At 47.4% G+C, this 55,510-nt stretch carries 50 protein-coding genes and 3 pseudogenes; 29 read left to right on the top strand and 24 right to left on the bottom strand.

Annotated features, from left to right (window positions below; translation table 11 throughout):
- The 10 genes and pseudogenes from QUA13_RS09285 to QUA13_RS09330 all read left to right on the top strand — a co-directional run.
- Positions 1-980, top strand: a pseudogene (locus tag QUA13_RS09285) (ATP-binding cassette domain-containing protein); the annotation flags it as partial.
- A gap of 49 nt (positions 981-1,029) precedes the next feature.
- Positions 1,030-1,821 (top strand): ABC transporter permease, encoded by a 792-nt coding sequence (locus QUA13_RS09290; RefSeq protein ID WP_333198076.1) that lies wholly within the window; start codon positions 1,030-1,032, stop codon positions 1,819-1,821.
- A gap of 165 nt (positions 1,822-1,986) precedes the next feature.
- Positions 1,987-2,889 carry an Rpn family recombination-promoting nuclease/putative transposase gene (locus QUA13_RS09295; RefSeq protein ID WP_333198077.1) on the top strand — a complete coding sequence of 301 codons (903 nt, stop codon included), beginning with the start codon at positions 1,987-1,989 and terminating at the stop codon, positions 2,887-2,889.
- Positions 2,890-2,933: 44 nt separating this feature from the next.
- The gene (locus QUA13_RS09300; RefSeq protein ID WP_333198078.1) at positions 2,934-5,030 is read left to right on the top strand and encodes a Gldg family protein; all 2,097 of its coding nucleotides are present in this window, start codon (positions 2,934-2,936) and stop codon (positions 5,028-5,030) included.
- A 119-nt stretch (positions 5,031-5,149) separates the two neighbouring features.
- A complete protein-coding gene (locus QUA13_RS09305; RefSeq protein WP_333188968.1) occupies positions 5,150-5,788 on the top strand; it encodes a DUF4340 domain-containing protein in 639 nt (212 codons plus the stop codon).
- A gap of 255 nt (positions 5,789-6,043) precedes the next feature.
- Positions 6,044-7,174 carry an ABC transporter ATP-binding protein gene (locus QUA13_RS09310; RefSeq protein ID WP_333198079.1) on the top strand — a complete coding sequence of 377 codons (1,131 nt, stop codon included), beginning with the start codon at positions 6,044-6,046 and terminating at the stop codon, positions 7,172-7,174.
- A complete protein-coding gene (locus QUA13_RS09315) occupies positions 7,147-7,326 on the top strand; it encodes a hypothetical protein (protein WP_333198080.1) in 180 nt (59 codons plus the stop codon). The genes QUA13_RS09310 and QUA13_RS09315 overlap by 28 nt, the downstream gene beginning before the upstream one ends.
- 127 nt (positions 7,327-7,453) lie before the next feature.
- Positions 7,454-8,584 carry a spermidine/putrescine ABC transporter substrate-binding protein gene (locus QUA13_RS09320; protein ID WP_333198081.1) on the top strand — a complete coding sequence of 377 codons (1,131 nt, stop codon included), beginning with the start codon at positions 7,454-7,456 and terminating at the stop codon, positions 8,582-8,584.
- Positions 8,585-8,728: 144 nt separating this feature from the next.
- A complete protein-coding gene (locus QUA13_RS09325; protein ID WP_333188961.1) occupies positions 8,729-9,640 on the top strand; it encodes an ABC transporter permease in 912 nt (303 codons plus the stop codon).
- 97 nt (positions 9,641-9,737) lie between these two features.
- Positions 9,738-10,583, top strand: a complete 846-nt coding sequence (locus tag QUA13_RS09330) for an ABC transporter permease (RefSeq protein WP_333198082.1) — start codon at positions 9,738-9,740, stop codon at positions 10,581-10,583.
- A 121-nt stretch (positions 10,584-10,704) separates the two neighbouring features.
- On the opposite strand, the gene QUA13_RS09335 is transcribed toward QUA13_RS09330, so the two are convergent.
- Both QUA13_RS09335 and QUA13_RS09340 read right to left on the bottom strand, forming a co-directional pair.
- Complete coding sequence (locus QUA13_RS09335; protein ID WP_172187906.1) at positions 10,705-11,520, bottom strand: acyl-CoA desaturase; 816 nt, start codon at positions 11,518-11,520, stop codon at positions 10,705-10,707.
- A gap of 359 nt (positions 11,521-11,879) precedes the next feature.
- Complete coding sequence (locus tag QUA13_RS09340; RefSeq protein ID WP_190745228.1) at positions 11,880-12,692, bottom strand: acyl-CoA desaturase; 813 nt, start codon at positions 12,690-12,692, stop codon at positions 11,880-11,882.
- An 80-nt stretch (positions 12,693-12,772) separates the two neighbouring features.
- Between QUA13_RS09340 and QUA13_RS09345 the strand changes: the two genes are divergently transcribed.
- The gene (locus tag QUA13_RS09345) at positions 12,773-14,005 is read left to right on the top strand and encodes an aminotransferase class I/II-fold pyridoxal phosphate-dependent enzyme (RefSeq protein WP_333198083.1); all 1,233 of its coding nucleotides are present in this window, start codon (positions 12,773-12,775) and stop codon (positions 14,003-14,005) included.
- A 61-nt stretch (positions 14,006-14,066) separates the two neighbouring features.
- Here QUA13_RS09345 and QUA13_RS09350 read toward each other — a convergent pair whose 3' ends face one another.
- Positions 14,067-14,228, bottom strand: a complete 162-nt coding sequence (locus QUA13_RS09350) for a hypothetical protein (RefSeq protein ID WP_333198084.1) — start codon at positions 14,226-14,228, stop codon at positions 14,067-14,069.
- Positions 14,225-14,857: a Vat family streptogramin A O-acetyltransferase gene (locus QUA13_RS09355; protein WP_333198085.1), complete on the bottom strand. Its 633-nt coding sequence runs from the start codon at positions 14,855-14,857 to the stop codon at positions 14,225-14,227. Before QUA13_RS09355 ends, QUA13_RS09350 begins: the two co-directional genes overlap by 4 nt.
- Positions 14,858-15,091: 234 nt before the next feature.
- Between QUA13_RS09355 and QUA13_RS09360 the strand changes: the two genes are divergently transcribed.
- The gene (locus QUA13_RS09360; protein WP_333188951.1) at positions 15,092-15,253 is read left to right on the top strand and encodes a hypothetical protein; all 162 of its coding nucleotides are present in this window, start codon (positions 15,092-15,094) and stop codon (positions 15,251-15,253) included.
- A 98-nt stretch (positions 15,254-15,351) separates the two neighbouring features.
- Here QUA13_RS09360 and QUA13_RS09365 read toward each other — a convergent pair whose 3' ends face one another.
- On the bottom strand, positions 15,352-15,846 hold the full coding sequence (locus tag QUA13_RS09365; RefSeq protein WP_333198086.1) for a hypothetical protein: 495 nt from the start codon (positions 15,844-15,846) through the stop codon (positions 15,352-15,354).
- Positions 15,847-15,889: 43 nt separating this feature from the next.
- Here QUA13_RS09365 and QUA13_RS09370 point away from each other — a divergent pair, with 43 nt between their 5' ends.
- From QUA13_RS09370 to QUA13_RS09380, 3 genes are read left to right on the top strand one after another with little or no spacing between them, the layout of a single operon-like run.
- A complete protein-coding gene (locus tag QUA13_RS09370) occupies positions 15,890-16,060 on the top strand; it encodes a hypothetical protein (protein ID WP_333188947.1) in 171 nt (56 codons plus the stop codon).
- Positions 16,057-16,518, top strand: a complete 462-nt coding sequence (locus tag QUA13_RS09375; protein ID WP_333198087.1) for a GNAT family N-acetyltransferase — start codon at positions 16,057-16,059, stop codon at positions 16,516-16,518. Before QUA13_RS09370 ends, QUA13_RS09375 begins: the two co-directional genes overlap by 4 nt.
- 49 nt (positions 16,519-16,567) lie before the next feature.
- A complete protein-coding gene (locus QUA13_RS09380; RefSeq protein ID WP_333198088.1) occupies positions 16,568-16,939 on the top strand; it encodes a DUF2237 domain-containing protein in 372 nt (123 codons plus the stop codon).
- A 119-nt stretch (positions 16,940-17,058) separates the two neighbouring features.
- On the opposite strand, the gene QUA13_RS09385 is transcribed toward QUA13_RS09380, so the two are convergent.
- The 4 genes and pseudogenes from QUA13_RS09385 to QUA13_RS09400 all read right to left on the bottom strand — a co-directional run bounded on the left by QUA13_RS09385 (position 17,059) and on the right by QUA13_RS09400 (position 20,975).
- Positions 17,059-18,273 (bottom strand): leucine-rich repeat domain-containing protein, encoded by a 1,215-nt coding sequence (locus tag QUA13_RS09385; protein WP_333198089.1) that lies wholly within the window; start codon positions 18,271-18,273, stop codon positions 17,059-17,061.
- Between the two features lie 187 nt (positions 18,274-18,460).
- Positions 18,461-18,850, bottom strand: a pseudogene (locus QUA13_RS09390) (M28 family peptidase); the annotation flags it as partial.
- Between the two features lie 140 nt (positions 18,851-18,990).
- Positions 18,991-19,674: a M28 family peptidase gene (locus QUA13_RS09395; protein WP_445242692.1), complete on the bottom strand. Its 684-nt coding sequence runs from the start codon at positions 19,672-19,674 to the stop codon at positions 18,991-18,993.
- A gap of 98 nt (positions 19,675-19,772) precedes the next feature.
- Positions 19,773-20,975, bottom strand: coding sequence for a Coenzyme F420 hydrogenase/dehydrogenase, beta subunit C-terminal domain (locus tag QUA13_RS09400; RefSeq protein WP_172192663.1), 1,203 nt, complete (start codon positions 20,973-20,975; stop codon positions 19,773-19,775).
- Between the two features lie 320 nt (positions 20,976-21,295).
- On the opposite strand from QUA13_RS09400, the gene QUA13_RS09405 reads away from it, so the two are divergent.
- On the top strand, positions 21,296-21,856 hold the full coding sequence (locus QUA13_RS09405; RefSeq protein WP_333198091.1) for a hypothetical protein: 561 nt from the start codon (positions 21,296-21,298) through the stop codon (positions 21,854-21,856).
- Positions 21,857-21,991: 135 nt separating this feature from the next.
- Here the strand turns inward: QUA13_RS09405 and QUA13_RS09410 are convergent, their stop codons facing one another.
- The 5 genes from QUA13_RS09410 to psbZ form a co-directional block, all read right to left on the bottom strand.
- Positions 21,992-22,252, bottom strand: a complete 261-nt coding sequence (locus QUA13_RS09410) for a hypothetical protein (RefSeq protein WP_333198092.1) — start codon at positions 22,250-22,252, stop codon at positions 21,992-21,994.
- A 168-nt stretch (positions 22,253-22,420) separates the two neighbouring features.
- A complete protein-coding gene (locus QUA13_RS09415) occupies positions 22,421-23,905 on the bottom strand; it encodes a DEAD/DEAH box helicase (RefSeq protein ID WP_172192669.1) in 1,485 nt (494 codons plus the stop codon).
- 773 nt (positions 23,906-24,678) lie between these two features.
- A complete protein-coding gene (rimO, locus tag QUA13_RS09420) occupies positions 24,679-25,989 on the bottom strand; it encodes a 30S ribosomal protein S12 methylthiotransferase RimO (RefSeq protein WP_333198093.1) in 1,311 nt (436 codons plus the stop codon).
- A gap of 214 nt (positions 25,990-26,203) precedes the next feature.
- Complete coding sequence (ribH, locus tag QUA13_RS09425; protein WP_333193026.1) at positions 26,204-26,794, bottom strand: 6,7-dimethyl-8-ribityllumazine synthase; 591 nt, start codon at positions 26,792-26,794, stop codon at positions 26,204-26,206.
- A gap of 220 nt (positions 26,795-27,014) precedes the next feature.
- Complete coding sequence (psbZ, locus tag QUA13_RS09430) at positions 27,015-27,206, bottom strand: photosystem II reaction center protein PsbZ (protein ID WP_015177377.1); 192 nt, start codon at positions 27,204-27,206, stop codon at positions 27,015-27,017.
- Positions 27,207-27,521: 315 nt separating this feature from the next.
- Here psbZ and QUA13_RS09435 point away from each other — a divergent pair, with 315 nt between their 5' ends.
- The 8 genes from QUA13_RS09435 to QUA13_RS09470 all read left to right on the top strand — a co-directional run bounded on the left by QUA13_RS09435 (position 27,522) and on the right by QUA13_RS09470 (position 38,858).
- Entirely contained in the window at positions 27,522-30,449 is a 2,928-nt protein-coding gene (locus QUA13_RS09435) for a CBS domain-containing protein (protein ID WP_333198094.1), read from the top strand.
- Positions 30,450-30,583: 134 nt separating this feature from the next.
- Positions 30,584-31,039: a DUF2127 domain-containing protein gene (locus tag QUA13_RS09440; protein WP_333198095.1), complete on the top strand. Its 456-nt coding sequence runs from the start codon at positions 30,584-30,586 to the stop codon at positions 31,037-31,039.
- Positions 31,040-31,619: 580 nt separating this feature from the next.
- Positions 31,620-33,191, top strand: coding sequence for a protein kinase domain-containing protein (locus QUA13_RS09445; RefSeq protein WP_333198096.1), 1,572 nt, complete (start codon positions 31,620-31,622; stop codon positions 33,189-33,191).
- 521 nt (positions 33,192-33,712) lie between these two features.
- Positions 33,713-34,042, top strand: a complete 330-nt coding sequence (locus QUA13_RS09450; protein WP_172190920.1) for a DUF6825 family protein — start codon at positions 33,713-33,715, stop codon at positions 34,040-34,042.
- A 114-nt stretch (positions 34,043-34,156) separates the two neighbouring features.
- Positions 34,157-35,923: an AarF/ABC1/UbiB kinase family protein gene (locus tag QUA13_RS09455; protein WP_333193014.1), complete on the top strand. Its 1,767-nt coding sequence runs from the start codon at positions 34,157-34,159 to the stop codon at positions 35,921-35,923.
- 417 nt (positions 35,924-36,340) lie between these two features.
- Positions 36,341-37,072, top strand: coding sequence for a PP2C family serine/threonine-protein phosphatase (locus tag QUA13_RS09460; protein WP_333198097.1), 732 nt, complete (start codon positions 36,341-36,343; stop codon positions 37,070-37,072).
- Positions 37,073-37,125: 53 nt separating this feature from the next.
- Entirely contained in the window at positions 37,126-38,328 is a 1,203-nt protein-coding gene (locus QUA13_RS09465; protein WP_333198098.1) for an anhydro-N-acetylmuramic acid kinase, read from the top strand.
- A gap of 80 nt (positions 38,329-38,408) precedes the next feature.
- Positions 38,409-38,858 carry a hypothetical protein gene (locus QUA13_RS09470; RefSeq protein ID WP_172190924.1) on the top strand — a complete coding sequence of 150 codons (450 nt, stop codon included), beginning with the start codon at positions 38,409-38,411 and terminating at the stop codon, positions 38,856-38,858.
- A gap of 527 nt (positions 38,859-39,385) precedes the next feature.
- Here the strand turns inward: QUA13_RS09470 and QUA13_RS09475 are convergent.
- The 9 genes from QUA13_RS09475 to QUA13_RS09515 form a co-directional block, all read right to left on the bottom strand.
- Positions 39,386-39,583, bottom strand: coding sequence for an NblA/ycf18 family protein (locus tag QUA13_RS09475; RefSeq protein ID WP_006635253.1), 198 nt, complete (start codon positions 39,581-39,583; stop codon positions 39,386-39,388).
- Positions 39,584-40,078: 495 nt separating this feature from the next.
- Entirely contained in the window at positions 40,079-40,807 is a 729-nt protein-coding gene (locus QUA13_RS09480) for a biopolymer transporter ExbD (protein ID WP_333198099.1), read from the bottom strand.
- Positions 40,808-40,822: 15 nt separating this feature from the next.
- Positions 40,823-41,608, bottom strand: coding sequence for a MotA/TolQ/ExbB proton channel family protein (locus tag QUA13_RS09485; protein WP_333198100.1), 786 nt, complete (start codon positions 41,606-41,608; stop codon positions 40,823-40,825).
- Positions 41,609-41,743: 135 nt separating this feature from the next.
- Complete coding sequence (gene rsgA / locus QUA13_RS09490) at positions 41,744-42,994, bottom strand: ribosome small subunit-dependent GTPase A (protein WP_333198101.1); 1,251 nt, start codon at positions 42,992-42,994, stop codon at positions 41,744-41,746.
- Positions 42,991-43,281, bottom strand: coding sequence for a sulfurtransferase TusA family protein (locus QUA13_RS09495; protein WP_333193001.1), 291 nt, complete (start codon positions 43,279-43,281; stop codon positions 42,991-42,993). The genes rsgA and QUA13_RS09495 overlap by 4 nt, the downstream gene beginning before the upstream one ends.
- Positions 43,282-43,468: 187 nt before the next feature.
- Positions 43,469-44,599 (bottom strand): molecular chaperone DnaJ, encoded by a 1,131-nt coding sequence (gene dnaJ / locus QUA13_RS09500; RefSeq protein WP_333193000.1) that lies wholly within the window; start codon positions 44,597-44,599, stop codon positions 43,469-43,471.
- A gap of 132 nt (positions 44,600-44,731) precedes the next feature.
- Positions 44,732-46,870 carry a molecular chaperone DnaK gene (dnaK, locus tag QUA13_RS09505; RefSeq protein WP_333198102.1) on the bottom strand — a complete coding sequence of 713 codons (2,139 nt, stop codon included), beginning with the start codon at positions 46,868-46,870 and terminating at the stop codon, positions 44,732-44,734.
- Between the two features lie 290 nt (positions 46,871-47,160).
- Positions 47,161-47,952: a nucleotide exchange factor GrpE gene (gene grpE / locus QUA13_RS09510; RefSeq protein WP_333198103.1), complete on the bottom strand. Its 792-nt coding sequence runs from the start codon at positions 47,950-47,952 to the stop codon at positions 47,161-47,163.
- 907 nt (positions 47,953-48,859) lie between these two features.
- Complete coding sequence (locus QUA13_RS09515; RefSeq protein ID WP_333198104.1) at positions 48,860-48,985, bottom strand: hypothetical protein; 126 nt, start codon at positions 48,983-48,985, stop codon at positions 48,860-48,862.
- Positions 48,986-49,414: 429 nt separating this feature from the next.
- Between QUA13_RS09515 and QUA13_RS09520 the strand changes: the two genes are divergently transcribed.
- The 5 genes from QUA13_RS09520 (at position 49,415) to QUA13_RS09540 (ending at position 54,703) form a co-directional block, all read left to right on the top strand.
- Positions 49,415-51,424, top strand: a complete 2,010-nt coding sequence (locus QUA13_RS09520) for a GspE/PulE family protein (RefSeq protein ID WP_333198105.1) — start codon at positions 49,415-49,417, stop codon at positions 51,422-51,424.
- A gap of 103 nt (positions 51,425-51,527) precedes the next feature.
- Positions 51,528-52,625, top strand: a complete 1,098-nt coding sequence (locus QUA13_RS09525; protein WP_333076451.1) for a type IV pilus twitching motility protein PilT — start codon at positions 51,528-51,530, stop codon at positions 52,623-52,625.
- 94 nt (positions 52,626-52,719) lie between these two features.
- A complete protein-coding gene (locus QUA13_RS09530) occupies positions 52,720-53,847 on the top strand; it encodes a type II secretion system F family protein (protein WP_333198106.1) in 1,128 nt (375 codons plus the stop codon).
- 53 nt (positions 53,848-53,900) lie between these two features.
- Entirely contained in the window at positions 53,901-54,053 is a 153-nt protein-coding gene (locus tag QUA13_RS09535; RefSeq protein ID WP_333198107.1) for a hypothetical protein, read from the top strand.
- A 35-nt stretch (positions 54,054-54,088) separates the two neighbouring features.
- Complete coding sequence (locus tag QUA13_RS09540) at positions 54,089-54,703, top strand: hypothetical protein (RefSeq protein WP_333198108.1); 615 nt, start codon at positions 54,089-54,091, stop codon at positions 54,701-54,703.
- Positions 54,704-55,046: 343 nt separating this feature from the next.
- Here the strand turns inward: QUA13_RS09540 and QUA13_RS09545 are convergent.
- Positions 55,047-55,352: pseudogene (locus tag QUA13_RS09545) on the bottom strand (saccharopine dehydrogenase-like oxidoreductase); the annotation flags it as partial.
- Positions 55,353-55,510: the final 158 nt, after the last annotated feature.

Genomic DNA, 55,510 nt, shown 5'->3' on the forward strand with positions numbered 1-55,510 from the left:
CTTCTCAACCAGAACCGGTTGTCGAAAATCTGCTCATTGTTGAAACGGTAGAGTGGAGCCAACCTTCTCAACCAGAACCGGTTGTCGAAAATCTGCTCATTGTTGAAACGGTAGAGTGGAGCCAACCTTCTCAACCAGAATTCCAACCAGTTGTCGAAACACAAGAGTCGAGCCAACCTTCTCAACCAGAAGCCGTTGTCGAAAATCTACTCATTGTTGAAATACCAGAGTCGAGCCAACCTTCTCAACCAGAACCGGTTGTCGAAAATCTGCTGATTGTCGAAACACCAGAGTCGAGCCAACCTTTTCAACCAGAACCGGTTGTCGAAAATCTGCTCATTGTTGAAATACCAGAGTCGAGCCAACCTTCTCAACCAGAACCGTTTGTCGAAAATCTACTCATTGTTGAAACGGTAGAGTCGAGCCAACCTTCTCAACCAGAACCGGTTGTCGAAAATCTACTCATTGTCGAAACACCAGAGTCGAGCCAACCTTTTCAACCAGAAGCCGTTGTCGAAAATCTACTCATTGTCGAAACACCAGAGTCGAGCCAACCTTCTCAACCAGAACCGGTTGTCGAAAATCTACTCATTGTCGAAACACCAGAGTCTATCGAGCATTCTCAACCAGAACCGGTTGTCGAAAATCTGCTGATTGTCGAAACACCAGAGTCGAGCCAACCTTTTCAACCAGAAGCCGTTGTCGAAAATCTGCTGATTGTTGAAACGGTAGAGTTGAGCCAACCTTCTCAACCAGAACCGGTTGTCGAAAATCTGCTGATTGTCGAAACACCAGAGTCGAGCCAACCTTCTCAACCAGAATCCCAACCAGTTGTAAAAAATAGGCAACTTAAAAAAAAGCCACAACCGAGTAGCAATTCTCAACCAGAACAGCCACCTGTTACCAAAAAGCGACAAATAGAAAGAAAGCAACAGAATAGCGACGACAGCGAAACACCACCCGCCGAGGACTCAAAATGAACCAATCACCAAGAGCCAATTACCCATTCCCAATTCCTAAAGGTTAGTAATGATTAGTAATATTATCGCCATTTACCGCAAAGAACTACAAAGCTATTTTGCCTCGCCATTAGCCTATGCCATCGCAGCAGTCTTTTGGCTAATTACCGGCTACTTTTTAATAGCCATCCTCCTCGCCCCCGACGGGTTAATCCCCCAAATCGGCCAGCGAGACCAAATGGGAATTACCGAACCCCCCATCGACGTAGCCTACGAATTCCTGCAACTATTTCTGCGAATAATGGGTTCCCTTTCACTGTTCGTACTACCTGCACTCTCAATGGGACTTTACGCAGAAGAACGCAAACGTGGAACCTTAGAACTATTAGCCACATCGCCCTTAACAAACTGGGCAGTTGCTACTGGCAAACTCCTCGGAGTTTTAACATTTTATACCACCATGTTGGTGCCCCTACTGTTCTGCGAGGCGATCGCCCTCAGTTCCTCAACCCCACCCGTACCCCCCGGAGTTCTCCTGCTAGGACACGGCGGCTTAATATTACTAGCAGCAGGAGTATTGTCCCTCGGAATGTTTATTTCCTCCCTCACAGACAGCACAATTTTATCAGCCATCCTCACCTTCGCTCTAGTATTATTTCTGTGGGTGATCGATGCAGCCGCCGTCGCTATCGGTGGCCCCTTCGGAACAGCATTAGGACATTTGTCGCTCTTAACACATTATACCAATCTTGTCAAGGGAGTTTTTGATACCAGCAGTTTAATTATGTTTGCCAGTTACATCATTTTAGGAGTATTTCTGACCGCCCAATCCATCGATGCTTTGCGATATCAGCGTTCTTAAAAACATCAGGGAAGAGTTCGGGTAATCAAGAGGGGAGAGTGGGAAAGTCGGAGAGTCGGAGAGTCGGAGATTAAAGGAGAGGCCAACAATTCCCAATTCCCAATTCCCAATTTCCCATTCCCCATTCCCAATTAATGTTAATTATTCCACTAATTTGTTGAAATAATGAGATTTATCAATCCAAAAATCGACTTTGCGTTCAAAAAAATATTCGGTTCCAGCGACAGCAAAGACATTCTGATTAATTTTTTAAACGCCATTCTTTATGAAGCACAACCAGTCATCGAAGACCTAGAAATAATCAACTCCCAACCAGAACCTCAAACTCTCGCAACCCAAGACACACACCTAGATGTCAAAGCCACAATTAACGGCGGCAGAATCGCCCTAGTTGAAATTCAACTGATCAACGTGCCTTTCTTCGGGAACAGAGTGTTGTACAACGCGGCCAAAAGCTACAGCCAGCAATTAACAGGAAAAGAACGCTACGAAAGACTAAAAACTGTAATTTCATTAAAAATTTCCGACTTTGAAATGTTTGAAAATCAACCCGAATTTATGTCACGGTTTGTTTTTCAAGAAAAAGAGCAACAGTTTGATTGTCCAGATACTGAAATAGAATTAGTATTTATCGAACTGCCAAAATTTAGAAAGGAATTAGCAGAATTAGAAACAACCGCCGACAAATGGATTTACTTTCTCAATAACACCAGCAATCTGGAGACTGTACCAGAAACACTGAGTGCAGTTCCCGAACTTCAGAAAGCTTTGATAATTGCCAACGAGGACAACTTCACTCAGCAAGAATTAAATGAATTGCAGAAGCAAGAAGTGTGGATTCAAGACCAGCAGATTGCCATAGATTTAGCAAGAGAACAGGAGACAAAAAGCGCTCAACTCTCGTTAATATTGCGTCAGCTAGTGCGGCGCTTAGGCACAATACAACCGGAAACAGAAAATTGCATCCGTCAATTAGGCATAGAGGAATTAGAAGCACTAGGAGATGCCGCAATCGATTTCAACCATCCGTCAGATTTAACAGCATGGTTGCAGGCTAATGCGATCTAGAATAACATCCTCGAACCGGAATTTTCTCACTCAATATTTAGATTATGAAAATTAGCAAAACAAATTGGAAATACGTTTTTTTGCTGGGCCCCCTCCTCATCGCAGCGGGGGTAACAGCAGCACTTGTATCTGGAGTATGGGAACCCCTGACAGTCGGTTTAGTTATTGCCGGAGCAGTGACGATCGCACTTTGGCTGCTATATTTGAGTTACGAACAAAGCTTTTGGGGGCAGCGTTCCACGCAAGCCAGCACCAACGCCCTAGTTGCTACCCTCGCCGTATTTGTGATTCTCGGAGTAATTAACTTTATAGCCGTTCGCTATCCCGTCCGCATCGACTTAACCGAAAGCCAACAATTTACTCTCGCCCCGCAGACTCAACAAATACTGCGAAACCTGCAACAAACAGTCAAAGTTTGGGTATTTGACCCCACCCAAAATCCCCAAATTAAAGAACTGCTGCAAAGCTACAAACGCGAGGGTGGCGAAAAGTTCCAATTTGAGTTTGTTGACCCGCTAGCCCAACCGGGAAAAGCGCGAGAATTTAGCATTACCAGCATCGGAGAAGTTTACCTGCAATCAGGGGACAAAAAACAAGTTCTGCAAAAAGGTGGCACTGCTTTTGGTAGCGACCCCAATCAAGGTCTTTCAGAAATCAAACTGACCAATGGCTTAGAAGAAATCCTGAGCACTCGCGTTGCGACAGTTTACTTTTTGCAAGGCAAAGGAGCCCGCCCGCTAAAGGAAGGTCAAGGCGGAATTCAGCAAGCTGAAAAAGCTTTGAAAGATAAATACTACAACGCCCAAACGCTGAATTTGACCGAACGCAAAGAAGTGCCACAAGATGCAGATGCTTTAATCGTTCCGGGGCAGGACAAACCGTTTTCCGATACAGAAATTAAAGCACTAAAAGCTTATCTCGATCGCGGCGGCAGTTTATTGTTAATGGTAGACCCGGCAACTGATACGGGATTGGACAAATTGCTGCAAGAATGGGGCGTAAAACTAGACACCCGTTTGGCCATCGATGCTTCGGGTAGTGGTCAAAGATTTGGCCTCGGCCCTACGGTTCCCACAGTCAGGCGCTACGGCGAACACCCGATTACTCAAAGTTTTGGCACCGGCATTTCATTTTATCCGTTTGCGCGTGCTTTGGAAACCTCGCCCGTAGCAGGGATAGAGGAAAAACCTCTGATTTGGACGAGTCAAGAAAGTTGGGCGGAAAGCGATTTGACGACGAGGAAATTGGAGTTCGATCAAAAGACCGATCGACAAGGCCCGCTATTATTAGGGGTAGCTTTAGTTCGATCGTCCACTGACAGCACTCAGTTAAAGCCCTCACCTTCACCAACACCGGTAACGCCTTCACCCCAAGCATCACCGACAACATCGCCATCACCGACAACATCACCATCACCGACAACATCGCCATCACCGACAACATCACCATCACCGACAACATCGCCATCGCCGACAACTTCACCGACAACATCGCCATCACCGACAACTTCGCCATCACCGACAACATCGCCATCGCCGACAACTTCACCGACAACTTCACCGACAACATCGCCATCACCGACAACTTCACCATCACCGACAACTTCGCCATCACCGACAACTTCGCCAACAGCTTCCCCAATCAGCTATTCGGTGATTGTCTCGCAAGAAGCTACGCCTCCAGCATTACCGACGACTTCGCCAACACCGGCAGCATCTCCCACAGCATCTCCCACAGAATATCCGGAAAGTTCGCCAACACCCACAGCATCTCCCACAGCATCTCCCACACCGACACCAGAAACATCTCCCACAGCATCTCCCGCAGCATCTCCCAGTCCAACAGCTACTCCTTCTACGCCTTCAGCTTCTGGAAAAACATCGCGAATGGTAGTAATTGGCACATCTCAATTTGTGACTAACGGTTGGTTTGACCAACAACTCAATAGCGACGTGTTTCTCAATTCAGTCAGTTGGTTGAGTAAACCAGACCAGCAAAGCTTTTCTATCAGTCCGAAAAAAGCTACCAACCGCCGCATTAACATGACGGCTATTCAAGTAGGATTGCTGGTTTTAGCTTGGCTAGTTTGGCCTTTACTCGGACTGGGAATTGGGGGCGCTATCTGGTGGAAGAGAAGATAAGTTAGTTGACTGTTGACTGTTGACTGTTGACTGTTGTCAGTTGACAGTTGACGGTTGTCAGTTCTTATTAATAACAGACTCCCCAATGCCCAATGCCCCATGCCTAATTCTCAGTTATTATGAAATTGCAGAAAAATACATTAGTATTGATAGCCGTCGCGTTGAGCATGACAGGGTTGGTTGCTTTGTTCGAGATGCAAGTGTCTCCGAAACAGGAAGCCGCGAAGGAAGAAAAACAGAAAATTTTTGCTTTCAAGTCCGATCGCGTACAATTCTTTACAGTCAAAACTCCGGAAAATATATTGACTTTTGAGCGAGTTTATGCAACAAAAGGAGGCAAGTCTAGCTGGGAAATGAAATTGCCAGTGCAAGCACACGCAAGTCAAGCATCGGTGGATTTTTTGCTAGACAGGCTCGCAACAGGAAAGAGCGATCGCACGATTAATATTAGTGCTGCTCAACTGCCAGAATTCGGTCTCGACCAACCCCAAGCTACAGTCACAGTAAAACTGGACAACCAGGAAACTCACCGCCTAGTTTTAGGCAAAACAGACTTTAGCGGCCGCTTCTTGTACGCTCAAGCCAATCCGCCGGAAGCGCCCCCTCAAAATTCCGCCCAAAATTTACCCGTGCTGCTAGTGCCTTTTGACTTTAAAAATGCCGTCCAGCGACCTTTGTCAGAGTGGAAAAAAGCAGAAGTACCCAAAACAGACAAACCGCAAAAACCATCTCCCACCCCAAGTCCTGAGAATAAATAGATGGCCAGTCTATCTGAGAAGTTGCACAATTCTCAATAAGCCTTTTATGAACAGGCAAGATGCCTGTGAAGCGAAGACTGAATTTTCTTGTCGAACAGGCATCTTGCCTGTTGCTGACAATGGTGCGCTCTGGGATAGAATTTAAAGAACAAATCCCAAAACCTGTTACATCCAACATTCCTCACCTAAAATACAGAAAAGTCTTAACTTAAACTGTATTTAAGTAGCGTGCATTACCCCCAGGAAAGGGCGAATATGTTTCAGACAGCACTCAACAAAGGTACGACAGCAACGGATACAGCGCTTGACGTTGAACTCCGCAAGGTCTTTAAGGTATTTAACGGCGAAACCGCAGTCCGCGGAGTAGACTTCAACATCCGCCAAGGAGAATTTTTTAGCATTCTCGGGCCTAGCGGCTGCGGCAAGACTACGACGCTGCGGTTAATCGCTGGGTTCGAGACTCCCTCGGCGGGCGAATTAATGATTCGCGGCCAGTCGATGACCAACACTCCAGCTTACCGCCGTCCGGTAAATACTGTGTTTCAAAGCTACGCTTTGTTCGGACACATGAATGTCTGGGACAATATCGCTTTTGGATTGCGGATAAAAAAGCTGGGGAAAGCGGAAATTGAAGAACGGGTACGGGAAGTTTTGGCATTGGTGAAAATGGAATCTTTCGCCAACAGGTTTCCCGGTCAAATGTCCGGCGGCCAGCAGCAGCGGGTGGCTTTGGCGAGAGCTCTGGTAAATCGACCGGCGGTTCTGCTGCTGGACGAACCTCTCGGTGCTCTGGATTTGAAGTTGCGCAAGCAGATGCAGTTGGAACTGTCGAATTTGCATCAAGAACTCGGTTTGACTTTTGTGATGGTGACTCACGACCAAGAAGAGGCGATGAGTCTGTCTGACCGGATTGCGGTGATGCACGAGGGGAGGATCGAGCAAATTGGCTCTCCTGAAGAAATTTATGAGTGCCCGCAGACGGCTTTTGTGGCGGATTTTATTGGCGATACGAATTTGTTTGCGGGTACGGTAGAATCGATCGACCGATCGACTCTCACAGTTCGCACATCAGCCAATCTCAAAATAATCGTTCAACAGTCGGATATGTGGAGTGGTGTCACAGGCGACTCTGTTGTGGTCAGCGTTCGGCCGGAAAAAGTATATTTGAATCTCTACCAGCCGGAAGTGTCGGTCAACTGTTTTGAAGGGCGGCTCAAAAATACTATGTACATGGGCACGCACGTTCATTACGTGGTTGAGTTGGCGTCGGGCGATAAAATTACTGTGCGCCAGCCAAATACCGGCGGCTCTTTCCCAGATCCCCACACGCCGATTTATGCTTACTGGGGAACTACTGATTGTCTCGCTTTGACCGATCGAGCATAATTACGAAAGAAGTTCGGCAACGAACCCGCGATCGAGATTTAACCGATGTCACGGAGGTCGGGAAGTTCGGCAACGAACAGTGTACGGGATTTAACCGATTTAACGGATGGATGTTGCAGGGAAGTTCGGCAACGAACAGTGTAGGGATTTAACGGATTTAATCGAATTTCCCAATCCCCAATTCCCAATCTAAAATCTAAAATCTAAAATCTAAAATCGAATTTCCCAATCCCCAATTCCCCAATCTAAAATCTAAAATCTAAAATCTAAAATCGAACTGTGCCTCCGACTAACTTACCAATTTCCAGGATTTTTCCGGCTAATTCTACACGCCGTCAGTTCCTAAAAAATTCGGCGGCGACAATTTCCGGGTTAGCTGTTTCTAGTTGCGGCTGGCGGCTTGCAGACGTACAATCTGCTCCTCCCGTCAAAGGTTCTGCCGACCAACTTTTCATCTATACTTGGGCAGGCTATACCGATAACGCTTTGCTCGATCGCTTTGCCCAAAAAACCGGCATTCGCGTAGTGGCCGACGTATTTAGTTCCAACGAAGAGATGCTGGCGAGAGTTCAAGCCGGTGGCGCCCGCGCCTACAGCATCATTTACCCGTCTGACTACATGGTGGTTCAAATGACGGAACTCGGGCTGTTGAGCCCATTAGACCACTCGATTTTGGGCGGGCTCGATCGGCTCAAAAAACAGTTCCAAAACCCTGTCTATGACCCAGGAAACCGCTACAGCGTGCCTTTGAGTTGGGGAACCACAGGCTTGATTTACAACACCGAACAACTTAAAGAAGCTCCTGAAGATTGGAACTATTTGTGGGAACACAAAAAGGAGTTAGCAAAGCGAATGACGCTGGCCAGTGATGTCCGAGAAGTCATGGGCGCTGCGTTGCGGATGCTGGGTTATTCTCTGAATTCTACGAACCAAGAGCAAGTGAAAAAAGCTTACGAAAAGTTGGTGGAACTCAAACCGGCGATCGCATCTTTTACTACTGATGCTTGGCGGCCTCAAATGCTGACGGGGGATTTGAAAGTAGCTATGTGTTATTCTTCTGATGCTAATGAAGTAATTTCAGATAACGATAAATTGAAGTATGTCGTTCCCAAAAGCGGTTCTTCTCTGTGGACTGACACTTTAGTAATTCCTAAAGGTTCTCCCAATCCCGAAGCAGCTTATAAATGGATTAACTTTCTGCTGCAAGGCGATGTCGCTGCTTCTTTAGTAGAGCGGCTCAGTTTTTCAACTCCTTCGGAAGATGCTTTTAGTTTGTTGACGCCGGAAGTCCGTGAAAACGAGATTCTTTTCCCTTCGGAAGATATTTTGAAAAAGTGCGAAGGTGTGGCTCCGGTAGGGAAATTTATGGAAGTGTACGATCGCTATTGGACTCAATTAACCAGCGGCTAATCATCAAACATAGGGCGGGTTTTACACACAATCTCTGATTCTTACCCAATATTTACATAAACCCGCCCCCGTACAGCCGATCGCCTACTATATCCGTATTATATCCGCGTTAATCCGCGGTTAAAAACTCAAAAAAATTGATTTATGGCTGTTTCAACTAGAACTCCCCCTCCTATTCCTCCCAATTCTCCCTTGAAGGCTGAAACTGTTTCCCCGTGGTCGGCGTGGACAGGCCCGCTGGCATTGCTCGGCCCTTCTGGCTTGTTGCTGCTTTTATTATTAGTCATACCAACTCTGGTGATTTTTCAGCTTAGTTTGGTGCCGAATATTAAGCCTGGAGATTTAGTGAATCCTTCGGGAATCGCCAACTACCTGCGAGTGTTTGAGCCGCTGAATTTGCAGGTGATGGGGCGATCGCTCTTTTTCGCAACGGGGACTACTATTCTGTGTTTGCTGCTGGGATTTCCCGTCGCTTACTGGATCGCCCTCAATGTCTCGAAAAAGTGGCGGAATTTAACTTTGTTAGGCTTTGTATTGCCGCTGTGGACTTCTTCGCTGTTGCGATCGTATGCTTGGATTACAATTCTGCGTCCTACGGGGGTTCTCAACTCGCTGCTGGCACTTGTAGGCATTCCTCCTCTAGAATTGCTCAATCAAAGTTCCGCAGTTTTAATCGGCATGGCTTACAGTTATTTGCCTTATATCGTGACAATTCTCTACGCTTCTTTGGAAAAGTTAGACCGCAGGTTGCTAGAAGCATCTCAGGATTTGGGCGCCAATCCAGTGGAAACTTTCTGGAAAGTGACAGTACCTCAGACGATGCCGGGAATTGCTGCGGGTTCTTTGCTAGTATTTATTAGCTGTTTGGGCGATTTTGTCGATCCGGAGTTGCTCGGTGGAGCTTCGAGCATGACGGCGGCTCGTTTAATTTACAATCAGTTTTTGGGGGCAACTCAAAATTGGGGGCTGGGTTCGGCTCTGAGTATGGTACTAATCTTTGCAGTGAGTATCGGAATTGCCCTTTTGCTCAAATATGGCGATCGTAATGCAATTTAGGAGGAAGAAGGAAGAAGGAAGAAGGAAGAAGGAAGAAGGAAGAAAACAATCCTAACCTATTACCAATTACCAATTACCCATTACCGATTACCGAGACATGGAAAATACCACCGAAAATCCACAGGAGGAAATACAAGCCGATATGTACTTAAAACCTAAATTTAAGATTTCTTGGCAGGTGATATTTGCCGTTTTGATGTTTTTTTATATGTACCTGCCCATCCTCGTACTCACCTTTTACAGCTTTAACAAATCGCGTTTTAGCGCCGGCTGGGAAGGATTTACTTTAGATTGGTACGTTAAATTATTTAGCGATACGCGGATCTTAATTGCCCTGAGAAACAGCTTAACAGTGGCTGTTTGTGCAGTTGCAATCTCGGCTGTACTCGGCACTTTAATGGCCGTTGGTTTAGCCCGCTACCGCTTTCCTGGCAAGAATTTATATCAGGGAGTTTCCTACTTGCCGATTATTATTCCAGATATTGCGACCGCGGTTGCTACTCTGGTATTTTTAGCGGCGCTGGCTATTCCTCTGAGTTTGTGGACAATTGTCGCCGCTCACGTTGTGTTTTGTCTGGCTTACATCGCTCTAGCTGTTTCTACTAGATTGGCTGATTTAAACCCGTATTTAGAAGAGGCTGCCTTGGATTTGGGTGCCACGCCTGTTGAAGCCTTTATTCAGGTTTTGCTCCCTCAATTAATACCCGGAATTGTTTCGGGTTGTCTGCTGTCTTTTGTCCTCAGCATGGACGATTTTTTGATTGCGAGTTTTACTGCAGGTAGCGGGACTACAACTCTGCCGATGGAAATTTTTAGCCGGATTCGGACTGGGGTGAAACCGGATATTAATGCTCTCAGCGTGCTGTTGATAGTAGGTTCGGGAGGATTGGCATTTTTAGCGGAATATTTGCGCGGCCGGGGCGAGCAAAAACGGGCTCATTAGTCATTAGTCATTGGTGATTAGTCACCAAAAAACCCGGTTTCGTTAAGAAACCGGGTTTATGAAGCGGTGTGGTGCCAAGTACGAACCCTACAAAAGTTCTGCGTGTAGGACCCAATTGCTGCTACTTGGCTGGTAATTTCACTTTAGTAGCCAAACCTAGTGCTTCCAAAACTTGAATTGTCATCCAAGTGAAGTCAATTTCCCACTTTTCCATCCCGTGACGCGCCGAGTATTGATAAGCATGGTGGTTGTTGTGCCAGCCTTCACCGTAAGTCAGGACAGCCACCCACCAACAGTTAGTAGAACTATCGTTTGTTTCGTAGGTGCGGTAGCCAAATTTGTGAGTGGCGCTGTTAACAAACCAGGTGCAGTGATACACCAAAACTAAGCGTACAAAAATTACCCAGACTACAAACGGCCAGCCTGCGGCTAAGTAAAGCAAAACGCCAAAGACGATTTGCATCGGGAGAAAGTAGTTTTGCAAAAACTGGTAAAACGGGTCGCTCGAAATGTCTTTTGTGCAGCGGGCAATTTCAGCGTGAGCTGGACCTTTATATAGCATCCAGCCGATGTGACTCCACCAAAAACCCTTTTGGGCATTGTGAGGGTCGAGCGCATTTTGGTCAGAGTTGGTGTGGTGCAATCGGTGCAGCCCAACCCAATCAATTATTCCTCCTTGACAGGCAAGGGCTCCGCAAAATGCTAGAAAGTATTCTACGAATTTTGGTGTCTGAAAACTGCGGTGGGTGAGCATACGATGCCATCCCAGAGTTATTCCCAAACCGCCGGTTATCCAGTGCATGAATACTGTTAAACCAACTGCTGTCCAATTGAAGTTACTGGGTAGCAGTGCGAACAAAGCGCCGATATGAAGTCCTGCTAAACTAATAACGTGCTTCCAATTGTATTGGAGTTTTTCTTGCGTTGCAATTGTCATTCTCTTTTTGATTTCTGATGAGATGCCGAGCTAGATTCACGCATAATAGTTGGGGATTGAGCAGTGAACTTTTTTGCTGCACTCTTGCCCAAACTAATAAAGAATCAATGATAGATTTGGGATTAGGATTGAAAAAGATTTACGGTTGTATTTTGAAAATAAAAAATTTGGCTGCCAAACAAATTTTTTTCTTCCCAATTATATTATAACTGATTCTGGTTTTGGTTGGGTCGATCGCACCAGAGGATTCGAGCTTACTTCAACCCAACCTATACCGATCGCAAAAACAGGATTAGTCATTGGTCACGAGCCATTAGTCAAGAACAGATGACCGATCACCAATAACTAATTGCCGATCGCTATTTTTCTGCTAATTTCACTTTGGTTGCCAAACCCAGCGATTGCAGCAGTTGAATTGTCATCCAGGTGAAGTCGATTTCCCACCATTGCAGGCCGTGGCGAGCCGAGTATTGAAAGGCGTGGTGGTTGTTGTGCCAGCCTTCGCCGTAGGTGAGCAGGGCAACCCACCAGCAGTTCGTCGAGCGATCGCCCGACTCGTAGGTGCGGTAGCCGAATTTGTGGGTAGCGCTGTTAACCAGCCAAGTGCAGTGGAACACCACCACGATCCGCATAAACACGCCCCAAACCACGAAAGACCAGCCGCCTAATAAATAAAGCAACACACCGAACACAACTTGGATGGGGATAAAATATGCTTGGAGAAACTTGTATACTGGGTCGTCGCCAATGTCTTTAGTAAAGCGGGGGATTTCAACTCTGATCGGGAGATCCGAGAGCATCCAGCCCATGTGGCTCCACCAGAAGCCTTGATTGGAATCGTGGGGATCTGTTCCGGTGTCGGAATGTATGTGGTGTAACCGATGCATTCCTACCCAGTCGATCGGGCCGCCTTCACACGAAAGAGTACCGCAAATAACTAGAAAATACTCTAGCCATTTCGGTGTTTGAAAACTGCGGTGGGTGACGAGGCGGTGAAATCCGAGAGTAATTCCTAAACCACCTGTTACCCAATGCAGGAATACTGCTAGCCCGACCGCAGACCAGCTAAAATTACCCGGCAGCAAAGCAAATAAAGCACCGATGTGCAGAAAGGCCATAAAGCCTACGACAGGCCAATCAGGAGAAGTTTTTTTGGAAGTTGCAATCGTCATGAATATATTATGTTTACAAACTAGGGGCCGCATCTACGCCATAATGAACAGCGCGCACGCAAAGGGTGAGCGAGGTATAGATGAATAGCGTTTCACGGCTACAGGAAGCAGAACAGGCACTCTTTCAGATTTTTTCTGGTATTGACACTACAGTCAAGCAAAATCTTCAACGAGTCTTAAAAGCTTTTCGCAGCCACCGGGTTGGAGTCCACCATTTTGCAGGGGTTACGGGTTACGGCCACGACGATTTGGGTCGGGAGACTTTGGACGGGGTGTTTGCCGAAGTGGTAGGGGCAGAGGCCGCGGCTGTCCGGGTACAGTTTGTTTCGGGTACTCACGCGATCGCGTGTGCTCTTTTTGGCATCCTGCGTCCTGGTGACGAAATGTTGGCAGTGGCTGGTTCTCCCTACGATACTTTAGAAGAAGTGATCGGCTTGCGGGGGCAAGGTCAAGGTTCACTGCTTGAGTTTGGCATTAGTTACCGTGAGTTGCCTCTAACTCGCGAAGGAAGTTTGGATTGGCAGGCACTGAGCTCTACTATTTCAGCAAAGACTCGCCTGGTTTTTATCCAGCGCTCTTGCGGCTATTCTTGGCGGTCGAGTTTGTCTATTTCTGAGATTGAAAAAATCGTCGCCATAGTCAAACATCAGAATCCTAGCACAATTTGCTTTGTTGATAATTGTTACGGGGAGTTTGTTGATGATTGCGAACCTACTGCTGTGGGTGCGGATCTGATGGCTGGTTCTTTAATCAAAAATCCGGGGGGTACGATCGTCCCTGCTGGAGGCTACGTCGCCGGCAGGGCGGATTTGGTGGAGGCCGCAACTTGTCGCTTGACGGCGCCGGGAATCGGCAGCAGCGGCGGCGCAACTTTTGATTTGAATCGACTGCTGTTTCAGGGTTTATTTATGGCTCCCGGTTTTGTGGGGGAGGCGATGAAGGGAAATCATTTAACGGCTTATATTTTTTATAAGTTGGGTTATCGAGTGAATCCTATGCCTTTGGCTAGAAGACGAGATGTGATTCAGGCGATCGAATTCGGTTCTGCTGATAAATTAGTGGCTTTTTGTAAGGCCGTTCAGCAAAATTCTCCCGTGGGTTCTTATTTAGACCCGATCCCAGCTCCGATGCACGGATATGAAAGTCAGTTGGTGATGGCTGGGGGTACTTTTATTGATGGGAGTACGTCGGAGTTTTCGGCTGACGGGCCTCTGCGGGAGCCTTACGTGGCTTTTTGTCAGGGGGGGACTCATTGGACTCATGTATCGATCGCCCTTGAGGCTGCGATCGAGGGTGTGGGCCCAGCTAAGTAAGTTTGTAGTGAGGACTTCTGTCTTCTCTGTGGCTGATAGTCAATAAGGACTAAAGTCTTTACTACAAAAAATTTTTGTAAAGAATAATCAGACCGACAATAAATCCGATGATTGTTCCGAAGCCGATAATAAAGCCGATCGGCGTGGCATTTCCCTCATCAGCTTTTTCAATTTCTGCCAATTCTGCTAAAGTTAAAACTTTGACATCATCGGGCAAATTCATTCAGCATTGCTGAGTGCTTGAATATCGCTGTTCATAATCACATTTACATGGCGCGTAATTTTGTCAATTTCCCAATCCCACCACCGAATTTCTAATAGTTTGGCAACTTCATCATCGCTAAAACGCTGTTTAATTGGATGTGCGGGGTTTCCACCTACAACGGTGTAAGCGGGAATGTCTTTTACTACAACGGATTTTGCGGCAATAACGGCACCGTCGCCAACTTTTACTCCTGGCATAATCAAGGATTCATAGCCGAGCCACACATCATTGCCAATTACGGTATCGCCTTTACTTGGCAGTTCCATTAATAAATTCATGGCTGTTTCCCAACCTTTTCCAAAGATGGGAAAAGGATAAGTTGAAATGCCGTCTAGTTTATGATTTGCACCGTTCATAATGAATTTGACATTGGTAGCGATCGCGCAAAATTTGCCAATAATTAATCGGTCGTTTCCGTAGTTATAAAGTACATTTTTTTCAAAATTTTCTGGCTCTATTGGATCGTCGTAATATGAGTAATCGCCGACGAGAATGTTGGGGGATTTAATAAAGTTTTTGATGAAGCATACCCGCCGCTGATCGACCATCGGATAAGGTCGGTTTGGATCGGGCCCTATTTCTGTCATAGTTTCAAGCCTTATTCGTTAAGCTGCTGGATTGATGTACTGTTAATTAGAGTTAGATTTGCTTCTGCTTCAATAACATAGAGTAATAAGGTTTGTCAAGGGGTGGGCGAGAAATTTTGGTCGATCGCCCTGCAAGAAATGAGACAAAATGGTAAAAACCAACATCCATCCGTGTTGCGAAACGGTTAAAAATCCCAAATTAATATTAAAGAAGCGATCGCAGTGAGATAATTTATGAGAGTACGAACCTACTTCATCGGTGATACCCAACAAATTGTAAAACTGTTTTACGACACCGTACCATTGCAAGATGCGATAGCCAAATACACAGCCGTGGAACCCCATTCTACTCTGGTGAAAATTGCCCGCGGCTTGGGAATTTGCCTGGGAGATTAACACAGAAGTTACCCAAATTGTACCTTAAAAAAGGTTCGTAGTTGCGCTTGGGCGCTCCGGAGTACCCAAGCGCAACTACAAACCTACTTCTCTAGCAATTACCGCAGCAGCAATGAGGCGATCGCATTCAATAATTCCTGGCATTCGTCCGCAGCTAACAAGTCATCAGAATTACGAACCAGACAGTTATAAATATAATGCGCTGCTTGAATTTGCTCCGGCACTTTGTAGCCTTCCCAAACTTCCTTATTGGGAATAATAAACAGCAAACTTGCTAGCATCTTTTTTTGAAGGATTAGAGAATTAGGGTGAGATTCAAACAGCACCTCGGTTGAACCCGATAAAAATCGGCGGATCTCAAACCCCGTAGAATTTATTTGCTCCTTTAAAGCTTGTAAAAAAATATATTGATAAACTGTAATTAAGCTATAATTTCCTAAGAGAGTCTCAGCGAGTTGCTCTTGAAAAAAATCGATATCTTCACTTTGGCAGTAAAGCATATCTGGCAAAGGCAAAGCCAAAACTTCGGGATGATTGACTCGACCCCAAATGTGGGTGAGAACGTGGTCTCTACTTAAAGTCCGAAAGTCCATACTTTTAGAGCCTGCAGTTAACTTATGAAAAAAAAAGGAAAGATTGAATGATTTTCAACCTAACAGATTAATTTCCCCCACACCTTCCCCTTCCACCTCTTTTAAATTACTTGTAGCTCATTTAGCAGAGTCGGGAAATCACCCGATCGGATTATCTTTGAGAGTGAGGGCGATCGAGGCCTACAATCTAATTAACACCGGAGACTATTTATGAGAGTACGAACCTACTTCATCGGTGATACCCAACAAATTGTAAAACTGTTTTACGACACCGTACACGAAGTAAACATCCGCGATTACACAAAAGCACAAGTAGATGCTTGGGCTCCAGCAGATATCGATATCGAAAGTTGGACTAAAAGTTTAAGCAGTAAATTTACTTTCGTAGCAGAAGAGGGTGATAAAATTTCAGGTTTTGGGGAATTAGAAGCAAGCGGCCATATCGATCGCTTTTACTGTCATCAAGATTTTCAAAGACAAGGAGTTGGTAGGCTAATTTTAAAACAAATTGAGTCAAAAGCCAAAGACTTAGGAATTAACAAGTTGTTTACCGAAGCCAGCATTACAGCTCGACCTTTTTTTGAAAGCCAGGGATTTATTGTGATTAGAAAACAAGAAGTAGAACGCAGAGGACAAAAATTCATCAACTTTTCAATGCAAAAAAATATATAAACAACGAGTTGTGTAAAATTAGATCGAAGAGTTTTACTGAGGAGTTGCGATGGTGACGGAAGCTACAAATGTGCTGGGCGGAAAGTTAGAGAATTGCTGCACTTCGCCAATGACGGGGTATTATCGGGACGGCAAATGCAATACAGGTGGTGGCGACTTTGGGGCTCACACTGTTTGTGCTCAACTGACGGAAGAGTTTTTGCAATTCACCAAGTCGAATCGAAATGATTTGAGCACTCCCGTTCCCGAATTTAACTTTCCCGGTTTGAAACCTGGGGATTGCTGGTGTTTGTGCGCCTCTCGCTGGAAGGAAGCAATGGATGCGGGAGTTGCGCCGCCTGTGCTTTTGGCTGCGACTCACGCCTTGACTTTGGAATACGTTTCTTTGGATGAATTGAAGCAACACGCTGCTGATTTGTAGGAAAATGTTGGTGTGCGATCGCTTTTAGTCAATAAGGGCGATCGGGTTTTTCTGATGAATAGGAAATTTATCCTTCGTAACTCAAATATTTAACTGCGATCGGGCGTCACTGTAAATTTTTATGGTTGAGTTTGTGGTTCCCACTTACAGATAGACTCTGGTTTGAGAGGGCAAGTTTTGGGAGCGATGGGATTTCCGCTGAGGTCGAGAATGCTCAGGTTACTCAAAGATTCCAAGGGTTGGATGTCGCTGATTTTATTGTTGCTGAGGCTGAGAAAAGTCAGGTTAGTCAAGGATTCGAGCGGTTTGATGTCGCCCAGAAGATTTGTATCGAGGAAGAGCCCAGTAAGGTTAGTCAAAGATTCGAGCGGTTTAATGTCGCTGATTTTATTGTTGCTGAGGACGAGAGAAGTCAGGTTAGTCAAGGAGTCGAGCGGTTTAATGTCGCCCAGAAGATTTCCGGTGAGGACGAGAATGCTCAGGTTAGTCAGGGATTGTAGCGGTTTAATGTCGCTGATTTTATTGTCGCTGAGGTCGAGCGCAGTCAGGTTAGTCAAGGATTCGAGCGGTTTAATGTCGCTGATTTTATTGTCGCTGAGGACGAGAGAAGTCAGGTTAGTCAAGGATTCGAGCGGTTTAATGTCGCTGATTTTATTGTCGCTGAGGTCGAGTTGAGGCACGTTAGTCAAAGATTGTAAGGGTTTGATGTCGCTGATTTTATTGTTGTAGAGGAAGATATCTGTCAGGTTAGTCAAAGATTGTAAGGGTTTGATGTCGCCCAGAAGATTGTTGTGGAGTTCGAGCGCAGTCAGGCTAGTCAAGGATTCTAGCGGTTTGATGTCGCTGATTTGATTGTTTCCGAGCGCGAGCGTAGTTAGGTTAGTCAAGGATTGCAAAGGTTTGAGGTCGCTGATTTGATTGTTTCCTAGCGTGAGCCAATTCAGGTTAGTCAAGGATTGCAAAGGTTTGAGGTCGCTGATTTGATTGTTGTGGAGGGAGAGACGATTCAGGTTAGTCAAAGATTGTAAGGGTTTGAGGTCGCTGATTTGATTGTCGTAGAGGTAGAGTTCCGTGAGGGTCAAAAGTTTCTGATTAGCCGCATCGCACTCAGTAGTCTCAGCTTTCTGCAACAGCACCTCAACAGTATGTTTAGCTTCAGGGCTCAAATCAGCTTTTTGGCGACACCAATCGGCAAATGTTCGTCTACTGTTTCCCGATCGCACTTCTGCTGCTTTCGCCGACACTCCATTTCCAGATAATGCTAGGATCGCACAACCAGTAAGTGCGATCGACTTTGGTAACTTCATGTGTTTCTGTGCAACTATAAGTGTCATAATCTTGTACCTCTAATTTTCCCCACTGTCTAAAACAAATACACTGCCTTACCGTGTCCCTGCCAAACATCTATCAAAAACTCTCTGAATCACCTCACTCAGGCAACTTATACTAATTTTTAGGTCGTCATTTTGCATGATATTCTGTGCCGAGCGATGATATTTCCCCGCTGGGTACCCTACGCAACTAATTAATATCAACTCCCACCAAATCTGCCACAACTTTCTCCAATCCAGCTATCACCTTCGCCGTCCGTTCCCAATCAACCTTGTCGGGTGTATCTTGCGCCGTGTGATAGTAAGGATAGCGATAGGGAGCAGTATCTGTCACCATCAGCCCTGGATAACCATGCTGCCAAAAAGACCATTGATCTGACCAACCAACACCAGGAATGCCACCCGGAATTGCTGCACCTTCCGAGGGAAATTCAGCATGGTGGCGGAAAGATGCGATCGCCTCTCTAACCAATTTACTTGAGGATGTATTGCCAATAAATCCGATAAAATTCCCCGACGTAGGATAAAAAAGGTTTAATGGTGCTGGATATTTCTGACTGTTTTTCGCATCTGAGTAATAACAATACTTCGGACAGTTTTATATATTATCGAGTGTCCGAAACCCAGACTGGCTATATGGTGGACTATTATTTCAAGGTTTAAGTCCAGCCCTAAGTTTCCTAAAATGCGTTAAAAATGGCAGGGCTTTCTCTGTAAGGCTTACAGGGCCGTTAAAAAACTGTCCGAAGTATTGTAATAACCAATTGTTTCTAAACTGAGCATCGAAACAATTTTTTCATTACGCTCTCTGCATCTTTTGGCATAAACCAAACTCCCCATATCAGCCGTCCAGAAAAAAGGCGGTTCCTCATTCACAAACTCAACAAAACGCACAGTCTTTTCAGGCTTTTTACCTGCAAACATTCTCGCTAAAGCTAGCACTCCCGCCGCCCCAGTTGCGTTATCATTTGCCCCAGGACTCCCCACCACAGAATCATAATGTGCCCCAATTACAACAATTTCATCTACCTTTTTTCCCCCGGGAATCTCAACTTCTATGTTATAATAAAAATTATCATCAATTTTATATCCTTGTCGTTCAACTTTATAGCCAGCAGTTTGAAATGATGCTTCGAGAAAGTCAGCAGCTTCTACAAGTTTTTGATATTGTATAAAGTTGCGCTCTCCGATTTCACCAGCGAGCTTTTCCACATCGCGCTGTAAAGCATCTCGGAGCGAGATTTCCTGTGCTGTTAAAGGGGGAATTGTCCCGCTGTAGCTTTTCCCTGGCATTGCAATCATACTCAACCATATCCCACTAATCAGGCTAATTAAGATTGTACTAAGGATAGCCAGTCTAGTTAACGTTCCGCGATTCCATAATCCTATTGTTCCCAATTGCATTTGTTTTCTATCTTTTGCTATCCTTGTTTAGCAGGGTGCGTCAGTTAGCGTTATTTTTTCAATAATCCAACAGCTTTTGACTGACGCACCCTACAAGTTTACACATCTGGTAACTTATACTGCCCCACAATCCGCTTAGCATATTCCGGCACATGAGCCTCTAATTTCTCCGGGTAATTCCGCTTCACGTACAGATAATTGCGAGTGAAATGAGAATCAATCGAAAACCGAGCATATTCCAAACCCTTCGGCCCAATTCTCTCAATAAAAACTCCCATTAACTTCGCCGCCCACATCGGCAAAGTCACCCCTTTTTCATAAGCCGGAATGCTTTGCTGAACCGCTTCTTTTCTGTTTCCCTGAGACATCACGGGCTGAGTATTTAGCTGATCCGTTACTAAATCTAACATCTCTTGCCCGGTGTCATTTCGCACCACAATCCACTGCCAGCCAAAAGGTGCTCCCATGTAGCCCACAACTAAATCTGCTAAAGAATTGACATAATCAAAACAGCTCAAACAAGAAGGAGCAAAAACATCTTTCAATTCCTTAGTATTCAGCCCGAAAAACGGCACTTTTTCTTCCGAACCATCTTCGTGTTTGAAGTGAACGTTAAAGTCTTGCATAAACTCATAAGATACAACTGTTTGGGGAGAACGGCTAGTCGTATCTAGGAATTTCTGCAAGCCTGCACGGCTGACATTATCGACACAGGGAGTTCCCAAAACGTAGAGCTTCTCTAAACCGAGTTTTTTCTCGACTGTTCGCAAGGCTTGAATTTGACAGCCGACGCCAATTACTAACAGCCGCTTCATCCCCGATTTTTCGATTTGTTCTAATACTGAAAGGTTGGGAGAGAGAGTTGGTTTGTTGACTTTTGCTGCGAGAATTTCCTCGCGATTCCTAGCAATAATCGGCATCGGTTGAAAACGGTCTTCTTTGGTATTCTGGACGCAAACAACACCTTCTACAATTCCTTTTTCAAGCATTTCAATCGCAATTGTACTGACGATTCCCGTCCACTGAGCGCCCTCGATCGGCTCTTTTTTCCGAGCAGCCATCATATTTTGACTGACTCCGAAATACCAATCGTCGGGATTGTCGAGATTGCGCGATCGCCCGTGAATCTCTGCTTCTAATTCTGCGATATGCTGTGTTAAGAAAGCACAAGATTCCTTGACATAATGGATGTAATATGTATCGCACAAACCGCACTCGCTGCAAAGTTCTTTAGCGGGCCGGCGGCTACCCGGTTTCAGGGCTTTGGATTTTTGGTGTTTACTAGAATCAGTTGCGGTCATCTAAATTACTTATTTTATGCAGATATGGCTTTTGTTAGGATATCACAGCAATTCTGGTTATTAAGTAGTCGCTCTAATTAAACGTAAAACTTTGTTGGCTATTCAGAAATCCGTCAGGGCGGTATCTCTTGGAACTCCCCTACAGAAACCGGGTTTCTAGGTCTTAGATCTTTGGGGACGAATATCCTTATTTTTTTAGTGCCTCTTAGCTCGGATTTTGTTTGCGTAGGAGCGAATTCTATTCACCCGGGATTATTAGTATAGAATCCGGATCGAGCGGGGGATCGCGCGAATACATTGCCAAATAAAGCTATAAAAAAATGGTAAAAATGTTTGTGATAACAGCCATAGCTGGCATCACGATGAATCTCGCAATTTCGAGCTTAGGATTTGCTGCTTTAGTTCGCCCTGTTCCCGCTATGAATCAAACTGTTGCGACTCTAGAAAGAATGCTCAGCGCGACACAAAAGCCGGTGGCGCTGAACTATTCGCGCCTGGGGATTGGCGGCGTTCGGTTGGGGATGCCTGTAGAAGAGGCAAAACGCAAGTTGGGAAAACCGCAGCGGGACGAAACTAAACCTGCTGGGTCTGCCATCGGCGGCAAGATTCGCACGCTAACCTACTCAGGATTGACGGTAGCAGCATGGGAGGGCAAAGTTTATTTAATGTCTACTACCAATCCCAAGTTTCTGACAATGGATGGTGTGAAGGTAGGAGATAACAGCCAAAAAGTTGTTAAAGCTTACGGTTACGGGTCGCAATCTGTGCAGGGTGGATTGACTCGGTTGATTTACAGCAATGACCAAAAGGCTTCTAATTTGATTTTGGAACTTAAGGGCGATCGCGTGCAAAAAATTATTGTGAGCACGCAGCTAAACTGAAATATTAAACCGCAGTGCAAACATCTCGGTTTACAAGTTTGTAGTAAGGACTTTATTCCTTATTTATTAAGATTTTTAGCCTTTCGGTGAGTTGACTGGAGGGCTTTTTCCTGATGTGCGATCGCCCGAGTCTCCTTAATCCTCTTCATCATCATCTGACAATTTTACCATTTCCTCAGCAACTAGCGTCTGAAAATCCTCTCCGCAGTGAACGTTCCGATGGATTGCAACACTCAGGAACTCTGCTAGAATTTCAGCTTTTTGTCGAGCGCTCAAATCAAGCAACTGAAGCTGAGGGATTAAAGTAATAACATTTTGACACTCAGTACCCAATTCTTCAATTAACGTACTCAGCGTAGAATTAGTTACAGAAATTGTCCCCTCGCTAACTTGCATCTTTACTTATCCAATTCTCAGTCCGCTAGGAGTGGGCTTCGTTTGTTCGCGGTTTCAACCGCCTAGCGATCTCGGATTTGGGATCGCACCATAAAAAAAGTAGAGGTGCGATCGCGATCACATCTCTACAAAAATTCTAAATAAGGTGCACATTGTGCACCCTACCAATTAGCTGTTCTGGGGAACAGGAGCACTCGGTGCTCCAGAAAAAGTCGGCGCTACAGAATTACTTGGCGCAGGAGTCTTAGCCCGTTTCTTGATCAAGATTGGCTTGACGCTGTTTTCTCCACCAATCGGGGGATCTTCTTGTTGAGCGTAATCAGCGCCCATCCAAGCAGGACGGCTTTGGTCGAAAGCCATTTGCAATGCTGCAGCGGCGATCGCGTGGGAGTCGTACTCCTCGGATAACTGAGATACTAGAGGCAAGAAAGATGCCATCCGTTCGCCAGCCAAAGCTTCGCGAACTTTACCCTGCATCTTTTCCAACTGACGAGCTTCTATTTGCGCCCGTGTCGGAATGTTTCGCACCGTCAAGCTCGATCGCACGTGGCGTTCAATCAAGCGCAGTTTGCGGCGATCGACCGGTTGAATCAGCGTAATCGCCGTTCCTTCCCGACCAGCCCGGCCCGTGCGTCCGATCCGGTGAACGTAGCTTTCCACACTGTCGGGCAAATCGTAGTTAATCACGTGAGTCAAGTGATCCACGTCCAAACCCCGCGCCGCGATATCAGTCGCCACTACCCAGCGCACCTGACATTGGCGGAACCGCGACAGCAAGCGTTCCCGCTGTGCCTGATTCAAATTACCGTGATACTCGTCTACGCTGTGACCTGCTGCTTGCAGTTGGCTGGTGAGTTCCGCCGCCGACTGCCGCGTCCGCACAAAAATCAGTGCAGATTCCGGGTCTTCCATTTCGAGAATTGGCTGCAAAGCTCTTGCCTTCGACCAACCGCGAGGAATCATGTACACGCCTTGGCTGATGCGCTTCGGCGTTGCTTTTGGCTGTTCTACGGTGACGTTGACTGGGTTGCGCAAATGGCGCGACACCAATTTCCGAATGGAAGCTTCCATCGTCGCCGAGAAAAATGCCGTTTGACGTTCTTTTGGTGCAGCATCCAAGATTTTTTCCACATCTTGGATAAAGCCCATGCTGAGCATTTCGTCAGCTTCATCCAAAACTAGCCATTTTACCTTGTCTAGTTTCAGGCTGCCGCGGCTGAGCATATCCAATATGCGTCCGGGTGTACCGACAACTACGTGAACGCCGCGCTTCAAACGCTGCATTTGACGATCGATCGATTGACCGCCGTACACCGTCAGAACTTGCAGAGAGCGACCCACTTTTACCGGGCCGTCGCTGCTAATGCCGCTCAAATCGCGGATGGCTTCAGTTACTTGCATCGCCAATTCGCGAGTCGGCGTCAGCACCAGTGCTTGCACCGCAGTTACATCTAAATCAATCCGCTCCAAGATGGGCAACGAGAATGCTGCCGTTTTGCCTGTCCCTGTTTGGGCTTGACCCACAACGTCGCGACCTGCTAACAGGTGCGGAATTGCTTGTACTTGGATGGGAGTAGGTTCTGTAAAGCCTAGTGTTTCCAGATGGAGAACGAGTTCTTCCGAAAGACCTAAGCCTTCAAACAATAAATTCATTAATGCTCCTAATAACGAGTCTTAGCCTTCTAAGTTGCCCAACTCGGATGCGGATTTCTGCTCTAGGGCAGGAACTCATAAGAGTTCTTTATGGTGCTGCGCCTGCGCGCACCTTCTTAAATAGCAATCGAGTATAGGGCAGCTCCGTCGATGGTGACTAAATTTACCAATTCGACAGCCGTCTTTGATTTTGTGACATCACCGATACCAACCGCCAGGGGTCGGGTTATAGGCTTCCAACATTCTTAAAATAGGACATTGGACTTCCTTTGAGGTACTTGCAAGCTTTCCCTCTAGGGCATTTTATAGTGAGGATCATGACCAGCCCCACTTAACTACATAGTAGTAACAGGTTGTTTGGTTCAGGCGCTATCCCGCAATCCGTCGCCTGCGGGATTGAGCAGGGGATGGGGCGACCGTTACCGCCTATCCATCTCAACACTCTTTCGGGATACCGTTGTGGTGTATGGCGGACGGCGAAGCAATCTCAAATTATCCCCGCTTATTTCTGGCTTGTTATCATCATAACTCTTTACATTCAGAAACAAAACATTAAATTCGTTAAAATTTGCCGATGTTCTGTAGAGATTACCGCACCCCGACGGGGAGCGTCGATTGCCAGAGAGGCTACTAAAGGTTTATAACCCCTTTGCTAGATATCTTTGCACAATATTGTACAAACCGTTACTTTTGCTGCACAATCCGCTAATCATTTTTGGCTGGTGTCCGGTTTTTGTTCGCCACACCGCCGATCGCGACTGTTCCAGCAACACTTACACTTGACCGTAGAGGTCGTAGACATCTGCACCAGTAATTTTCACAGATACGATCGAACCCAGCCGCGCTTCTCCTGTCACATAGACGAGTCCATCTACTTCTGGGGAAAATCGGGCGGATCTACCAATCAACTCGCCTGTCTCTGGTTGTTCTTGTTCTATCAGGACATCAACTACCTGACCGACAGACTCTTGATTCTTTTTCAATGATATAGGTTGTTGTGCCGCCATTACCGAATTGCGCCGCATTTCCATTATTTCTGCCGGTATTTGCTGGGGCAAGCTAAAGGCTGGGGTTCCTTCTTCTGGCGAAAATACGAAAACTCCTACGTGATCGAATTCGTGGCGCTTGACAAATTCCAGCAAGTGTGCTGCGTGTTCGTCGGTTTCGCCGGGGAAGCCGACAATAAAAGTTGTCCGCATCACCGCACCGGGAATTGCTGCTTTGAGCCGATCAACTATAGCATCATTGATCCCGGCTTGAAAAGGTCGATTCATCGCCCGCAGAATTTCGGGATGGGAATGTTGCAGGGGTAAATCCAAATACGGCAAAACGTTGGGTGTTTCGCGGATGGCTGCGACAACTTGCGGAGTCAAACCTGTAGGATAGGCGTAGTGCATCCGAATCCAAGGGACATCTACTTCACCCAAAGCGCGAAGCAGTTCGGCTAGTTTCGGTTCGCCGTAGATATCTTTGCCGTAGTTGGTGGTAATTTGAGAAATTAAAATAATTTCCTTTACCCCTTCCGACGCCAATTGCTGAGCTTCCGCGACGATAGATTCGATCGTCCGCGACCTTTGATTTCCGCGCAAGTGCGGAATAATGCAAAATGCACAGCGATAGTCGCAGCCTTCTGCTATGCGCAGATAAGCCACACCTTCCGATGTCGTGCGGTAGCGGGGAGTAGTTTCGTCAGCGATGTAAGTAGGTTCTGAGGAGACGAGGGAAACTCTATCGCCCTTTTCCACCTGCTGCATAACATTGACGATTTTATGATAGTCGCCCGTGCCGACAATTGCGACTGCTTCGGGCAATTCGTCCAGCAATTCCTGCTGAAAATGCTGTGCCATGCAGCCGGTGATGACTACTTTTTTATTAGCTTCTGCCAATTCTACCAAGGTGCGGACTGACTCTTCTCGCGCCGCTTGGATAAAACTGCAAGTATTGACTACAACGTAATCGGCTAATTCTTCATTAGAATCGACTTGATAGCCCGCTTGAGCCAGCAAGCCAATCATGTGTTCGGTATCGATGCGATTTTTTTCGCAGCCGAGGTGAGTAAATGCGATCGTTGGCTTCGTTGCCATGCAGTAATAGTTAGTGTTGCGCTATTTCTAAGAACTTTTTATTATATCACACTCATTTCCAATTAGCAAGATAGTGGTCTAATTTGTCGATGAGCGGCCGATAGTGGAATTTTTACCTTGGGGGCGGGCATAATCACCACCCCACAAGAGTCTTAAGATTTTCCCCGATGCAAATCTTGATGTTTTTTTAGCTTAAAAATACTGCTAGCCGAACTTACAAGGGGATTTGATCGGACGATACATCGGGGGCGAGCGCCAGACTTGGTTCGCCCGACAGCACTTGACCAGCAGACCCACTAGCTAATTGACCGTAAGAGTTTACGCCCAAACCATTAACTTGACGCATTAAAGTGCTCATTTCCAAAGCACTCATCGCATAATTCCAGCCTAAATTGCTTTTAATTCCGGCCCTTTCCAAAGCTTGCTGCATCGTGTCAGTCGTCACCACCCCAAAAATCACCGGCACCCCTGTCTGAAAAGCAGCAGCAGCAATTCCCTTAGCAACCTCACCAGCCACAAAATCGAAATGAGGAGTTTGGCCCCGAATTACCGCACCCAGACAAATTACCGCATCGTAGCGACGAGAAAGAGCAGCTTGACGAGCAATCAAAGGAATCTCAAAACATCCCGGAACCCAATAAAAATCAACTTGATTACCGTGAGGATTGATATCAACTCCGTGGCGTTTCAAACAATCTTGACATCCTTCCAAAAGTTTGTTTACAATCATATCGTTAAAACGACCGATGACTATAGCAAACCGCAAAGATTCTGTTTGAGTAAAAGTTCCCTCGAAAACAGTCATAGTGTTCTAGTTTAGATTTTAGGTTTTAGATTTTAGATTTTTGTTTGTGAGAAGGCAAAAGTCAGAAAGTAGCAGCATCTCATCTGAATCTCAAGTGCAAAAACATACAGGATCGCGCGGTCTGGAAAATTCCTAGCTTCTGCCGAATGCCTTTCAATCGCTGGTGAATGCCTTCATCCTTCTATCTTTTACCTTCTTTATTCGATAGGGTTGGGTGAAATTAAACGACTAAAAAGTTCAATACACCCACTGCAATAACCAGCAAAAACCAGAGACCAGATCCAGCATAAATCAGGGATTTAGACTGATTCCAGTTTTGGGGAGAGGCATAAGCAACTGGCACGCCAACGACCATTACAAAAGACAGCAGTACCAGACCCAGTAAAACGACTTGAAACAAAATTGATAACATCTTTTCTCCTTTCGATATAACCGTGCGTTGATCGGAAATAATTTCCCAGAACCGAAAAAATCTTCCAAATTCTAGTTTTTGACAGTTTCCCGATAGTCGATCGAGAAATTGTCGGTTGATTGATACGAAAGAACCAGTGCAAATTCGGGCGTTGCGCGAACAGGCGTCAGCGGCTCTTGAGATTTCGATCAATTTTATCATTGTTCGCTACACGACAGAAAACTGGAAAGGTTAAGTTAAAGCCCGATCGACACATCCGGTTTCAGAGGGCGAGAAATTGCTACTGTTTGAGTTAGAGATGCGGGATGTTCGACTATGGACTTAGTTTTGTGCCACACAACAGCAGATTTTGACGCCTTGGGGGCGGCGGTGGGACTTTGCGTGCTGCGCCCAGGTAGCAGGATCGTACTTACTGGCGGGTCTCACCCGACGGTGCGGGATTTTTTGGCGCTACACCGCGACGAGTACCCGCTCATAGAACGCCGATCGGTCAATCCCCAACAAATTCGATCGATTACTATAGTTGATGCCTCACAGCGCGATCGTTTGGGAAAAGCCGCCGAGTGGCTGGATTTGCCACACCTGAGCGAAATTGCTGTTTTCGACCACCACCTAGAGGCGCATTCAGACATCCCCGCTACTGTTACGCAGATCGAAGCAGTCGGAGCCAGCACGACATTAATTGTCGAAAAGCTCAAAAATCAAGCAGAAAACAGCGACACACCCTTCCGCCTTCTCCCTTCGGAAGCAACAGTAATGGCCCTCGGCATCCACGTCGATACAGGTTCCCTCACCTTTGAGGGCGCAACTGCGCGAGATGCAATAGCTTTGGCCTGGTTGATGGAACAAGGAGCGAGTTTGGGGGTAATCGCTGAATATGTAGAACCCGGTTTATCTCCTCAATTGCAAGATTTGCTCAGAGAAGCGCTGAATAATTTGCGATCGGAAACTTTGCACGGTTACAGCGTAGCTTGGGTGCTGCTATCTACTGAATCCTACGTTCCCGGACTTTCTTCGCTGGCTTCTCGCTTGCTCGATTTGACTGAAACCGATGCTCTGCTTTTAGGTAATGTTTATAAATTTAGCGAAAACGAAAACAACCGCAACATCGCTCCAGAATCGCCAGTTTCCAATCGATTAACTATTATCGGTCGATCGCGCATCGAAGGAACAAACCTCAGCGAATTGTTCAAACCCTTCGGCGGCGGAGGCCACGCCCGCGCAGCTTCCCTCGCCACCCGCGATGTTGACCCCTTGCTGACTTTAAATCAGTTAGCTGACGAACTCAAAACTCAAATTCCCCACCCTCCGACAGCGCGCGAATTAATGTCGTCTCCCGTGCGGAGTATTCGCCCGGAAACATCGGTGGGGGAAGCTCACCGTATCCTCCTACGTTACGGACATTCGGGGCTTTCTGTGGTCGATGCGGGCGATCGGCTCGCCGGCATTATCTCGCGCCGCGACATTGACATTGCCCTGCACCACGGTTTCAGTCACGCCCCGGTGAAGGGTTACATGACTCCGCAGCTAAAAACGATCGCCCCGGATACCTTGCTGCCGGAAATTGAATCTTTAATGGTGACATACGATATCGGGCGCTTGCCAGTATTGGAAAACGGTCAACTGGTGGGAATTGTTACCCGGACTGACGTGTTGCGGGAATTGCACCAGCAAAAAGCACGAGACAGGGGAAGCAGTGCAAAATTTTCTGATTGTCCCGTGCCAGAATCGGTTGAGCAATTGTTGCGATCGCGTATCAGTCCCGAATTATGGCAATTATTGTCGATCGCGGCCAATCTTGCCCAAGAGCGCGGCTGGCAACTTTATCTAGTTGGTGGAGCAGTCCGGGATTTACTCTTAGCGACCGATGATAAACTGGCGCTAACTGATATTGATTTGGTTGTGGATGGAAAGTGCGGTTCCGACGATTCCGGTGCTGGTGTCGAGTTAGCTTCATCGCTGCAAAAACTATACCCGGGATCGCGTTTGGACGTTCACGGTCAATTTCAAACCGCCGCACTTTTGTGGCACAAAGACTCTCCTTTCGGCTCCCTGTGGGTGGATATCGCGACTGCTCGTACTGAATTTTATCCTTATCCGGCTGCAAATCCTGAAGTTGAAGCGAGTTCGATTCGCCAAGATTTGTACCGCAGGGATTTTACAATTAATGCGCTTGCTGTGCGGTTGGGTGTTCCTCGCAGCGGCCAATTGTTAGATTTTTTTTGCGGTTTGTTGGACTTGGAAGCGAAGAAAATTCGAGTTTTGCACGCCAACAGTTTTATCGAAGATCCGACGCGAATTTATCGCGCTGTGCGGTTTGCGGTGCGGTTGGGATTTGAAATTGAGCCGCAGACGGAAGGATACATCCGCCACGCTTTGGCCAGCGGGATTTATTACCGAATTCAGGGGGAAAACGGGCGAGCTCCGGCTTTGGAAACTCGGCTCAAAAGCGAATTAAAATACATTTTGCAAGCTCCTTACTGGAAAGTTGCTTTGCAAATGCTGGGAGATTTGCAGGCTTTGCGCTGCATTCATCCTAGTTTGGAGTTGGATCGGGAGTTGTGGCGGCAACTGCGTTTGCTCGATCGGTGTTTGCAAGGAAGGAAGAAGGAAGAAGGAAGTTCGGCAACGGATTCTGTAACGGATGTAACCGATGTCAGGAAGAAGGAAGAAGGAAGAAGGAAGAAGGAAGAAGGAAGAAGGAAAAAGGAAGAAGGAAGAAGGAAGAAGGAAGAAGGAAGAGACTATTCCCCATTCCCCATTCCCCATTCCCCATTCCCCATTATCAATATTCCCGATTGGCAGATGCGGCTGGAAGTTTTGATAGCTTATTTAGCACCGGAATATCGCGGCAAGGTGGCTGCAAATCTTCAGTTACCTGCTGACAGCATTAAGCGGCTGGAAGTGTTGGAAGTCGGAAAGAAGCAGTTAGCAGAGAATTTGCCTAAGTGCGAGTTGCCGAGTCAATTGGTGTTGCTGTTGAGGAATTATGAATTGCCGGTGTTAATTGCGATCGCCCTGCAAAGTCCGCGAAGTGCACGCCGTCAAATTTGGGAATATCTCACCAGGTGGGCGAATGTTGAGCCGCCTTTAAATGGCAACGATTTGAAGGCTTTGGGTTATAAGCCTGGGCCTGGGTTTAAGCGAATGTTGGATGATTTGTTGGCGGCGAGGTTAGATGGCGATTTGGGCGATCGGGCTGCTGCTATCTCTTTCTTAGCAGAACGTTATCCTCAAACTTAGTAGAGTGCGTCAGCAGCGCGTTATTTTTCTATAATTGATTAGCTAATTGCTGACACACTCTACTAATTTTTGATTTTTCAATCCCAAACAGGCTAACAAGCCGATCGCACTTTATTGATATTCCGAGAATTAAGGTGAAAAAACAGCGCGCTCCTGGTTTAATCGCAATTGTCCTTTACAAAACTTTTGTGGCTTTCCTCTTGATAGTAACTTCGATCGCTTTGCTTTTTGCACTAAAAAATCATCAAGCCTTGGAGGATTTTTCGGAATCCTATTTATTAGAAACAAAACTGAAGATTGTAGAATTTTTATTAGACAAAGTTCTACAAATCCAGCCTAAAACTTTACTGTTTAGCGGACTAGCTGCCGGAGTTTATGCAGTTTTAACGGTTTTGGAAGCAGTAGGTTTATGGTACGAAAAAGGTTGGGCAACAATTTTAGTTTTAGTGCTAGTAGGCATCAGTATTCCGCCTGAAATTTATGAGTTAGTTGAGGGTTTCACGGTAATTAAGTTAGCGGTATTTATCGCAAATATAGCCGTATTATGGTATTTGCTGCACCATTTGCCGAAGCACGGTAAGGGAGCTTAAAGTTCTGATGCTTCAGAGGAAACTCATTTGACTTAATAAATGTCAGCATCTTCAATCAGTAGGCGATTGACCATTCTATTTGTGATGCCTTTATCTGATAATTTTAAGTTTCAAGATGAAATATTCAACTTTTCGGGCGCATTCTTGAGTGTATTCATAGTGTTTTTCATTTTTAATCATAGTTTCTACGCTCTTTATTTCTCCAAGATGAAGATCGCCATTTATGAATTCACAAAATTGCTCATAAGTCAATATAAAACCTCAATCTTTACAAAAATGGGCAAATTGTAAAGAGTTGCTAAAGTAAGGAGGGGTTATACCCCCCATGAGTTAGAGTCATATTATATAGATGCACCCTGATGGCTTTCCCGTTCCACAAGAGCGGGATTTTTATTGGAAAGCCGTAGCGTTAAGTTTCGCAATACCTACTACAGATAAAATGACGTGGGGATGCAAAGATTAAAGACATAGCAGAGCTAAAGCTAAAACAAGGGCGCAGATCGTCGATCGAACCTCACGCCCAACTCTGCGAAATAACCCAAAGGCGGTAGCATAGTTGGGGAAACGGCATCAACTGAAGATGAACTTAGCGCCAGCAACAGTCCTGCAACAGGGCAAATACACAATTAACGCGACTTTAGGTATAGGAGGGTTCGGCATCACTTACCGAGCTATCCACACCCATTTAAACCAAACCGTCGTACTCAAAACCCTCAACGAAAGCCTGCGCCAACACCCAGAATCTGCCCAATTTCAGCAGCAGTTTATTGCCGAAGCCCAACGCCTGTCGCGGTGTCAGCATTCCAACATCGTCAGAGTAATCGACTTTTTTGAAGAAGCCGGACAGTCTTTTATAGCAATGGACTACATTCCGGGCCAAACTCTCGCCCAAATAGTAGAAACCGATCGGCCATTGCCAGAAGCCCAGGCTTTGCACTACATTCGGCAAATAGCCTCAGCCTTAAGTACAGTTCACCACAGCGGATTGCTGCACGGAGATATCAAGCCAGAAAATATTATCCGGCGAGCCGATTCTCACCTCGTAATGTTAATAGACTTCGGCATTGCCCGAGGCTTTACCGCCGGCACCAAACAAACGCACACTAACTTGCTCTCGCCCGGGTACGCGCCGATTGAACAATACCTCTATGACGGTAAATGTACACCGGCCACAGACATCTACGCGATCGCAGCCACGCTCTACTACTTACTCTCCGGCGTGGCGCCCGTAGCAGCACCCCTGCGCGATCGCATTCCCCTGGCCGAGTTGCGGCAATTTCAGCCCAATCTCAGCCCGGGAATCGAGCGAGCCATCCTTCAGGGACTCGAAATCGACCCCCACAACCGCCCTCAGACAGTGGAAAATTGGCTCACCATGCTGCAAGAAACAGAGCGAGTATCAGCAAACAGAAAAGGCAAGCAAACTATGCGATTGCCTGCACCTCCCCCGCTGCCGTTGACTTTGCTGGCCTTTGTCGTAACGGCTGCAATTGCAGGCTGGATGGGTTTTGACCTGGCTTGGCGCTACAACAGCAGCAGTCTCAGCAGCAATCGACCCCAAATTGAATCCTTCCCATCTCTGGAAGATTTGCTCAAATCCCGCGATTTGTCAGGACCCATGTTCCGGCAGCCGTCTGTCGAAAGCAGCCCTCTCTACCCGATCGAACTCAACAAGCTCCCCAAACCCCCCTTAGAAAGCAGCAACATTCCTGAACCGATCTATCCCTCAGAAACTAGCGCTGAACCTTCTGAGTCCCCAAGCCCGGAAACTCCAGCTCCAGAGCCCGAAGCGGAACCTGAGCCATCCCCGACGCCCGAGCCACAAGAGCAGCCTTCTGAGCCCCCCGTTCCGGAGCCTCAAACCCAAATCGAGCCAGCAGCCCAACCAGAACCCGCACCGGTACCGGAAGTTGCGCCCCTGCCTGCAGAACCGCCCTCCGCACCCGCCCCGCCTGCCCCTGAGAGTGCTAGTCCTGAAACCTTGCCACCCTCGGAATCCCCGCCGCCAGTAATAGCGTCGCCGATCGAGCGATCGCCTGAGCCTGCGATCCCGAGCAACAGTGGCAGCAATTCAGATAGTTCGATCGCACCTTACTCACCACCCCCTGTGGCAGATCCCACTGTGCCTTTTCCTGAACCTGCGACAAATTAGTATTGTTTTCGTTGGTTAAAAGTGCGGACAAATACTTGGTTTTACGATCCAGAAAATATCCGCTCAGTAGTGGAGATAATAATGCTTTTACTAGCCAATGACTATCTCACAAAACCTTCTGTAGAATCGGAAAATTCCAACAGTCGCGGTCTGAGTTTATCCAATATTTCCTATTACCTCTGCCATCCAAATGCCTGCCTAAAAAAAAGCATGACTATTGGATATTGTGATTGAAATTATGTTATAATACGTGCGCGACGCTGAGGTAGTGTGATGTCGTTTATTACTGTTGCCAAGCTGCAAACATTTTTGTACAAAGCAACCCCAACCTCAAATTTCAGCGAATGTCAGCCAGGCTTTTTGGCTGAGCCATTGCGCCTCAGACTGTTCAAACTCTCAAGAATCCCATCCCCGACAAAGGGGTGAGATTGTCCGTTACCCCAAACTTCCTTCCTTTGGGAGCAAGCATCATCGGGGACAAGCAAGCTATAATTTGTTGCGGAAGCGCACAGAGATTTTTTATGAGTAAACCCCCAGTTCATGCTTTTTTTGTAGGCCGAGCACTTGCCGAAGCACTTTACGAGCAATTAGAAAGCGCAGCAACCAACGCTTTCTCTGAACTCGGTAAATTTGACGCAGAACAAAGAGAACGCCTGCGACAGTTCACCGATCGAGTTGTGGAACGGGCAAACAAAGCTGCGGATGAGGCAATGCAGACCAGAACTGGCACTGCAACCACAACCATTCAAGACATTCATCCCGCAGAGCTGCAAGCGACTATTGACGAGCTGCGCGCCGAAGTGGCAATGGTGCGCTCCCAATTGCAGCGCTACCGCAGCAGTTTGCCCTAGCGCTCGCTCCGACCACAACTATTATTTACGACTACGCGAGCGCAAAGCACTGCGCTCCTGCGCTCCTATCTGCCATCAAAGCCAAAACATAAAATAAGCAATTTGGGAACCCAAGTGTCTGCTCTCCTTGATGACTCTGTTAATCGCCAGCGCTCCAAAAAGCTCGCTGGCGCAGGTGATGAGCCAAAAACTGCTGATAAATCCTACAAAAGTAAAGCTTATCGCTGGAATCGCGAAAAATACTCCCGGAAGCGGCGCTTCTTCGACATTTGGGCCTTTGTCTTGCTCTGGCTGGCTTCGCTGTGGCTAGACAGCAAAAATTGGAGCTACTGGGGAGGCGTGACTGAAGAAAAGAAAGTTGCCAGACGCCGCTTTCAAGCTATCTGGGTTCGAGAAACACTCTTGGATTTGGGACCGACTTTCATTAAAGTTGGGCAGTTATTTTCCACTCGTGCCGATTTGTTCCCGGCAGAGTTTGTCGAGGAACTTTCTAAGCTGCAAGATAAAGTGCCTGCTTTCAGCTACCAGCAGTTAGAGGTAATTGTCGAGCAAGATTTGGGCAAGACAGTTCAAGAACTCTACCGCAGCTTTGACCCGGTGCCCCTGGCCGCTGCAAGTCTGGGTCAGGTACACAAAGCTCAACTGCATTCGGGCCCGGAAGTGGTGGTCAAGGTGCAGCGACCGGGACTGCGGAAGCTGTTCGAGATCGATTTGCAAATTCTTAAGGGAATTGCCCGCTACTTTCAAAACCATCCTAAGTGGGGTCACGGCCGAGATTGGATGGGGATTTATGAGGAATGCTGTCGCATTCTCTGGCTGGAAATTGACTATCTCCATGAAGGCCGGAATGCTGATACTTTTCGCCGCAATTTTAGCAACTGTGACTGGGTGCGGGTGCCGAGGGTTTATTGGCGGTACGCGGCTCCGCGAGTGCTGACTTTGGAATACCTGCCAGGAATTAAAATCAGCCACTACGAAGCTTTGGAAGCGGCCGGTATCGATCGCAAGTTAATCGCTCAGTTGGGGGCAAAAGCTTATTTGCGACAGTTGCTCAACGACGGCTTTTTCCACGCTGACCCACATCCCGGCAACATCGCTGTTAGTGCTGACAGTTGTCTGATTTTCTACGATTTTGGCATGATGGGGCAAATCCAGTCGAACGTCCGCGAAGGACTGATGGAGACGCTCTACGGCATTGCTTCTAAGGATGGACAGCGGATTATGGATTCTCTGATCGAGTTGGGAGCTTTGGTGCCTACGGGTGATATGAGTCCGGTGCGCCGATCGATCCAGTATATGCTGGACAACTTCATGGACAAGCCTTTTGAAAATCAGTCGGTGAGCGCGATTACGGACGACCTTTACGATATTGCCTACAACCAACCTTTTCGCTTCCCAGCTACTTTTACTTTTGTAATGCGAGCTTTTTCTACCATCGAAGGGGTAGGCCGAGGTTTAGATCCCGAGTTCAACTTTATGGAGGTGGCACAACCTTTTGCCATGCAGCTTATGAGTAATGGAAATGGCCCTGATACAGGTAGCAGCATTTTTAACGAAATCGGCCGTCAGGCGGCTCAGGTGAGTTCGACTGCTTTGAGTCTGCCCCGCCGGATTGAGGAGACTATTGACAAACTCGAACAGGGAGATTTGCGGATTCGCGTCCGTTCTGCAGAAACAGAGCGCTTGCTTCGCCGCATGAGCAGCGCTCAAATGGGTACGAATTATGCTTTGCTGATGAGTGCTTTTACTTTGTCGGCGACAATTTTGTTTGTTAGCAATCAAGTCTGGCCGGCTGTGGCTGTGGCAGTGCTGGCGGCGGGTGCAGGGTTTGCTCTGCTGCGTTTGTTCAAGCGGATCGATCGTTTAGACAGGATGTCATAATTGTGCAATTTGGGATTTGAAATTTCAGGTTGGAAATTTCTCGCCAGCCAAAATTTGACCTCGAATGTTAAGTTTTGGCTGGCTGACAACACATTGCTAAAATTTACAGCACTTACACGCTTTGACGCTAAAAACCCCCTTGCTTCCTAGATTTCTCGCCAGCTAAACCTCTGATTTTTTGTAGAAATCCTGTTTTTTTTTGCACGTGGTGCTTAATTTACTGGATTTACCGAAATTTTAAGACGGGATTACCATGATATCGATCTACAATATGAGGTCAAGGTAGTACAATTTTTCCAAAACTCGCGATCGCAGGTGGCAGAAATTTCAAGTTCCCTTCGGGATTTAAGTTTTGGAAGAAAACATTGCACCATTTCAATCAAGCTTTTAAGTTCGATGAGTCCAATCAGGCAATCTATGAAACGCTCTTTCGCAGGTAAGACAGACACAGGGCTAGTTCGTTCAGTAAATCAGGATTCATACTACATTGACTCTGACGGGCGATTTTTCATAGTAGCCGACGGAATGGGAGGACACGCCGGAGGTCAAGAAGCCAGCCGGATTGCGACTCAGGCGATTCAATCTTATTTGGTCGAACATTGGGAAGGGCCTGAGGATTCTCCGCTGTTGTTGGAAAAGGCTTTTTTAATTGCCAATCAAGCAATTTTGACGGATCAGCTAGACCACCCCGAGCGTGCTGATATGGGGACTACGGCTGTGGTTCTCATGTTTAGGGATGAGAACCGACCTTGGTGCGCTAATATCGGAGACTCTCGCTTGTACCGGCTGCACGGCTCTCGCTTGGAGCAGATTACTGAAGACCAGACTTGGGTGGCTCAGGCTGTGAAAAGAAAGGCCCTAACTCCCGACCAAGCTCGCAGTCATCCTTGGCGTCACGTTTTGTCCCAATGTTTGGGCCGCGATGATGTGCGGGAAATAGATATTTTGCCGGTGGACGTGCAGCCTGGGGATCGCTTGCTGCTGTGCAGCGACGGCTTGACTGAGGAACTTTCCGATCCTTTGATTGCTTCGCCTCTGAAGTCGATTCGCGCCTGCGAGGGCGCTGCAACTGCTTTGATTCAAGCAGCTAAGGATAAAGGGGGACGCGATAATATTACTGTGGTGATCGTGACGATCGACCTCAAATAAATCGGGCAACCCCCCGGAAAATCTAAAATCTAAAATCTAAAATCTAAAATTTAATGACCCGCGTTATCGGTTTGATCAGCGGCACGTCGGTGGATGGCATTGATGCTGCTTTGGTGGATGTGGTCGGTTCCCAAACAGACTTGAAAGTGCAATTGGTAGCCGGCAAGACTTTCCCTTATCCTGCTAATTTGCGATCGCAAATTCTCTCGGTTTGCAGCGGCTCAGCTTTGTCAATGGCTGAACTAGCCGAATTAGATGATGCCATCGCCCAAGAATTTGCCACGGCAGCCTTGACAATTCAAGCAGAATATGATAAAGCCGAATTAATCGGCTCTCACGGTCAAACCGTCTACCATCGACCTGCAGGGAAAGCGCAGAAAGACAGCGCCAGCGGGTTGATGGGCTACAGCTTACAACTCGGGCGGGGCGCGCTAATTGCTCAATTGACAGGCATTACTACTGTCAGTAACTTTCGATCGGCAGACATTGCAGCAGGGGGTCAAGGAGCACCCTTAGTCTCAATAGTTGATGCCTGCCTGCTGGCGGAACCCAACATCAGCCTCTGCATCCAAAATCTGGGCGGAATTGGCAATGTTACCTATCTTCCTGCCACGGGAAAGGGGGAAAACAAGGACGAGTCAGAGATTTTCAATCTTGGGGATGGCATCTCGGGCTGGGATACAGGCCCGGCGAATTCCCTGTTAGATTTGGCAGTGCAGCACTTCTCAGGCGGCACTAAGACTTGCGACGAAGGTGGAGCTTGGGCGGCCTCGGGAACTCCCTGTCAAGCTTTAGTCGATCATTGGCTCGCCCAAGAGTTCTTCCGCCAAGCACCGCCGAAATCTACTGGGCGAGAGTTATTTGGTGTAGACTATTTTGACCGGTGTTTGGTCGAGGCCGAAGGTTACAACCTCAGTCCTGCTGACGTACTGGCTACTCTGACAGAACTGACTGTTGCGTCGATCGTTCACAGTTACCAAACTTTTTTATCGGCTATGCCCGATCGAGTTTTACTGTGCGGGGGCGGCAGCCACAATCTCTACTTAAAACGCCGATTGCAATCTCAATTGCATCCAGTGCAAGTGTTGACTACTTCTGAGGCAGGCTTGAGTGTAGATTTTAAAGAGGCGATCGCTTTCGCGGTTTTAGCCGCATGGCGGGTTCGGGGCATTCCCGGCAATCTGCCTCAAGTTACTGGTGCCCGGACACCGGTACTTTTAGGGGAAATTAACTCTTGTTGGCACAGTTGGGCGTGATAGCATAGAGTCTGAGGGACAACGGCTGTGCGTTGTTGCACCAGCATTGTAGCCAGCAGGAAAAGCATAGGAACAGCACTGTGGCTCACACGTTTTTAATGGAATCGGGCCAATGGACGCTCGAAGGAAGTTGGATTGAGCGCAATGGCGTGCCAATTACGGTTAAAGGCAAAACTTTAGTGAGCTGGAACCGAACAGATTGGTTCAGTATGGTGACGAAGCTCGTGTTTCCTGGAGGCGATCGCGAAGAGATTATTTTGCAGTACCGAGGACACCTCAACAGCGATGAACGGCAGTATACTTTTGTGCTCCAACACAGCGAACTCGGTCGGGTCGAGGGCGAAGGTTGGATTGCTCCCCAGTCGATCGTCCAGCGTTACTGGGTACTTGGAGACGAACGCCAACGGCGGACGGGTTTTGATACCCTGCATCGCGTCGATCACAACCGCTACTATCACTCTAGCGGCATCATGTCTGGTCATTACTTGACGAGTACGATGGAGGCTACTTTGGAACGTCAGTCGGAATAGCTTTTTCTAGAGTTACCACCTGCGAGTTCGAGGGTTTGATGTGAAAATTGAAGGTTTTGGTAGTCGGAGATCCCACTCAGATGTCCGACTAGCGCCATTCTTGTCAAACCTCATCCGCTGTAACTAAAGACAAATATTTTATTTTGTTAAAAAGTTCACACTTACGCTCAAAAATTATCAAATTTTTGAGTCGAACCGCGATAAATTATTTTTGCGGTCTCTTTCTATGCCACTCAATAGATTGCTGCGATCGACTTCCCATATTGAGTCGAATCAAGAAAAAACTGTCAAAGTTTTCTGATGGACGATGAGTCTGTGCAGATGCTTTCTACCTTCTATAGGCAACCACGCCCGATGCTTAAGGACGTTGTTAATTGCTGAAACCCTTGATTTTGTAGCTTCTGGCTTCTCAGGTAGATAACTAAAGCCTTCTTCCTTCTGCTTTCGAGTGACGCCCCATCACCCCCAACTCCTTTCCACCTGAGGGAAGAGAGTAAGAGATAGAGGTCGCCGACTGCGACTCTTTGCTACTCAACGCCTGGGTTTGGTTCTAGGCCCCAATGATGTTTCAGAAAATGGCGGTACATGGTTTCCCGCAGCATCATTTGCTCGTAAAGCTTGACCAAAAACTCCTGAGCTTGTTCGCGGCTCATGTCACTTACCTGTGTTTTGAAGGAACACAGGCTAAATTGCTGTTCCAAAGACAATTCTGCTGGTTGGCTCATGACTTTGACTCCTCTGTAAGTAAAGGTGACTTAAAAGTGAACACCTGGATTAACCAGATTTGTAAAATGTTTCAGCGATAGAGCGTTGGTTTCGGGATACCAGATTGCCCATCTCGCTTTAGTATATATTACAAAAGGTAACAATTGTTTGACAAAATCACCATCTGTCCCAGGAAATAGCTTACTTAGGGATAGAGATGCCAAGATGTCTGCAAAAGTTCCTTCCGCAGGCATATACAACTCTATCTACTTGTCAAGAGAAAAAAGGCTCAGTACGAACCAAAAGAATTGAAGCCCTTTATACCAAATCGGACGGAGCTTCTCTCGGTGAGGGGGAGAGGGGGAGATGAGGAGAGGGGGAGATGAGGAGAGCGGGAGATGAGGAGAGGGGAAGATTGGAAGATGAGGAGAGGGGGAGAGCGGGAGATGAGAAAAGGGGCAGAGGGGAAGATGGGGAGAATTTCTAATTTCTCTGTTCTCCCTTCTTCGTTATAACTAATTCGATGAGCCGCCATCCTGCGGTGGAGTGGCCGCTCCGGGTCTGAAATTGGGAGCAGCGGGTGCAGGCGAAACAGGAGGAATGCCCTGATTTGTCCCAAAGTTGCTAGGCTGCCCCGGAGCGGGGAGAGGAGATTGAAACTGATTGGGATTGAACTGCTGCTGCCCCGGAGCGGGGAGAGGAGATTGAAACTGATTGGGATTGAACTGCTGCTGCCTCGGAGCCACAGGAGACGGCAGGGGTTGACCGGAATTGCCGATCGCAGGTGCAGCAGGAATGCCAGAATTGGGAAGCGAGGTATTGGGCAATGGGGAGGGAGCCGAACTAGGAAGAGTTGCTAGGGCCACTCTATCGCCCCCTACCTCTCTCAATTTGTCTAAAACCTCGACAACTTTGGCATATCTAGCATTTTGAGGAGCGTACAGCACTATCAACCCGGCAGGATTTTGGGTTTGGAAACTCTTTAAAACTCGATCGAGCTGTTGGTAATTAACAGGCAATTGGTCGATATAAGTTTGCCCAAAATCGTCAATGCTGACAATCAGCATCTCTCGCATCTGCGTTTGTCCAGTCTTAGCCTTAGGCAAATCGACATTAATTGCTTGCTGGCGAGTCAGTTGCAAAGCGGCCAGCAGAAAAAACGTCAAAATGCAAAATATCACGTCAATTAAAGGCACCAGTTCAATCCGAGCCTCTTCAGCAGGAGTATCTAGATTAATCTTCATCAGTTCTCAGGAGTTTTAATTATTAGAAGGTGAATCTTCCGCCGGATCGGAACCTTTCAATTTCGGCTCCCGGTTCCGTTCTCCCGATTCTTGAGAATTGAGAGAACGCCTGTTCAAACCATCGGAACCAAAGGAAGAATTGCTGTATTCTGTACCGGGCGATCGACCCTTAGCATTAGCTGCAGGCCAGTATTGCCTGTAAAGCAATTCCAGTTCATTTCCAGCTTTGCGAAATATTTTTGCCTGGTTGAACAAAAAAGCTTGAAATATCCGATAAAACGCCAAGGTAAAAATTGCTACTACCATCCCACTAGCAGTCGTGATCAGCGCCTCGCTAATCCCCAAAGTTACGCCAGTTGTTGCCGACGTGCCGATGTCGCCCAGACGAATAGAACTGAGCGAGTTAATCAAGCCCAAAACTGTTCCCAGCAAGCCCAGCAAAGGGGCTAGAGCGATCGTAGCTTCTAAGATTTTGTCACCGCGGCGCATCGAAGCCAACTCTTCATCGGCGGCAGCTTCGAGTGCGAGTCGAAATAAATCTGGTTCGGGATTGTAGAGCCGCAGGGGTGCAGAAAGAAATCGCCCGATCGGCTGTCGGTTAGCTTGTCTGGCAATCTCGTTAGCCGCCCCCCAATCGCTGCGAGCCGCATCAAGAATGCGGTTAACAATCTGCTTTTCTTTGCTCAGGAGGCTCGCCCAAAACCACAAGCGCTCGATAATCGTACTCAAAGATAGAATCGATAACACCAACAGGGGCCACATGGCGGGGCCGCCTTTTTGAAACAGTTCTTGAATATTCACAGTATTTTTACTCCTGCATAACCGGCTGCGCTTGGCTTCTGTTGAACTTTTTTTAACAAATTTAAGGCCATTTAATTTTAGCTATTAATGTACTGTGCTCCGGGGCCGATCGACCGATCGCGATCGACTAATTCCTCACAACTCGTCTAAATCTTGACACATATCTTGCAGCGACTGGTGTTGAAGGCGACGGGAAGAGCGGCGATATTTTTTAGTTTGCAGCTTCGGTTCGTATTGCTGCGTACCATCCGACTTGGTTTGCTGTTTCAAACTCGCCTCGGCACTACTAGAGTTTTGCTCTTGTTGCTGGCGGACGATCGCCTCTTCCAGAAAATTCAAGTAATAATTGTAGCGCTCCCAACCGCCCCGCACCACACAGTTAGGCTCGTCTCGGTGCGAACAGTCGCTAAACTGGCAGCTACCCAAAGCCAGCCTCTGGCGCGCTTCTGGGAAATATTGAGCTAACTCTGATGGATCGCATTCGAGAGCCGGCTGATTAAAGCCCGGAGTATCGGCCAACAGTCCGCCGCCGGGGAGTTCAAATAGTTCGACGTGGCGAGTCGTGTGGCGCCCGCGGCCGAGTTTGCCGGAAACAGCGTTCACTCGCAGATTCAGGGCGGGGATCAGTTGGTTGATCAAGCTGGACTTGCCAACCCCTGAAGGGCCACAAATTACGGTTATTTTCCCTTGCAAGTGGCCCAGAAGGAAGTTCGGCAACGGGCTATGTACGGGCTTTAACGGATGTAACGGCTTGACCGAATTTGGAATCTGGGGGTTATCCTCAGAACTCAGCATAGATGGCTCTATTTTGTCCACTAAGTTATGAAAAACTGGTTCCGAGGCATAAACTTCATTTTGACCGTTAGCGGGGGCTTCCTGAACTCCTTCGCCGCTGCGGACGCTAATAAACATTGGTTCGTAGCCCCAGCCTGAAAGCCGATCGCGCCACTGTTCCAACTCATCGGGCGTGACCAAATCGCATTTGTTCAGGCACAAACTCACTTCTAAACCGGTAGATTCGGCCTTGACTAAAAACCGAGTTAATGATGCGGGGTCTAAGTCGGGTTCGGCGAGGGCAAAAACGAGGAGAATGCGATCGGCATTAGCTACAGGCGGGCGGTTGAGTTCTGTTTGGCGCGGGAAGACTTCAGAAATTGCACCCCGGCGGTCAATCCAGTCGGGTTCGTCTACCACCACGCGATCGCCCACCATCACCTGTTGGCCAATTTTTTTCAGTCGAGTGCGGCGAGTGCACAGGAGAATCGGAGAATCAGCGAGGGGAGCATTTTTCCCGTCAATGGAGACTGGGATATCTAACCTCACTTGGTAGAAGTTAGCCTGAACAGCAATTACAGTACCCACGATCGAGGGCGAATTCAGGCTCATCCTGCTTCCTGGTGTTCTGGGCGCTGCACTTTCATAGCAAAAAAACCGGAATCCGGCTCCTCCGCGATAAATTGCGTTTCGAGAATCTGGTAGCCTTCCATTTTCAGACTGTCGGGTACTTGTTCGATCGGCTCCCCAGCGTCCAGCCACACCTCCAAAACAGCACCCGGTGCCATTTGCTCCAAGCGGAGCTTAGTGCGGACAAAATTGAGAGGACACGGAGTGCCCCGCAGATCGATTTTGGCATCTGGGGATTTAGGATTTTCAATTTTGGATGTTGAATTCATAATGCTTTTTGCAATCTCAAATCCTGAAAGCCTTAGTTTTTTAAACAAGTTGCCTGGAAACTGGAAAATCTAAAATTTTGTGTCCAATTCACACAGATTGTTATTTTTTATCGAAATTTTGCGTCCCATTCGACACAAATTATTATTTTTTCTGGAATAAGTGAGCGCAATTGCGCTCACTTTTCCCTTATTTCTGAAACAAATTTCCCAGAAATCCTTCCAAACCGCCTTTACCGGTACGATCGCCCTTCAGCTTAGCAAGCTGCATCAGCAATTCCCGTTCCTCAGCAGTCACCTTAGTAGGAATGTCAATAGACACGGTAATCAAATGATCGCCGCGACTGACTGGATTTCCCAACCGAGGTACCCCTTTTTTCTCCAGAGTCAGAACAGTATTCGCCTGAGTTCCGGTAGGAATCAACAATTCCGTCGGCCCGTCTACGGTTTCCACTTCCAACCGGCACCCCAAAATTGCTTGCAGGTAACTAATCTTAACTTCCGAGTTAACGTTAATGCCGTCCCGCTTAAATTGCGGGTCTTCATTCACAGCCAAGAACACGTAAAGATCCCCGGGCGGACCACCCAGTTTGCCCGCATCCCCTTCATTGGAAACGCGCAAGCGAGTACCGTTGTCAACCCCAGCCGGAATTGTGATTTTCAGCTTTTTCATCACTTCTTTCTGGCCTCGGCCGCCGCAAGTTTCGCACTTGTCCTCAATCACTTGCCCGGTGCCGTTGCAACTGGGGCAAACTGAAACTTGAGTAAAGCTGCCGAAAGGAGTGCGAGTAGCGCGTCGGACTTGACCGCTGCCGGTACAAGTCGAGCAAGTTTGGGGTCTCGTGCCCGGTTTTGCCCCGGTACCCGTGCAAGTTTCGCAGGTTTCTAGGTGCTTGATGCGGAGTTCTTTTTCCCCGCCAAACACTGCTTCCCGAAAATCCAGCCGCAAATCGAGACGCAAATCGTCTCCGCGCACCGGCCCGCTGCGCCTGCGACCTTGCTGTTGTTGGCCGCCCACGCCTCCCTGAAAACCCTGAAAGAAGCTTTCAAAAATATCGGCGAAGCTGTCGCCGAAGTCTTGGAAACCCGGAGCGCCTGCACCGCTGACGCCTGCTTCGCCGAACCGGTCGAAACGGGCGCGGGTTTCCGGCTCTGAGAGTACCTCGTAGGCGCGGTTAATTTCTTTAAACCGTTCCTCAGCACCGTCTGTTTTGTTGACATCTGGATGGTACTTGCGAGCTAGACGGCGGTAAGCACGCTTAATTTCTTCTTTGTCTGCGCTACGAGAAACGCCTAATATTTCATAGTAATCACCGGCCATAGAGCTGCTTGCCTGGAGGTAAATAACAAAAAGTGTACGAAAAAGAAACGGGCAACCTTTCCTGAAATTACAGATTAAAAATTAAAAATTAACAATGAGAATTTTTAACTTTTAATTTTTAGTTTTTCAGTTTTAAAGGAAAGGATTCATATCATCAACTTCCGGTTCGGGAACCTTCGGTTTTTGTTTTGACTGTGGATTTGACTGTGGATTTGGCTGTCGTTTTGACTGTCGTTCCGGCTTTGGTTCCAGCTTTGATTCCGACTTTGGTTCCGGCTTTGGTTCTGGCTTTGGTTTCGGCTTTGGTTCCGGCTTTGGTTCCGGCTGCGCTTGGGGCGCCACCAGCAGCTCTTCTGTCAGCAAAATGCTGTCGTCGTCCGCTTTAACCTCTTGTGGTTCTGATTTTACTTCTGACATCATCTCGCTTTCAACAACAGCCCCTGACGGGACTACCCCGCTGCGGGCTTGGTCGTAGACTGCTGTCCCGAGCGAGTATAGCAGTTGCTTGAAAGATTCGATTGCGGGCGTGAGTTCCTCGACTGTGATATCGGGGTTAGTCATCGCTGCCCGCAAGGCTGCTGCGGCTGTTTCCGCTTCGGCCTTGAGGTCGTCGCTCAGCAGTTGCGCGTTGGTTTTTAAAGTTACACCACAATTATAGACGAGGGAGTCAGCTTGATTTTTGAGTTCGACGAGTAGAGCGCGCTTGATGTCCTCGTCGGCGTAAAGTTCGGCTTCTTGTCGCATCCGCTCGACTTCGGTTTCGCTCAATCCCCCTGTATTGGAAATTTGGATGCTTTGTTCTTTTCCGGTTCCCTTGTCTTCAGCGGCAACTTTGAGAATGCCGTTGGCATCGATTTCAAAGGTAACTTCAATTTGAGGTACGCCGCGGGGGGCTGGGGGAATGCCTTTGAGCAGGAACTTGCCGAGACTTTTATTGTCTTTAACCAATGCCCGCTCGCCTTGGAGCACGTGTATTTCTACCGAGGTTTGCCCGTCTGCCGCCGTGCTGTACATTTGCGATCGGCTCGTGGGAATAGTTGTATTGCGATCGATTACTTTGGTGAACACCCCGCCCAACGTTTCTAGTCCCAGAGAGAGCGGCGTCACGTCAAGCAGCAGCAAATCTTTTACCTCACCGCCCAACACCCCGGCTTGAATTGCCGCGCCTACCGCTACAGCTTCGTCGGGATTGACCGATTTATCAGGAGCAACGCCTCCAAAATACTTGCTAATTGCCTTTTGAACTGCCGGAATCCGGGTTGAGCCTCCCACTAAAATAATTCTGTCTATATCTTTCGGGGTCAAACTTGCGTCTTTGAGCGCTTGAGTCACCGGATCGATCGTCGCTTGCACCAAATGAGCCACCAGTTTTTCAAACTGAGCTTTGGAGAGTTCCATTTCCAAATGCTTCGGCCCTTTGTCGTCAGAGGAGATGAAGGGCAAATTGATTGAGGTGGATTCCCGGTTGGAGAGTTCGATTTTCGCTTTTTCCGCAGCTTCTCTGAGGCGCTGCAAGGCCATTTTGTCTTGTGAGAGGTCACTGCCTTCTTGAGTCCGGAAAGCTTCTACCAGCCACTGGACTATGCAGTCGTCAAAGTCATCTCCTCCGAGATGGTTGTTACCTGAGGTAGCGTTGACTTCAAAAATTCCGTCTCCCAGTTGCAGGATCGAAACGTCGAAAGTACCGCCGCCCAGGTCAAAGACCAAGATTTTCTGTTCTATATTTTGCTTGTCCAGCCCGTAGGAAAGGGCGGCCGCCGTCGGTTCGTTGACTATCCGCAAGACTTCTAGACCCGCGATCGTACCGGCGTCTTTAGTCGCTTGCCGCTGGGCGTCTGTGAAGTAAGCTGGCACTGTAATTACGGCTTGGGTAACAGTTTGTCCCAAATAAGCTTCAGCATCTTGCTTTAGCTTTTGGAGTACCATTGCCGAGATTTCCTGGGGAGTGTGAACCTTGTTCCGAATTTGGACGTTAACCGTGTCGTCTTTCCCTTTTATGCAGGTATAGGGAGTCCGGGATCGTTCTTCTTCCGTGTCGTCCCACCGCCGACCGATAAATCGTTTGATGCTGTAGACAGTATTTACAGCATTAGTTACAGCTTGCCGCTTGGCCAATTGACCTACTAAGCGATCGCCCGCCTTGCCAAATCCTACTATACTCGGAGTTGTGCGGCCGCCCTCGGAATTGGCGATCACGACAGGTTTACCGCCCTCTAACACAGCTACACAACTGTTAGTCGTGCCTAAGTCAATTCCAATAATTTTTCCCATAGCGCCTCATAAAACTTTGTGGGATGTTTGGAAACCTCCAACTACCAGTTGGGGGAGGAAAAACGACTCAGCTTGTTCAAACAAGCATTACCAGACCAGATTTGTAGGAAATAAACTAGATGTCCTAAGGCAATATCAAAGACGGGTAAAAACGTTTTTCCGAATTTTTTGAGAAAGCGCTGACCTGCTTTTAGTCATCAATTAAGAATTTGGTTAATCTGCCGCCTTGGGACCCCCGAATAGAATTCGGGGGTTAGTGACTTTGAGGAATGCAGTAGCTTGTATCCCGATTAACTTTCCGAACTATCGGGATTTTCATCTGAGGCTACCACAGATAGCCCAGCCGCTGCAACTTTCACTTTGGCGTGCCGCAAGACGCGATCGCCCAGAATGTAACCGCGTTCTAGTTCTTGGATAATTGTTCCTTCCTCGTGTTCGTCACTTGGCTCGCTGAGTAGAGCTTCGTGGAGGTTGGGGTCAAACTGTTCGCCTTCGGGGCGCATCGGAGAAACCCCAATTTGCTTGAGGCTATCTACCATTTGCTTGTAAACGCTTTGGTAGCTTTTGTGAATGTTCATTTCGCCATCGGTTTGCGGCTTGATGTGCGATCGAGCGCGCTCGAAATTGTCTATTACCGGCAACAGGGGTTTGATCGTGAGACACCTTGCCTGTAAATCTAGCTCTTCTTTTTCCTTTTGGGTGCGCCTGCGGAAGTTCTCAAAATCTGCTGCTAGCCGGAGATTTTGATTTTTCAGCTCTTCTAGTTGAGCGGATGCCGCTTGCAACTGAGTTTTTAAAGCCTCTTTTTCATCTGTTGCCTGGGCCAGTTCCTTCTTCAATGACTCCGCCGCGTCTGCAGTCGGGCTGTTTGTGGAACTGCCGGTGACGGTAGGCCCAGGTGCGTTTGCTGGCGGGCGATCGGCCTGAGCACTTTGATAAGCTCGAGCAAGTTCGAGCTCCCAATCTGCTGATCCGTTCGAGTTTGCTGGTGCCGGCGGATTTTCGCTTGCCATTGGCGAACCCTCTGGGGTTTCCCCAGTTGAGTTAGGATCTCGATCTTGCTGTTTTTCCTCGTCAATCATAAAAGCTGCGCGACAGAACCCTATCAATTCTAGCAGATACGTTTAACCCGGTAAATCTACAGTTATCGAATTTACTGTGTATGGCACAATCTGAAATGAGGAAATCTCGCTTGCTGTGGAGGCAGATCTCAAAGCTTTCAATAAAATATTCAAAGAGCAGTTTAGATATTTATCTATAGTATGACCGCTGTTGGGCGCAATTAAACGTTTGTTGCTTCCTAATTTTCGATTAACGCGATTATCGCATTTATAACAGGTTTTATTAAAAATATTCGGCTATTTTCTACTAAAATATTTCCGAATTAGGAGGTTTAATTTTTCAACGTTTGCTTAAAACAACGAGAGTGACTTAAAGTTATCCAAAGTTATCATCGGTTGGGCTGTTTGATTCGCAAGCTGACGCTTGCATTTTTTACCATTTGCTCAGTTTCCCAAGTCGGGAGAAAGAGGAATTTGTATTTAGTGATAAGTAGCTAGCTGTCTCCTTGTGTAACTCAGATACTAGGTTGTTAATCTTGATACGAATTGGGGCTATTGTTTTTCGGATTCGATACCCCCGAAGTCCCTTGAAGTCTCGAATTGTTACCAGCCAAAGGAGAGAAATTAGCTGGTTTCGCGGAGGCGATCATCTGTAGATGCGATTGATATCTAATTTGCCTATTTCCAAGATTTGTGAACCGTCAATCTTACGTCAGCCGAGGTGAGATTTGAGACTTCCCCGCGATCGCGGAGCCGAATGATTTGAGATTTACCCCACAGATGAATCTGGGAGCTTGAACAAGAGTCGAAAATTTTGGGGGCTGGCGACTCCTGTCGGAAACTTGTATCCATTTTCGGGCGGGGTGACAAAGATTCGGACATCCGGGTAGAATCACAGTAATATTGGCTGACAAAAAACTAGAGATCCTCAAAATCTGTGCTGGAGACTCATGTAGGCGATCGGGCACTGCCCGATCGCAGATAATTCATCAAAATATATTTCAAAAGACCGATCGAGACTTTCGTAAAAGCTATCATCATCATCACACAACATAGCTCATCTTTAATTTATTACAGCTAACCGCGCCGCCACGGGCGCTGTGATTTGAGCAAACAATTTGGGAAAATAGAATGAACGTACGAAGGCGACACACCCCACCACGCTTTTTTCTCCCTGTACAGGTAACCCCCAAGTGATGTGCCCGGACGCTATAACGAGAGTATCCCGCAAGTTAATCAGGTAAGTAAGCAACTTAGCACTTAACGAACAAGATCTGATTGCAAGCACTGGCAAATCCCTCCAACGTCTCGTCAATTTGTGGACGAAGCTTAGAGGGGACTGCGAGCTTACACTTGAGAGATAGGGATTGAGCAAAAACATGATAGCTGATCCATAAACAAAGAATACGGGGGTTAAAACCCCGCGTTGGTTTTCCTCTCAGCACTCTTTGTGACTGAGTTTCCCACCTATTGAGTGTTTTTTATGACTAACACATCCCAGGGGTTTCGCTCCACATCGATAGTTGCTCTGAGCAATTTTACTCCGGCTCTCAACAAGATGATTCAGGCGGGTTACGTCAACGGCGACCAACTGAAGCAAGCTCAAATTGAAAGCCAGAAGTCGGGTAAGCGGTTGACTGATGTATTAGAAGCCCTTACCGGGCAGCCGTTGCCCCCTGAATTGCTGCGGCTTTACAAGAAGCAGCAGATGTTTGAACGGAAGATTGTCTACGGGGTTGAAGCATTTGACCCGGAGATGAGCGAAATGTCTAACGAGCAACTCGGAGTTATGCTCGACGGGTTGAAGATTTCGCTCGACATTTGTCACCAAGGTCGGTTTTTACCCGTAGCGAAGACTGAAACTGAGCCTGCGGCGGTTTTAGTGGCAATGGTAGATCCCGACAACCTCAACGCCATAGAAGATTTGCGGCGGATTTTACAGCCTCACGGCTTGGCTTTGCAGCGACGGGTGATTACGCCTGACGACTATCAGGACATAACTTCGGCCTATCAAGACGACCAAGTTAAGGTAGCAGCCAAAATAGCAGCAGCCGAAAAGCAGAGAAAGATGGATTTAGGGGAGGGAGATTTTGGCGAGCTCTCCCTCGAAGAGGAGAGTGCCGACCAAGAAGACCTAGCTAACACCTTGGACGATGCTGAGGCGGCTCCGGTAATTAAGGCCGTCAATATCATTTTGGCTAAAGCTTTGTCGGAAAAGGTGTCTGACATCCACGTAGAACCTCAAGAAGAGTTCATGCGGATTCGGATGCGGAAAGACGGGGTGCTGCAAGAATATTTCCGGTTTCCCAAGCAGGTAGTCGCATCGATTACGGCTCGTTTCAAGATTATTGCGAACCTGGACATTGCCGAACGCCGACAAGCTCAAGACGGCCGCATCCGCCGGGTATTTGAGGGACGCACGGTGGATTTCCGGGTGAACAGCTTGCCTTCCCGGTACGGCGAAAAAATCGTGCTGCGGATTTTGGACAGTTCCAGCACTCAGTTGGGTTTGGGTTTGTTAATCTCCGACGAAGAAACTCTCGCTTTAGTGCGAGAGAGTGCTAGCCGTCCGTTCGGACTGATTTTGGTGACAGGGCCGACGGGTTCGGGCAAGTCAACTACTCTGTACTCGATTCTGGCGGAACGCAACGATCCGGGGGTTAATATCAGTACGGCGGAAGACCCGATCGAATATGCTTTGCCAGGAATTACCCAATGTCAAGTAATTCGGGAAAAAGACTTGACTTTTTCCAACATTCTGCGGGCGTTTTTGCGGCAAGACCCTGACGTGATGCTGGTGGGGGAAACGCGGGACAAGGAAACGGCAAAAACGGCTCTGGAAGCTGCTTTGACGGGACACTTGGTGCTGACGACGCTGCACACGAACGACGCGGCTGGGGCGGTCGCGCGTTTGGCGGAAATGGGCGTAGAACCGTTCATGGTTTCGGCAGCTCTGTTGGGCGTGTTGGCTCAGCGTCTGATGCGGCGCGTTTGCGACAAATGCTGCACTCCTTACCAGCCTACTGCTGCAGAACTCGGCAAGTACGGTCTGTCGGCTTCTCAAGAAATTGATCTGACTGTTTACAAAGCCAACACCGTACCGGTGGAGCAAAGGAAGGAACTCGCAGAACGCGAGGAACTTTGTCGGAAGTGCGGCGGCCTAGGCTACAAAGGACGGGTAGGGGTTTACGAGTTCCTGAAAAATACTGAGCGGCTTCAAACTCTGATCACTCAAGGAGCTCCCACAGAGCAAATTAAGGAAGCAGCAGTAGAAGAAGGGATGAAAACGTTGTTGGCTTACAGCTTGCAGTTGGTGCGGGAAGGCGCGACTACTTTTGAAGAAGTCGAGCGGGTGACGTTTACTGACTCTGGCCTGGAGGCGGAAATGAAAGCAAAACGCAAGCAGGGGCTTACCTGCAAAACTTGTCGGGCGGAATTGAAGCCAGAGATGTTGGATTGTCCGTACTGCTTGACGCCACGCTTTTTGGATTGATTCAGCAGTTAACTGTTGACTGTTAAATGTTGACTATTAACTGTTGACTGTTAACTGAGCTAGATTGGTCAATAACTATCAACTCGATCGAGGAGAGGTATCTATGGGTCTGATGATTGAAGACGTACTGGAGTCCCTGGTAGAGCAAGGGGGTTCGGACATACACATCCAAGCGGGCGCGCCTATATTCTTCCGAGTCAGCGGTAAACTAACTCCTCAGACGCAATACGGCGACATTCTGTCTGCTGAGGAAGTGCAGATCCTGATTTTCCAAATGCTCAACAATATGCAGCGCAAGCAGTTGGAAATGGAGTGGGAACTCGACTGCGCTTACGGCGTTCGGGGATTGGCTCGGTTTCGCGTCAATGTCTACCGGGAGCGGGGTGCTTGGGCTGCTTGTATGCGGGCTCTGGCTTCTAAGATTCCTAACGCCGATGCTTTAGGCGTGCCGCAGATTTTGCGGGATCTGACGGAAAGACCTAGGGGTATGCTGTTGGTGACGGGACAAACGGGTTCCGGGAAAACTACTACGATGGCGGCTTTGTTGGATCTGGTCAACCGGACGCGGGCAGAACACATTCTAACAGTTGAAGATCCGATCGAATATGTGTTTCCTAATATCAAGAGTTTGTTTCACCAGCGCCAAAAGGGCGAAGATACTAAGAGCTTTGCTAATGCGCTGAAAGCTGCGTTGCGCGAAGATCCTGATGTAATTCTGGTGGGGGAAATGCGGGACTTGGAAACGATAGGTCTGGCAATTTCGGCAGCAGAAACGGGTCACATGGTGATGGGAACGCTGCACACTAATTCGGCCGCTGCAACGATCGATCGGATTTTGGACGTGTTCCCGCCCATTCAACAACCCCAGGTTCGCGCTCAAGTGTCTAACTCTTTGGTGGGAATTTGCAGCCAAAATTTGGTAATAAAAGTTGGGGGCGGCCGCTGCTGCGCTATGGAAATCATGGTGAACACTCCAGCTATGGCTAACTTGATCCGGGAGGGCAAAACTCCAATGATTTACTCTCAAATCCAAATGGGGGCAAAATTGGGTATGAGGACGATGGAAATGGCCCTCGCTGAACTTTACAAGAGCGGTAAAGTCACTTGGGAATCCGCAATGGCCAAGGCTTCTAAGGCTGACGAACTCGAACGCTTGATCGGCCCGGCACCTGTTGGTGGCGCCCCGGTAAAAGCTCATTAATTCAGTCTGCAGTCATTAGTCAGGAGTCAGCAGGCTGAATTAATGGCTGATGACTGATGAGTCATAACTTTTAATAAATTTTCAGAGGTGAGCTGTGGCTACCAACGTTATCCGCGAAAAACCGAAAGGTGGCTTTGATTTGAGTAAGATTCAGGAGCAAATCGAGTATAACCTTACCAGTCTTACTGTTAAGGATATGGCTATTTTTGCTCGTCAGTTTGCGGCTATGTTTAATGCAGGGGTGGCGATCGTTCGATGCCTTTCCGTGCTGCACGAGCAGTGTTCTAATGCTAAGTTGAAGCGAGCGCTCAGGAGCATGAATGCTGACGTGCAGGAGGGGATAAACTTGGCAGAGGCGATGGCTAAGTTTCCTGATGTTTTTGACCAACTGTTTATCAGTATGGTGGCGGCGGGAGAAGTCGGGGGGGTGCTAGATGAAACCCTAGACCGTCTGGCTGTGATGATGGAAAAAAATCACAAGACGGAGGCTGAAATTAATTCGGCGATGTCTTATCCGAAGACAGTGTTCTTTATTGCGATCGTGATTTTTTTCGCAATGACCATATTCTTGCTACCAACTTTCGCTAAGATATTTAAGGATATTGGTGCAGATTTGCCGACTTTTACGCTGATAATGTTGGGAATTAGTGCATTTTGTACGGCTTGGCCTCCCATTCAACAGGTGACAGTTATTGGGGTGATTATAGCGCTAAAAATTGCCTTCGATATGTACTACAAAACTCCAATAGGCCACCTACAAATTGATAGGATTGCGATGAAGTTGCCGATTTTTGGAGATTTGATCGAAAAATCGGCGGTGGCTCGGTTTTGCGTGATCTTTGGGTCGCTGACGCGATCGGGCGTGCCGATTCTCAATTCTTTGGAAATTGTGCGAGATGTGGCTGGGAATCAGGCGATCTCTAATGCGATCGAATATGCGAGACAGGAAATTCAAAGCGGTGGCATGATCAGTATTGCTTTGCAAGAACAAGCTGTTTTTCCGTCTTTGGCTATTCAAATGATGGCAATTGGCGAGGAAACTGGGGAACTTGACAAGATGCTAATGAAAGTTGGCGCTTTCTACGAAACGGAAGTGGAAGAAGCAGTAAAAGGACTTACCAGTATGCTAGAACCTCTGATGATTGTGGTCGTCGGTGGTATCGTAGGTTCGATTTTGCTGTCGATGTATCTGCCGATGTTCGCCGTGTTCCAGAAGCTGTAAAAAAGGGCTAATTAGTTATTAGTTATTAGTTAATAGCAATTAACGCATGACCAATGACTATTCCAATCGTTCCCAGGCAGAGCCTGGGAATGCCTTTGGAGAAGGTACAGCATCCATTAAAAGGAGAAAATAATTGGGAGGCTGAACCCCCCAATCTTAATTACCAGGATCTTCCTGGTAACGACAAGCGATCGCTGAGGAATTAGCAGCAATTAGTAATTACTTATTATTTTGTTTGAAAATGTCTGTTAAACAATCACATTACGAGGCTTTACTAGCAGAGTACAGCGAATCTTCCGCCGCGATCGCCCTGCTGAAAAAATATCGGGTTTACATGGAAATGATTCCGAGTATCCGCCGCGCCCATGATAGTTTAATTACCATTCCTTTGCCAATTGCGCGCTTGCGGGACGGAGTTTCGTATGCGGGAAGAGGCGGGACTAGCATATCGCCCGGACAGGCAGTTTGTTTGCCGTGCGATTTGGCGATTTTGATGTGCGATCCTGAATGGAAAGTTAAAATTGGAGTGGAAATTTTAATTTTCATTCATCGTCCGGGCGAAGAGTTTTCTGAGTTGCTCGGCCGCTGGCGGCAGTCTCAGGTGTGGCTGGATAAAGGTTACGAATGGGTGATGCCGCACCGCTACAGACATATTTACAGCGATGAAGCTGAGGCTGTTCATCCGCTATTTGTTTTGTTTGAGGAAACGCCGGAACTGATTCAACGGGGTTTGATGGCTGCTGGTTTGCCGTTTGTGGTGGAAAGTTTCGAGTCGGGGAGTGAGGAAGTAGAGGAGGAAGAGTTTCTGGGTAGCGGGGAACTGGGAAGTATTGGTGAAGAGAGTTTTGATTTGTAGGGTTGGGTGCGATCGCCTATAGCCATCCTATTACTTGATGTAAAGTAGATTTTTTTCAAGGAACCGCAGAGGGCGCAGAGAAAGAGAAAAGAGATAAATATTGATGTTTGCCAATCCTAAATCGGGTTGTTATATGCAGATATTCAAAGATATTTTGTGTGGGTAAGGAAGGTTTATGCTCCACAGGTTGATGGCATTTCAAACAATCTAATTAATCGATTGCTTTGTCATTTGTGACCCGCCCAAAAACGGATACAATCCCCCGATGTCGTGGAGAGATAAAAATTTTAGACGCAAGTTAAAGCTCCCAGATCCACCTGTGGAGTAAATCTCAAATCTCAAATCGAATGACCCCTTTAGCTGGGCCGCAAACGTTGGCTTTCATGCTGGTTGCGTCGCCTAATGTAAAGGTGTGGGTTGAAATTTTGCCATCGAATGAATGTGCGATCGGTAATTGGGACGTTGGTACTCAGGGTTTTTTTGAATAGCGGGTATGGACGACGCCGCCGAGTGTGACTTGATCGCGATCGCAAATTCCCGCCAATTCCAACATGATATCATCGGCGTGTTCCATATTTTCTAGCTTCAGTAAACCCCCGGTGCTATCTAACAGTGCTTCCACTTCTGCATCAGTCATTGCTTGGGCTTTTGGTACGTCATTCACGGGGCTTTCTTGAGAGCGGACAATTTTTTATGATCTGTCAATAGGGGACAAGTGAAGAATATATTTAGGAATGAAAATTTAATAACTTCACTATCTACTCAATTGTCGGAACAGCACGGTAATTCCATTTTGGCAAATATTCA

This window comes from Microcoleus sp. S28C3 (assembly GCF_036700785.1).
Classification (GTDB): domain Bacteria; phylum Cyanobacteriota; class Cyanobacteriia; order Cyanobacteriales; family Microcoleaceae; genus Microcoleus; species Microcoleus asticus.

Coding starts and splice junctions, on each gene's coding strand:
- QUA13_RS09290 (WP_333198076.1), top strand. CDS start 1,030: ATGATTAGTAATATTATCGCCATTTACCGCAAAGAACTACAAAGCTAT.
- QUA13_RS09295 (WP_333198077.1), top strand. CDS start 1,987: ATGAGATTTATCAATCCAAAAATCGACTTTGCGTTCAAAAAAATATTC.
- QUA13_RS09300 (WP_333198078.1), top strand. CDS start 2,934: ATGAAAATTAGCAAAACAAATTGGAAATACGTTTTTTTGCTGGGCCCC.
- QUA13_RS09305 (WP_333188968.1), top strand. CDS start 5,150: ATGAAATTGCAGAAAAATACATTAGTATTGATAGCCGTCGCGTTGAGC.
- QUA13_RS09310 (WP_333198079.1), top strand. CDS start 6,044: ATGTTTCAGACAGCACTCAACAAAGGTACGACAGCAACGGATACAGCG.
- QUA13_RS09325 (WP_333188961.1), top strand. CDS start 8,729: ATGGCTGTTTCAACTAGAACTCCCCCTCCTATTCCTCCCAATTCTCCC.
- QUA13_RS09330 (WP_333198082.1), top strand. CDS start 9,738: ATGGAAAATACCACCGAAAATCCACAGGAGGAAATACAAGCCGATATG.
- QUA13_RS09335 (WP_172187906.1), bottom strand. CDS start 11,520: ATGACAATTGCAACGCAAGAAAAACTCCAATACAATTGGAAGCACGTT.
- QUA13_RS09340 (WP_190745228.1), bottom strand. CDS start 12,692: ATGACGATTGCAACTTCCAAAAAAACTTCTCCTGATTGGCCTGTCGTA.
- QUA13_RS09345 (WP_333198083.1), top strand. CDS start 12,773: ATGAATAGCGTTTCACGGCTACAGGAAGCAGAACAGGCACTCTTTCAG.
- QUA13_RS09350 (WP_333198084.1), bottom strand. CDS start 14,228: ATGAATTTGCCCGATGATGTCAAAGTTTTAACTTTAGCAGAATTGGCA.
- QUA13_RS09355 (WP_333198085.1), bottom strand. CDS start 14,857: ATGACAGAAATAGGGCCCGATCCAAACCGACCTTATCCGATGGTCGAT.
- QUA13_RS09360 (WP_333188951.1), top strand. CDS start 15,092: ATGAGAGTACGAACCTACTTCATCGGTGATACCCAACAAATTGTAAAA.
- QUA13_RS09365 (WP_333198086.1), bottom strand. CDS start 15,846: ATGGACTTTCGGACTTTAAGTAGAGACCACGTTCTCACCCACATTTGG.
- QUA13_RS09375 (WP_333198087.1), top strand. CDS start 16,057: ATGAGAGTACGAACCTACTTCATCGGTGATACCCAACAAATTGTAAAA.
- QUA13_RS09380 (WP_333198088.1), top strand. CDS start 16,568: ATGGTGACGGAAGCTACAAATGTGCTGGGCGGAAAGTTAGAGAATTGC.
- QUA13_RS09385 (WP_333198089.1), bottom strand. CDS start 18,273: ATGACACTTATAGTTGCACAGAAACACATGAAGTTACCAAAGTCGATC.
- QUA13_RS09395 (WP_445242692.1), bottom strand. CDS start 19,674: ATGCAATTGGGAACAATAGGATTATGGAATCGCGGAACGTTAACTAGA.
- QUA13_RS09400 (WP_172192663.1), bottom strand. CDS start 20,975: ATGACCGCAACTGATTCTAGTAAACACCAAAAATCCAAAGCCCTGAAA.
- QUA13_RS09405 (WP_333198091.1), top strand. CDS start 21,296: ATGGTAAAAATGTTTGTGATAACAGCCATAGCTGGCATCACGATGAAT.
- QUA13_RS09410 (WP_333198092.1), bottom strand. CDS start 22,252: ATGCAAGTTAGCGAGGGGACAATTTCTGTAACTAATTCTACGCTGAGT.
- QUA13_RS09415 (WP_172192669.1), bottom strand. CDS start 23,905: ATGAATTTATTGTTTGAAGGCTTAGGTCTTTCGGAAGAACTCGTTCTC.
- rimO (WP_333198093.1), bottom strand. CDS start 25,989: ATGGCAACGAAGCCAACGATCGCATTTACTCACCTCGGCTGCGAAAAA.
- ribH (WP_333193026.1), bottom strand. CDS start 26,794: ATGACTGTTTTCGAGGGAACTTTTACTCAAACAGAATCTTTGCGGTTT.
- psbZ (WP_015177377.1), bottom strand. CDS start 27,206: ATGTTATCAATTTTGTTTCAAGTCGTTTTACTGGGTCTGGTACTGCTG.
- QUA13_RS09435 (WP_333198094.1), top strand. CDS start 27,522: ATGGACTTAGTTTTGTGCCACACAACAGCAGATTTTGACGCCTTGGGG.
- QUA13_RS09445 (WP_333198096.1), top strand. CDS start 31,620: ATGAACTTAGCGCCAGCAACAGTCCTGCAACAGGGCAAATACACAATT.
- QUA13_RS09450 (WP_172190920.1), top strand. CDS start 33,713: ATGAGTAAACCCCCAGTTCATGCTTTTTTTGTAGGCCGAGCACTTGCC.
- QUA13_RS09460 (WP_333198097.1), top strand. CDS start 36,341: ATGAAACGCTCTTTCGCAGGTAAGACAGACACAGGGCTAGTTCGTTCA.
- QUA13_RS09465 (WP_333198098.1), top strand. CDS start 37,126: ATGACCCGCGTTATCGGTTTGATCAGCGGCACGTCGGTGGATGGCATT.
- QUA13_RS09475 (WP_006635253.1), bottom strand. CDS start 39,583: ATGAGCCAACCAGCAGAATTGTCTTTGGAACAGCAATTTAGCCTGTGT.
- QUA13_RS09480 (WP_333198099.1), bottom strand. CDS start 40,807: ATGAAGATTAATCTAGATACTCCTGCTGAAGAGGCTCGGATTGAACTG.
- rsgA (WP_333198101.1), bottom strand. CDS start 42,994: ATGAGCCTGAATTCGCCCTCGATCGTGGGTACTGTAATTGCTGTTCAG.
- QUA13_RS09495 (WP_333193001.1), bottom strand. CDS start 43,281: ATGAATTCAACATCCAAAATTGAAAATCCTAAATCCCCAGATGCCAAA.
- dnaJ (WP_333193000.1), bottom strand. CDS start 44,599: ATGGCCGGTGATTACTATGAAATATTAGGCGTTTCTCGTAGCGCAGAC.
- dnaK (WP_333198102.1), bottom strand. CDS start 46,870: ATGGGAAAAATTATTGGAATTGACTTAGGCACGACTAACAGTTGTGTA.
- grpE (WP_333198103.1), bottom strand. CDS start 47,952: ATGATTGACGAGGAAAAACAGCAAGATCGAGATCCTAACTCAACTGGG.
- QUA13_RS09515 (WP_333198104.1), bottom strand. CDS start 48,985: ATGTTGTGTGATGATGATGATAGCTTTTACGAAAGTCTCGATCGGTCT.
- QUA13_RS09520 (WP_333198105.1), top strand. CDS start 49,415: ATGACTAACACATCCCAGGGGTTTCGCTCCACATCGATAGTTGCTCTG.
- QUA13_RS09525 (WP_333076451.1), top strand. CDS start 51,528: ATGGGTCTGATGATTGAAGACGTACTGGAGTCCCTGGTAGAGCAAGGG.
- QUA13_RS09535 (WP_333198107.1), top strand. CDS start 53,901: ATGACTATTCCAATCGTTCCCAGGCAGAGCCTGGGAATGCCTTTGGAG.
- QUA13_RS09540 (WP_333198108.1), top strand. CDS start 54,089: ATGTCTGTTAAACAATCACATTACGAGGCTTTACTAGCAGAGTACAGC.